General features: G+C 65.4%; 51 protein-coding genes, 1 pseudogene and 1 riboswitch (2 of these 53 running past the window's edge). Of the genes and pseudogenes, 28 read left to right on the top strand and 24 right to left on the bottom strand.

Features of this window, described 5'->3' with window-relative positions:
* The 5 genes in view from FJ967_RS05785 to FJ967_RS05805 are tightly spaced (each overlapping or abutting the next) and all read left to right on the top strand, a layout consistent with a single transcriptional unit that may run on beyond the window.
* On the top strand, positions 1–546 hold the 3' portion of the coding sequence (locus FJ967_RS05785) for a Gfo/Idh/MocA family oxidoreductase (protein WP_140730732.1). 531 nt of this gene lie to the left of the window's left edge; 546 of the gene's 1,077 nt are visible here — the last part of the coding sequence; the start codon falls outside the window, past its left edge; the stop codon is at positions 544–546.
* Positions 546–1,364, top strand: coding sequence for a sugar phosphate isomerase/epimerase (locus FJ967_RS05790; RefSeq protein WP_140730733.1), 819 nt, complete (start codon positions 546–548; stop codon positions 1,362–1,364). Before FJ967_RS05785 ends, FJ967_RS05790 begins: the two co-directional genes overlap by 1 nt.
* The gene (locus FJ967_RS05795; RefSeq protein WP_140730835.1) at positions 1,364–2,197 is read left to right on the top strand and encodes an alpha/beta hydrolase; all 834 of its coding nucleotides are present in this window, start codon (positions 1,364–1,366) and stop codon (positions 2,195–2,197) included. The genes FJ967_RS05790 and FJ967_RS05795 overlap by 1 nt, the downstream gene beginning before the upstream one ends.
* Complete coding sequence (locus tag FJ967_RS05800) at positions 2,194–2,916, top strand: ribulose-phosphate 3-epimerase (RefSeq protein WP_140730734.1); 723 nt, start codon at positions 2,194–2,196, stop codon at positions 2,914–2,916. Before FJ967_RS05795 ends, FJ967_RS05800 begins: the two co-directional genes overlap by 4 nt.
* The gene (locus FJ967_RS05805; RefSeq protein ID WP_140730735.1) at positions 2,913–3,935 is read left to right on the top strand and encodes an ROK family protein; all 1,023 of its coding nucleotides are present in this window, start codon (positions 2,913–2,915) and stop codon (positions 3,933–3,935) included. The genes FJ967_RS05800 and FJ967_RS05805 overlap by 4 nt, the downstream gene beginning before the upstream one ends.
* Positions 3,936–4,108: 173 nt before the next feature.
* On the opposite strand, the gene FJ967_RS05810 is transcribed toward FJ967_RS05805, so the two are convergent.
* Complete coding sequence (locus FJ967_RS05810; protein WP_140730736.1) at positions 4,109–5,437, bottom strand: dicarboxylate/amino acid:cation symporter; 1,329 nt, start codon at positions 5,435–5,437, stop codon at positions 4,109–4,111.
* A 232-nt stretch (positions 5,438–5,669) separates the two neighbouring features.
* On the opposite strand from FJ967_RS05810, the gene FJ967_RS05815 reads away from it, so the two are divergent.
* From FJ967_RS05815 to FJ967_RS05825, 3 genes are read left to right on the top strand one after another with little or no spacing between them, the layout of a single operon-like run.
* Positions 5,670–7,562, top strand: a complete 1,893-nt coding sequence (locus FJ967_RS05815; protein WP_246675183.1) for a sensor histidine kinase — start codon at positions 5,670–5,672, stop codon at positions 7,560–7,562.
* Complete coding sequence (locus tag FJ967_RS05820) at positions 7,559–8,950, top strand: sigma-54 dependent transcriptional regulator (RefSeq protein WP_140730737.1); 1,392 nt, start codon at positions 7,559–7,561, stop codon at positions 8,948–8,950. The genes FJ967_RS05815 and FJ967_RS05820 overlap by 4 nt, the downstream gene beginning before the upstream one ends.
* Before the next feature lie 56 nt (positions 8,951–9,006).
* A complete protein-coding gene (locus FJ967_RS05825; RefSeq protein WP_140730738.1) occupies positions 9,007–9,435 on the top strand; it encodes a GNAT family N-acetyltransferase in 429 nt (142 codons plus the stop codon).
* Here the strand turns inward: FJ967_RS05825 and FJ967_RS05830 are convergent, their stop codons facing one another.
* The 9 genes from FJ967_RS05830 to murA form a co-directional block, all read right to left on the bottom strand.
* Positions 9,436–10,551, bottom strand: coding sequence for an anhydro-N-acetylmuramic acid kinase (locus tag FJ967_RS05830; protein WP_140730739.1), 1,116 nt, complete (start codon positions 10,549–10,551; stop codon positions 9,436–9,438).
* A gap of 10 nt (positions 10,552–10,561) precedes the next feature.
* A complete protein-coding gene (locus tag FJ967_RS05835) occupies positions 10,562–11,566 on the bottom strand; it encodes a serine hydrolase (protein ID WP_140730740.1) in 1,005 nt (334 codons plus the stop codon).
* Positions 11,567–11,657: 91 nt separating this feature from the next.
* Positions 11,658–13,400: an ABC transporter ATP-binding protein gene (locus FJ967_RS05840; RefSeq protein ID WP_140730741.1), complete on the bottom strand. Its 1,743-nt coding sequence runs from the start codon at positions 13,398–13,400 to the stop codon at positions 11,658–11,660.
* Complete coding sequence (locus FJ967_RS05845; protein ID WP_140730742.1) at positions 13,397–14,236, bottom strand: ABC transporter permease; 840 nt, start codon at positions 14,234–14,236, stop codon at positions 13,397–13,399. Before FJ967_RS05845 ends, FJ967_RS05840 begins: the two co-directional genes overlap by 4 nt.
* Positions 14,236–15,195: an ABC transporter permease gene (locus FJ967_RS05850; RefSeq protein ID WP_140730743.1), complete on the bottom strand. Its 960-nt coding sequence runs from the start codon at positions 15,193–15,195 to the stop codon at positions 14,236–14,238. The genes FJ967_RS05845 and FJ967_RS05850 overlap by 1 nt, the downstream gene beginning before the upstream one ends.
* Before the next feature lie 120 nt (positions 15,196–15,315).
* On the bottom strand, positions 15,316–16,827 hold the full coding sequence (locus FJ967_RS05855) for an ABC transporter substrate-binding protein (RefSeq protein ID WP_140730744.1): 1,512 nt from the start codon (positions 16,825–16,827) through the stop codon (positions 15,316–15,318).
* A gap of 120 nt (positions 16,828–16,947) precedes the next feature.
* Positions 16,948–17,871: an N-acetylmuramic acid 6-phosphate etherase gene (gene murQ, locus FJ967_RS05860; RefSeq protein ID WP_140730745.1), complete on the bottom strand. Its 924-nt coding sequence runs from the start codon at positions 17,869–17,871 to the stop codon at positions 16,948–16,950.
* 89 nt (positions 17,872–17,960) lie between these two features.
* Complete coding sequence (locus FJ967_RS05865) at positions 17,961–18,854, bottom strand: N-acetylglucosamine kinase (protein WP_140730746.1); 894 nt, start codon at positions 18,852–18,854, stop codon at positions 17,961–17,963.
* Positions 18,851–20,107, bottom strand: a complete 1,257-nt coding sequence (gene murA, locus FJ967_RS05870; protein WP_140730747.1) for a UDP-N-acetylglucosamine 1-carboxyvinyltransferase — start codon at positions 20,105–20,107, stop codon at positions 18,851–18,853. The genes FJ967_RS05865 and murA overlap by 4 nt, the downstream gene beginning before the upstream one ends.
* A gap of 134 nt (positions 20,108–20,241) precedes the next feature.
* Here murA and FJ967_RS05875 point away from each other — a divergent pair, with 134 nt between their 5' ends.
* Entirely contained in the window at positions 20,242–21,102 is an 861-nt protein-coding gene (locus tag FJ967_RS05875; protein WP_140730748.1) for a MurR/RpiR family transcriptional regulator, read from the top strand.
* A 5-nt stretch (positions 21,103–21,107) separates the two neighbouring features.
* Here FJ967_RS05875 and FJ967_RS05880 read toward each other — a convergent pair whose 3' ends face one another.
* Positions 21,108–22,463, bottom strand: coding sequence for a glutamine synthetase family protein (locus FJ967_RS05880; protein WP_140730749.1), 1,356 nt, complete (start codon positions 22,461–22,463; stop codon positions 21,108–21,110).
* Between the two features lie 249 nt (positions 22,464–22,712).
* A complete protein-coding gene (locus FJ967_RS05885; RefSeq protein WP_140730750.1) occupies positions 22,713–23,411 on the bottom strand; it encodes a GntR family transcriptional regulator in 699 nt (232 codons plus the stop codon).
* A 250-nt stretch (positions 23,412–23,661) separates the two neighbouring features.
* Between FJ967_RS05885 and FJ967_RS05890 the strand changes: the two genes are divergently transcribed.
* Both FJ967_RS05890 and FJ967_RS05895 read left to right on the top strand, forming a co-directional pair.
* Positions 23,662–24,507 carry an alpha/beta hydrolase gene (locus tag FJ967_RS05890; protein WP_140730751.1) on the top strand — a complete coding sequence of 282 codons (846 nt, stop codon included), beginning with the start codon at positions 23,662–23,664 and terminating at the stop codon, positions 24,505–24,507.
* A gap of 71 nt (positions 24,508–24,578) precedes the next feature.
* Complete coding sequence (locus FJ967_RS05895) at positions 24,579–26,126, top strand: ABC transporter substrate-binding protein (RefSeq protein ID WP_246675184.1); 1,548 nt, start codon at positions 24,579–24,581, stop codon at positions 26,124–26,126.
* A 111-nt stretch (positions 26,127–26,237) separates the two neighbouring features.
* On the opposite strand, the gene FJ967_RS05900 is transcribed toward FJ967_RS05895, so the two are convergent.
* Genes FJ967_RS05900 through FJ967_RS05920 form a run of 5 tightly spaced genes read right to left on the bottom strand, consistent with a single transcriptional unit; the run spans position 26,238 to position 31,711 of the window.
* The gene (locus FJ967_RS05900) at positions 26,238–27,101 is read right to left on the bottom strand and encodes an alpha/beta hydrolase (RefSeq protein ID WP_140730753.1); all 864 of its coding nucleotides are present in this window, start codon (positions 27,099–27,101) and stop codon (positions 26,238–26,240) included.
* Positions 27,098–28,729, bottom strand: coding sequence for an ABC transporter ATP-binding protein (locus tag FJ967_RS05905; RefSeq protein WP_246675185.1), 1,632 nt, complete (start codon positions 28,727–28,729; stop codon positions 27,098–27,100). Before FJ967_RS05905 ends, FJ967_RS05900 begins: the two co-directional genes overlap by 4 nt.
* 41 nt (positions 28,730–28,770) lie before the next feature.
* The gene (locus FJ967_RS05910; protein WP_140730755.1) at positions 28,771–29,598 is read right to left on the bottom strand and encodes an ABC transporter permease; all 828 of its coding nucleotides are present in this window, start codon (positions 29,596–29,598) and stop codon (positions 28,771–28,773) included.
* Complete coding sequence (locus FJ967_RS05915) at positions 29,595–30,536, bottom strand: ABC transporter permease (protein WP_140730756.1); 942 nt, start codon at positions 30,534–30,536, stop codon at positions 29,595–29,597. Before FJ967_RS05915 ends, FJ967_RS05910 begins: the two co-directional genes overlap by 4 nt.
* Positions 30,518–31,711 carry a C45 family peptidase gene (locus tag FJ967_RS05920; protein ID WP_140730757.1) on the bottom strand — a complete coding sequence of 398 codons (1,194 nt, stop codon included), beginning with the start codon at positions 31,709–31,711 and terminating at the stop codon, positions 30,518–30,520. The genes FJ967_RS05915 and FJ967_RS05920 overlap by 19 nt, the downstream gene beginning before the upstream one ends.
* 136 nt (positions 31,712–31,847) lie before the next feature.
* Here FJ967_RS05920 and FJ967_RS05925 point away from each other — a divergent pair, with 136 nt between their 5' ends.
* The 12 genes and pseudogenes from FJ967_RS05925 to FJ967_RS05980 all read left to right on the top strand — a co-directional run bounded on the left by FJ967_RS05925 (position 31,848) and on the right by FJ967_RS05980 (position 46,203).
* Complete coding sequence (locus FJ967_RS05925) at positions 31,848–32,780, top strand: GntR family transcriptional regulator (protein ID WP_140730758.1); 933 nt, start codon at positions 31,848–31,850, stop codon at positions 32,778–32,780.
* A 203-nt stretch (positions 32,781–32,983) separates the two neighbouring features.
* A pseudogene (ftsZ, locus tag FJ967_RS05930) lies at positions 32,984–33,940 on the top strand (cell division protein FtsZ); the annotation flags it as partial.
* A gap of 427 nt (positions 33,941–34,367) precedes the next feature.
* On the top strand, positions 34,368–35,342 hold the full coding sequence (locus FJ967_RS05935; protein ID WP_140730760.1) for a sugar-binding transcriptional regulator: 975 nt from the start codon (positions 34,368–34,370) through the stop codon (positions 35,340–35,342).
* A 45-nt stretch (positions 35,343–35,387) separates the two neighbouring features.
* A complete protein-coding gene (locus FJ967_RS05940; RefSeq protein ID WP_140730761.1) occupies positions 35,388–36,833 on the top strand; it encodes an extracellular solute-binding protein in 1,446 nt (481 codons plus the stop codon).
* Between the two features lie 158 nt (positions 36,834–36,991).
* Entirely contained in the window at positions 36,992–37,915 is a 924-nt protein-coding gene (locus FJ967_RS05945; RefSeq protein WP_027046585.1) for a sugar ABC transporter permease, read from the top strand.
* Positions 37,916–37,924: 9 nt separating this feature from the next.
* Positions 37,925–38,782, top strand: coding sequence for a carbohydrate ABC transporter permease (locus FJ967_RS05950; RefSeq protein ID WP_140730762.1), 858 nt, complete (start codon positions 37,925–37,927; stop codon positions 38,780–38,782).
* A 2-nt stretch (positions 38,783–38,784) separates the two neighbouring features.
* A complete protein-coding gene (locus FJ967_RS05955) occupies positions 38,785–39,903 on the top strand; it encodes an ABC transporter ATP-binding protein (RefSeq protein WP_140730763.1) in 1,119 nt (372 codons plus the stop codon).
* Positions 39,900–41,024: an ABC transporter ATP-binding protein gene (locus FJ967_RS05960; protein ID WP_140730764.1), complete on the top strand. Its 1,125-nt coding sequence runs from the start codon at positions 39,900–39,902 to the stop codon at positions 41,022–41,024. The genes FJ967_RS05955 and FJ967_RS05960 overlap by 4 nt, the downstream gene beginning before the upstream one ends.
* Positions 41,024–42,577 carry an FGGY-family carbohydrate kinase gene (locus FJ967_RS05965; RefSeq protein WP_140730765.1) on the top strand — a complete coding sequence of 518 codons (1,554 nt, stop codon included), beginning with the start codon at positions 41,024–41,026 and terminating at the stop codon, positions 42,575–42,577. Before FJ967_RS05960 ends, FJ967_RS05965 begins: the two co-directional genes overlap by 1 nt.
* A 10-nt stretch (positions 42,578–42,587) precedes the next feature.
* Positions 42,588–43,628, top strand: a complete 1,041-nt coding sequence (locus tag FJ967_RS05970) for a 2-hydroxyacid dehydrogenase (protein WP_140730766.1) — start codon at positions 42,588–42,590, stop codon at positions 43,626–43,628.
* A 46-nt stretch (positions 43,629–43,674) separates the two neighbouring features.
* Entirely contained in the window at positions 43,675–45,192 is a 1,518-nt protein-coding gene (locus tag FJ967_RS05975) for a glycerol-3-phosphate dehydrogenase (protein ID WP_140730767.1), read from the top strand.
* A gap of 72 nt (positions 45,193–45,264) precedes the next feature.
* Entirely contained in the window at positions 45,265–46,203 is a 939-nt protein-coding gene (locus tag FJ967_RS05980; RefSeq protein ID WP_140730768.1) for a TIM barrel protein, read from the top strand.
* 64 nt (positions 46,204–46,267) lie between these two features.
* Here the strand turns inward: FJ967_RS05980 and fba are convergent, their stop codons facing one another.
* Positions 46,268–47,332, bottom strand: a complete 1,065-nt coding sequence (gene fba, locus FJ967_RS05985; protein ID WP_140730769.1) for a class II fructose-bisphosphate aldolase — start codon at positions 47,330–47,332, stop codon at positions 46,268–46,270.
* Positions 47,333–47,586: 254 nt separating this feature from the next.
* Between fba and FJ967_RS05990 the strand changes: the two genes are divergently transcribed.
* Genes FJ967_RS05990 through FJ967_RS06000 form a run of 3 tightly spaced genes read left to right on the top strand, consistent with a single transcriptional unit; the run spans position 47,587 to position 49,603 of the window.
* On the top strand, positions 47,587–48,357 hold the full coding sequence (locus FJ967_RS05990; RefSeq protein WP_140730770.1) for a DeoR/GlpR family DNA-binding transcription regulator: 771 nt from the start codon (positions 47,587–47,589) through the stop codon (positions 48,355–48,357).
* A gap of 19 nt (positions 48,358–48,376) precedes the next feature.
* A complete protein-coding gene (locus FJ967_RS05995) occupies positions 48,377–49,135 on the top strand; it encodes a triose-phosphate isomerase (protein WP_140730771.1) in 759 nt (252 codons plus the stop codon).
* Between the two features lie 27 nt (positions 49,136–49,162).
* Positions 49,163–49,603 carry an RpiB/LacA/LacB family sugar-phosphate isomerase gene (locus tag FJ967_RS06000; protein WP_140730772.1) on the top strand — a complete coding sequence of 147 codons (441 nt, stop codon included), beginning with the start codon at positions 49,163–49,165 and terminating at the stop codon, positions 49,601–49,603.
* On the opposite strand, the gene dhaL is transcribed toward FJ967_RS06000, so the two are convergent.
* The 4 genes from dhaL to FJ967_RS06020 all read right to left on the bottom strand — a co-directional run bounded on the left by dhaL (position 49,600) and on the right by FJ967_RS06020 (position 53,364).
* Entirely contained in the window at positions 49,600–50,235 is a 636-nt protein-coding gene (gene dhaL / locus FJ967_RS06005) for a dihydroxyacetone kinase subunit DhaL (protein ID WP_140730773.1), read from the bottom strand. The genes FJ967_RS06000 and dhaL overlap by 4 nt on opposite strands.
* A 12-nt stretch (positions 50,236–50,247) precedes the next feature.
* Positions 50,248–51,261: a dihydroxyacetone kinase subunit DhaK gene (locus FJ967_RS06010; protein ID WP_181175678.1), complete on the bottom strand. Its 1,014-nt coding sequence runs from the start codon at positions 51,259–51,261 to the stop codon at positions 50,248–50,250.
* Positions 51,262–51,331: 70 nt separating this feature from the next.
* On the bottom strand, positions 51,332–51,805 hold the full coding sequence (locus tag FJ967_RS06015) for a 6,7-dimethyl-8-ribityllumazine synthase (protein WP_140730775.1): 474 nt from the start codon (positions 51,803–51,805) through the stop codon (positions 51,332–51,334).
* 77 nt (positions 51,806–51,882) lie between these two features.
* A riboswitch (FMN riboswitch) is annotated at positions 51,883–52,087 on the bottom strand.
* Between the two features lie 101 nt (positions 52,088–52,188).
* On the bottom strand, positions 52,189–53,364 hold the full coding sequence (locus FJ967_RS06020) for an MFS transporter (RefSeq protein ID WP_140730776.1): 1,176 nt from the start codon (positions 53,362–53,364) through the stop codon (positions 52,189–52,191).
* A gap of 48 nt (positions 53,365–53,412) precedes the next feature.
* On the opposite strand from FJ967_RS06020, the gene FJ967_RS06025 reads away from it, so the two are divergent.
* Positions 53,413–53,952, top strand: a complete 540-nt coding sequence (locus tag FJ967_RS06025) for an Lrp/AsnC family transcriptional regulator (protein ID WP_140730777.1) — start codon at positions 53,413–53,415, stop codon at positions 53,950–53,952.
* 17 nt (positions 53,953–53,969) lie between these two features.
* Here the strand turns inward: FJ967_RS06025 and FJ967_RS06030 are convergent, their stop codons facing one another.
* Together FJ967_RS06030 and oiaX are read right to left on the bottom strand one after the other, a co-directional pair.
* Positions 53,970–55,298, bottom strand: coding sequence for a four-carbon acid sugar kinase family protein (locus tag FJ967_RS06030; RefSeq protein ID WP_140730836.1), 1,329 nt, complete (start codon positions 55,296–55,298; stop codon positions 53,970–53,972).
* Between the two features lie 2 nt (positions 55,299–55,300).
* The gene (oiaX, locus tag FJ967_RS06035; protein WP_140730778.1) at positions 55,301–56,551 is read right to left on the bottom strand and encodes a 3-oxo-isoapionate-4-phosphate decarboxylase OiaX; all 1,251 of its coding nucleotides are present in this window, start codon (positions 56,549–56,551) and stop codon (positions 55,301–55,303) included.
* A gap of 258 nt (positions 56,552–56,809) precedes the next feature.
* Here oiaX and FJ967_RS06040 point away from each other — a divergent pair, with 258 nt between their 5' ends.
* A protein-coding gene (locus FJ967_RS06040) for a transcriptional regulator NanR (RefSeq protein ID WP_140730779.1) crosses the window boundary here: on the top strand, positions 56,810–56,984 show its 5' portion. 539 nt of this gene lie beyond the right edge of the window; the window shows 175 of its 714 coding nt (coding positions 1–175); it begins with the start codon at positions 56,810–56,812; its stop codon lies beyond the right edge, outside the window.

Raw genomic sequence — 56,984 nt, forward strand, 5'->3', positions numbered from 1 at the left:
AGCAAGCTGGCGAGGAAGCCCGGTGGCAATCCCAAGGCCGATCTCAGGCAATATTTCATGCTGGCGCATGGCTCGCATCTGGTCGACACCGCGCGTTTCCTCTGCGGCGACATCGTCGCCGTGCGCGCCCGCCTCAACGAACGCTTCGGCGCCTATTGCTGGTTCGTCGAGACCGAATTCGCCAGCGGCGCGCTCGGCCATCTCGACCTCACCGTCGCCGTGCGCATGGATTGGCACGAGGGTTTCCAGCTCTATGGCGAGAACGGTTCGGTCATCGCCAAGACCTTCAACCCCTGGTATTTCCGCGCCAGCGAGGTCGACATCTTCCATGAGAAGGACGCGACATCGCGAAAGCCGCTCGGCGCTGACGGCCATTTCTTCCGCCGCCAGTTGGAAGGCCTTGCCGACACCGTCCTCACCGGCGCGCCGATGCGCGGCGCCAATGTCGAGGACGGCATCGCCTCGATCCGCGCCATGGTGGCCATCGCGCGTTCCGTGGAGACCGGCGAGCGGGTCGAACTCGCCTCGGTCTCGGGTGCCGTCTGATGCGCCTCGGCATCTTCGCCAAGACCTTTCCCAGCGCCGATCCGGCCGGCGTGCTGGCTGCCGTCAGGCAGGCCGGCTACGAGACGACGCAGTTCAATCTGGCTTGCGCCGGCCTGCCATCGATGCCGGATGCCGTGCCGGCCGATGCCGTCGAGGCCATCCGTGCCGCCGCGCGATCATCAGGCGTTTCGCTGGCGGCGCTCTCGGGCACCTACAATATGGCGCATCCCGACAAGGCGGTCCGCGACGATGGCCTGAAGCGCCTGGCGGCGGTTGTCGACGCGGCGGCGGCGCTGGGCATTCCGCTGGTCACGCTGTGCACGGGCTCGCGCAACGCGTCAGACCAATGGGCCCACCATCACGACAATGCCACGCCGGCGGCATGGTCCGACATGGCGGCCGAGATGGAAAAGGCACTTGCTCTGGCCGAGAAGGCGTGCGTCGATCTCGGCATCGAGCCCGAACAGGCCAACATCGTCACCTCGGCCGGAGACGCGAAGCGCCTCATTGCGCAGATGGGTTCGAAGAACCTCAAGATCGTGCTCGATCCGGCAAACCTGTTCGAGCACGCCACACCTGACGAGGCGCGCGCCATCGTCGCCGCGGCGATCGACGAGGCCGCAGGCCATATCGCCATGGCGCATGCCAAGGACCGGCATGGCGACGGGCGATTTGCCACCGCTGGACAAGGCGTCGTCGACTTCCCCGATTTCGTCGCGCGGCTGAAGGCCGTCGGCTTCGACGGTGCGCTCGTCACCCATGGTCTTTCCGCAGACGAGGCGCCCAGCGTCGCCGCCTTCCTGCGAGGGCTCGCGTGATGGCTCTGGCCCCGACAATCATGCTGCGGGACGACGCCGCGCTCCATGTCTTCGACACGGGGCAGCGTGGCACTCCTGTCGTCTTCCAGCATGGTCTCGGCGGCGATGCCGCCCAGGTGGCGCAGAATTTTCCCGACGGCCCATCGCGCCGCCGGCTCACCGTCGAATGCCGCGCGCAAGGCGGCTCCAGCGCCGGCGGCAGGCGTCCGTTCTCGATCGCCATGTTCGCCGAGGACATACTGGCCGCCGCCGACGCGGCAGGCTTCTACCGTTTCGTTGCCGGCGGCATCTCGATGGGCGCCGCCATTGCATTGCACCTGGCGGCCCGCTATCCGGATCGCGTCTCTGGCCTCGTGCTGGTGCGCCCCGCCTGGACCTTCGATGCAGCACCGCGGAACATGCAGCCTTACGTCGAAGTGGCGGACCTCATCAGCCGGCTGCCGCTGGATGAAGCGCGCGACGCCTTCGCCGCCTCGGCGACGGCAAACCGCTTTCGCCGCGAGGCGCCGGACAATCTGGCCTCGCTGCTCGGCTTCTTCGCGCGCGGGAATGCGGCCGTCTTTGCCGAGGTGATGCGGGCGATCGCCAATGACGGACCGGGCGTCACGTGGGCCGAAGCCGCGGCCTTCGCGATGCCAGCGCTGGTCATCGGCAGCGGCATCGATCTCGTCCATCCCCTGGCGACCGCCCGCGAATTGGTTGAGGCCATCCCGGGCGCGGCCTTCGCGGAGGTGACACCGAAGGCCACCGACAAGAGCAGCCACTTCGCCGAAATCCGCGCCGTCATCGGCGGCTTTCTCGACAGCAATTTCAACAACCAGGACCAGTCATGACTTCGAAGCCCCTCAAAGGCCCGGCCGCCGTCGCTGCCTTGCCGCGCGATCGTCTGATCGCTGAATTTTCCTCGTGGTCGGCCAATCTCGCCAATTTCGAGAGCGACCTGCAACGCATAGAGCCTTACGTCGATCTGCATCACATCGATGTCGCCGACGGCCATTTCGCGCCGTCCTTCCTGTTTTTTCCCGACCTTGTCGCCCGCATCGCCAAGCTGACGGCCAAGCCCATCCACGTCCATCTGATGGTCGACGCTTCTATCGTCGAGGCCCAGACGCGTCAGTTCATCGAGGCCGGCGCCGACATGATCAGCGTCCATGCCGAGAATGGCGAGGCGGGCCTGCGCGCCGTGCGGCTGGCGCGCGAACTTGGCGCGGAGGCCGGCGTGGTGCTCAGGCTGGAGACGCCGGTCGAGGCGGTGACCCCTTTCGTCTCAGAGGTCGCCTTCGTCACGCTTCTTGGCACCGCGATCGGCGTCAAGGGCCAGGGCCTGTCCGAGAAGGCCTGCGACAGGCTGGTCGAGGCGCGCGCCCTCCTGCGGAAGGCCGGTCGCGAGGCGGCCGTGGTGCTGGCGGCCGATGGCGGTATCCGCCACGAAACCGTACCATTGCTGCGCGCCGCCGGCGCCGAGACCGTGGTGCTTGGCTCGCTCGCCTTCGGCGACAAGGATCTCGCCGGCCGCATCGGCTGGCTGCATGGATTGAAGGTCGCGGCATGAGCATTGAAGCGGCCCTCGCGATCGATCTTGGCGGCACGGAACTTCGTGCCGCCCTGGTCGACCGCGACGGCAAGATCCTGGCCTTCGCGGCGGTGCCGACACAGGCACAGGCAGGCCCCGAAGTGGTGATCGGCCAGATCGAGGCGCTGGCCGCGACTGTCCACGCCGAAGCGCCCTCGCTGACCATTGTCGGCGTCGGTGTCGGCGCGCCGGGCCCGCTCGATCCACTGGCCGGCATCGCCGTCGGGCCGCCGACGCTTGCCGGCTGGCAGGACGTGCCGCTGGCCGACATCCTCGAGCGGCGGCTCGGCCTGCCGGTGCGGCTGGAGAACGACGCCAATGCGGCAGCGCTCGGCGAATGGCGTTTCGGTGCCGGGCACGGCGCCCGCTCGCTTGTGTTCGTCACCGTCTCGACCGGCATCGGCGGCGGCGTCGTCGCCGATGGCCGCATCCTGCATGGCCGCCGCGGGCTCGCCGCCGAGATCGGCCATATGACAATCACCAATGAAGGCGAGCGCTGCATGTGCGGCGTTGTCGGCTGCTTCGAGGCGGTCGCCTCCGGCACCGCGCTCGGCCGCCGCGCCAATGCCGCGACATCGCCTTTGGACGGGTCGGCGCTGCGGCGCCTGTCGGCGAATGCCGAGGTCACCGGCCGCCACGTCGTCGAGGCCGCACGGCTGCAGGACGACCTGGCCATGGCTCTGCTCGAGGAGGAGGCACGCTGGCTGGGCGTCGGCTTCACCAATCTCCTGCATCTCTATTCGCCCGACGTGCTGGTTGTCGGCGGCGGCATTGCCAATGGCCTCGACCTGATGGCGCCCGTTATCGAGGCGACCATCCGCCAGCGCGCCATGCGTGCCTATCGCGACGTGCCCGTCGTCCAGGCGCAGCTTGGACGCCACGCCGGGCTGGTCGGCGCGGCCAGCCTCGTCCTGTTCGACGATGGCGGCACGTTGGCGGCGCCCATGCCTATCGGCCCAAGCACATATCCGGACAAGAGCAGGGATTTCAGCGGCTGAGTTCAAGCTGCGCGGCCGTGCAGGTCGATCCGCGCCGCCCTCATCTCTTCGGCGCGCCGTTTGCAGGAACCCGCGCTGCCTGATCCCTTCCATGCATGAGAAAATGGCCGGAGGCAGCGATGCCTCCGGCCATTCCCATTCCTGCGCGCCCGTTCCTGCGCGACGACGCGGGCTTACTCGGCGGGGACGACATCCGCCGGCAGGCTGTCGTCCGCCGTGCCAGCCAGGGCCCGCGCCAGCTTGGCCTCGTCGAGTTCGCCTTCCCAGCGGGCCACGACCAGCGTCGCCACCGCGTTGCCGACGAAGTTGGTCAGCGCCCGGCATTCCGACATGAAACGGTCGACGCCGAGGATCAGCGCCATGCCGGCGACCGGCACCGAAGGAACCACCGACAGCGTCGCGGCGAGCGTGATGAAGCCTGCGCCGGTGATGCCGGCGGCCCCTTTGGAGGACAGCATCGCCACCAGCAGCAGCAGGATCTGGTCGCCGATCGACAGGTGGATGTTCGTCGCCTGGGCAATGAACAGCGCGGCAAGGGTCATGTAGATGTTGGTGCCGTCGAGGTTGAAGGAATAGCCGGTCGGGATGACAAGGCCGACCACCGAGCGCTTGGCGCCGGCCTTTTCCATCTTTTCCATCAGCGAGGGGAGCGCCGCTTCCGACGACGAGGTGCCCAGCACCAGCAGCAGCTCTTCCTTGATGTAGCGGATCAGCGACAGGATCGAGAAGCCATTGTAGCGGCAGACGGCGCCCAGCACGATGAAGACGAACAGGAACGAGGTGGCATAGAAGGTTCCGACCAGCATGGCGAGGTTGATCACCGAGCCGATGCCGTATTTGCCGATGGTGAAGGCCATGGCGCCGAACGCACCGATAGGGGCCGCCTTCATCAGCACGCCGACCAGCTTGAACATCGGCGCCATCAGCGCCTGCAGGAAGTTGAGCACCGGCGTGCCCTTGTCGCCGACCAGCGCCAGCGCGATGCCGAACAGCACCGAGAAGAACAGTACCTGCAATATGTCGCCGTCGGCGAAGGCACCGACGATCGTGCCGGGGATGATGTTCATCAGGAAGCCGGTCACCGACTGGTCATGCGCCTTGGCGGCGTAGGTGTTGACGGTCGAGGCGTCGAGCGTCGCCGGATCGATGTTGAAGCCGGCGCCGGGCTGGACGACATTGGCCACGACAAGGCCGACGATCAGCGCCAGCGTCGAGAAGGTGAGGAAGTAGAGCATCGCCTTGCCGGCGACGCGGCCGACCTTCTGCAGGTCGCTCATGCCGGCGATGCCTGTTGCCACCGTCAGGAAGATGACCGGGGCGATGATCATCTTGACCAGCTTGATGAAGGCGTCGCCCAGCGGCTTCATGCTCTCGCCGATCGACGGGTAGTAGTGGCCGAGCAGGATGCCGACGGTGATCGCCACGAGCACCTGCACGTAGAGCTGGGCATAAAGGGGCTTGCGTTGCGCGGCGGGCGCGCTTGAATGATCTGCTATCTGCATCGAACTCTCCCTTGCCGGATGGGGCGGCTAGCGCATCGCCCTGCTTCTCCCATCGCGGCGTTCCGGTCGCCCGCCGCTGCAAGAATGTTTGCAAGCGCTGTGCCAGATGCTGGAAAGGCCGAAATCCCCAGGTTTCAGCCGTTCCGGTCCTGCTCTGGGTAGCGACTTGTGCGGATTTCCGCACAGGCCTTGTTTGCCCTGGCGGAATTTCGCATTAGACTGGAGCCAGACCGTGCAGCGGAGGAGAGGGCCGACGACGCAACAGCGCACCGATAGCCAGTCCCCGGGCTTTGCCGGCCGCGACCAGCTGCGCGACGCGGTCGCGCGGCTGCGCGAAGGCCGTTGGCTGCTTCTGGCGATCGCATTCGCGGTGCTGGCCGGCGCGGTTGCCATTGCCGGGCGTATCGCCGCGGGCCAGGCAGCCGGCGACCTGCGCGACGGGGCATTGGCCGCCTTGCCGCTGGCGGCGGGAACCTTGACCGGCGAAATCGAAAAGCAGCGCCTCGTGCCGCTGGTGCTGGCGCGCGACGATGCGGTGCGCGACGCGCTGCGGCGTGCCGGAAAGGTCGAAGAGACGGCGCTCAATGCAAAACTCAAGGCCATAGCCGGCGATGCGTCGGCCTCGGCTATCTATGTTATCGATACGGCCGGCATCGCGATATCGGCCAGCAATGCCGGGCAGCCGGACAGCTTTGTCGGCATCGACTATAATTTTCGCCACTACTTCACCGATGCGATGGCGAAGGGCGCCGCCAGCCAGTATGGCCTCGGCACGATCAGCGGCAAGCCTGGCCTCTATCTCGCCAGCCGTGTCGATGACGGCACCACGCCACTCGGCGTCGCCGTGCTGAAGGTCGAACTCGGCGGTGTCGAAGCCAATTGGCGCTCGAGCGGCTTCCTGGTCTTTGTCACCGACGAACGCGGTGTGGTGCTGGCCACCAGCCGGCCCGAATGGCGCTTTCACGCGCTTGCGCCGCTCTCCGCGCAAGACACAGCCATGGCCCATGAACAACTCCAGTTGAGCGATGCCGCCTTCGAGCCGCTGCCGTTGCGGCGCGGCAATGGCGATGGCCTGGCGACGATCGACCAGGCTGGAAAATCGCGTCGTTTCGTCGAGGTGGTGCAGGACCTGCCCGGTGCCGTCCCCGGCTGGCGCCTGTGGCTGCTGACGCCCGCCGATGCCGCCCTGAGTTCCGCCGCCAACACGGCGCGGTTGACGACTTTGCTGGGGCTGCTGCTGACGGGATTGCTTGCCTATGTGCTTGTCAGGCGCCGGCGCACGCGTCGGGTGCGTCAGGAGGCGCTGGCGCGCATGAACACCGAGCTCGAGAGCCGGGTCAGCTCCAGGACGGCCGAATTGACGCGCTCGAACAGCGCTCTTGCCGGTGAAATCGCCGAGCGCGAAAACGCCGAGGCCAAGGTCCGTCGGCTGCGCGACGATCTTGCCCAGGCCAACCGGCTCTCCATCCTTGGCCAGATCGCCGCCGGCGTCGCGCATGAGATTAATCAGCCGGTTGCCGCCATCCGCACCTATGCCGAGAATGCCGGCCGCTTCCTCGAAGGCGGCAGGATCGAGCCGGCGAGCGGCAACCTGACCTCGATCGTCTCGATGACCGAACGCATCGGCGCCATCACCGGCACGCTGCGCAGCTTCGCTCGCCGGCCCGGCACTGCCGCCTCGCCCTTGCCGGTGCGCGAGGCGATCGATGGCGCGCTGTCGCTCCTGTCCGGCCGTATCCGCGATTCCGGCGTCACCATCGTCAAGCCGCGCGGCACCGCATCGCCACTGGTCATGGCGAGCCGCATCCGGCTGGAGCAGATCCTCGTCAACCTGTTGCAGAACGCGCTGGACGCCATGAAGGACCGGCCCGATCCCCGCATCGAGATCGACCTTGCCGAGCGCGGCGATCGGGTGCTGATCTCGGTGCGCGACAATGGTCCAGGTCTCGGGCCGGAAGCGGCCGGCAATCTGTTCATGCCGTTCCAGACCACCAAGGAGAAAGGGCTTGGCCTAGGGCTGGTGATCTCGCAGGAGATCGCCCAGGAATTGGGCGGCACGTTGCGGCTCGACCCCGGCATGGCCAAAGGCGCGTCCTTCACCATCGATTTGAGGCGAATTGAATGAACGAGGGATCAGGGTTGGTCGCGCTCGTCGATGACGATGCCGACCTTCTGCACGCCACCGCGCAATTGCTCGAACTTGCCGGCTTCACCGTGGTGGCGCGCGATGCCGCCGACGCCGCTCTTGCCGTCGTCGACAGGGACTTTGACGGCGTGGTGGTCAGCGACATCCGCATGCCCGGCATGAACGGCCTGCAGCTGTTCGACCGCATCAAGGCGATCGACCCCGATATACCCGTGATCCTGGTCACCGGCCATGGCGATGTCGATCTTGCCGTCGCTGCGCTCAAGGACGGCGTCTACGATTTCATCCCAAAGCCCTATGCCGGCGACCGCTTGGTCGAGACGCTGAAACGGGCAGCTGAGAAGCGGCGGCTGGTGATGGAGAACCGGCGCCTGAGAGAAGCCGCCGCACTTGCCGCCGACGGCATGCCGCTGATTGGCGAAGCGCCGGCCATAAGACGGCTCCGCGAGACCTTGCGCCAGATCGCCGACATGGATGTCGACGTACTGGTCGAAGGCGAGACCGGAACCGGCAAGGAAGTGGTGGCAGACCTCCTGCACAGATGGGGACGGCGCCGCGCAAAACCGTTCGTGGCGTTGAACTGCGGCGCGCTGCCGGAAACCGTCATCGAGAGCGAGTTGTTCGGCCATGAAGCCGGCGCCTTCACCGGCGCGCAGCGGCGGCGTATCGGCAGTGTCGAGCATTCCAGCGGCGGCACGCTGTTCCTCGACGAGATCGAATCCATGCCGCCGGCCCTGCAGGTCAAGCTGCTGCGGGTGCTGGAGACGCGCAGCCTGACGCCGCTCGGCTCAAACGAGACGAGGCGCCTCGACCTCAGGGTTGTCGCGGCGACCAAGGTCGATCTCGGTCGGCCCGACCAGCGCGGCGATTTCCGCGAGGACCTCTATTTCCGCCTCAATGTGGTGACGCTGCGCATCCCGCCGCTGCGCGAGCGGCGCGGCGACATCGCCATGCTGTTCGGGCATTTCCTGGGCAAGGCGGCGGAACGCTTTGGCCGGCCCATCGCCAGGGTCAACGCCGCTGTCAGCGACCATCTCCAGTCGCATGAATGGCCGGGCAATGTACGCGAGCTCGCGCACTTCGCAGATCGTGTCGCGCTTGGCCTCGGCCCCGAGGATGACGCCGGCGTGGTGCAGGCGCGGTCCCCGGAACCGGCCGCAGCGCTGCCCGAACGGGTCGGGCAATACGAGGCACAGCTTATCCGCGACGCGCTGCGCGACCATCGCGGCGACGTGCGTGGCGCCATCGACGCGCTCGGTGTGCCGCGCAAGACGTTCTACGACAAGCTCAAGCGCTACGGCATTGCCGCATCGGATTTTCGCAATGGCGGCGATCCGGACATGTTGCCGGGTCGCGGACAGATATAGAGGTTGCGCCGGGCAGGGCGCTTCGTAACGCTTTGCCCGCACATTTCGGAAAAGCCATGAACACGACATTCGAAACGACCGCCGATCCCATGCCGGAAGACCTCGCTTTTCTCAGCCGGCAACTGACGGCGTTCAACGACGCCGATGTCGGCGCATCCGAAAGGAAGGCGCTGGCGGTGTTCGTGCGCGACGAGGCCGGCGCGATGGTCGCCGGCATCTCTGGCTACACCGCCTGGGGTTGGCTTTACGTGCAATGGCTGTGGGTCGACGAGCGGCTGCGCGGCCGGCAAATGGCAGGACGCATGCTGGACGCTGCCGAGCAGGAAGCGGTGGCGCGCGGCTGCGGCAATGCCTGGATCGACACCTTCAGTCCGCTTGCCGCCAAAGTCTATCAGCGGCAGGGCTATCGGCCTTTTGGTAGCCTGGCCGATTTCCCCGTCGGCCGCAGCCGCATCTTCCTGCAGAAGAAACTGTCGTCCGCGTGATCAGCCGGCGAGCCTTCCGCCGCGCATGGGCTGCGGTGCGCCGGTCGTGCTCGGAAAGCTGATCGGCAGGCTGCGCAGCACGCGCACCGCGAGGAAGGCGAAGCACTCCGCCTCCACAGCGTCGCCGCTCCAGCCCAGGCTTTCGGCCAGCACCACCTCGACACCGGCGCGGCTGGCAAGCATTGCCATCATCGTCGGATTGTGGCGGCCGCCGCCGCTGACCACCAGTTTCTTCGGCCGGCTCGGCAGGAGATCGAGCGCTTTGCCGACGGCGCCGGCGGTGAAGGCGGTGAGCAGGGCAGCGCCATCCTCGGCGCCCAGCCCGTCGGCCATGGCGGCGCCGAAGTCGAAACGGTCGAGCGATTTCGGATAGGGCTTGGTCAGATAAGGATGTTGCAACAGCCTGGCGAGGCGCGCTTCGTCCACCTTGCCGGCGCGCCCAAGCGCGCCGTCGCGATCCATTTCGCCAAGCCCCTTCGATTTGATGAAGTCGTTGAGCGGCGCGTTGGCGGGGCCGGTGTCGAAGGCAACGACATTGTCGGCGCCGTCCCACCAGGTGACGTTGGCGACGCCGCCGAGATTGAGCACGGCCACCTCGCCGCTGGCGCCGGCGCTGCGCATCAGTGCGGTGTGATAGGCCGCGGCCAGCGGCGCGCCTTGCCCGCCCGCGCGCATGTCGGCCGAGCGGAAATCATAGGCGACCTTGGTGCCGAGAATCTCATGCATCAGCTCGCCGTCGCCGAGCTGCCGGGTCTGGCCGAGCCGCCCGACCTGCGGCGCGCGATGCAGCACCGTCTGGCCGTGGAAGCCGACGACGCCGATATCGGCCATCGTCATGCCGTAGCCTTCGACCAATTCCCTGACTGCCGCCGACTGCGCGCGCGTCAGCGCTTCCTCGGCCTTGCGGAAGATCGCCGGTTCGGGGCCGACGAAATTCCAGGCTCGCGCGGCCGTCAGCGTCTCTTCGAGCAGCGAGCGGATCGATGCGGGATAAGGCATCAGCCGATAGGTGCCGAAATCCTCTATCCGCTCGCCGTCGGTCTTGATCAGCGCGACATCGATGTTGCCGTCGAGCACGGTGCCGGTCATCAGGCCGACGGCCCAGATTGGTTCCATCATTGAGCTCCTAAAGTCCGTTGACGAGATCGCCGACCGCTTGCCGAAGCGGAACGATTCCGCTGTCGAAATGACGTGTCGGATGGATCCGGTTGGTGAGCAAGGTCCAAGCCTTGCCCTTGTCGAAGTCGATCCACAGGCCGGTGCCGGTAAAGCCGGTGTGGCCGATGGTTCCCGGGCTGCACAAGCTCCCGCCGGACCAGCCGTCATAGGGGCGTTCCCAGCCATGGGTGCGGGTGGCGGACAGGGGCGCACGCATCAGCGCGATCGAGCTTTCGGATGCGCCACTGCCGTCCAGCAGCCCTTGCGCGAAATCGAGCACCGATCCGGCCGTGCCGAACAGGCCGGCATGGCCGGCGCCTTGCAGCGCCGAGCAATTGTCGTCATGCACTTCGCCGCACAGAACGCGATGACGCCAGGTGCAATCCTCGGTCGCCGCGGCGACATCCGCCTCCGTCGCCCACGCGAAGCCGGGACCCGGATCCATATCGCGGATCGTCTTGCCCGACAGCCGTTCGAGCGCGAAGCCGAGCAGGATGAAGTTGATGTCGGAATAGACGGGGTCGCGTGCACGCCATTCGCGCTGCAGGATGAAGGCGCGCAGCAGGTCGGGGTCGCGTCCGTAAGTGTAAATCGGCTCGACGGCCGGGAAGGCTGTCTGGTGGCCAAGGCACTGGCGGAACGTCACCTTCCGCTCCCAGGCATTGGCGTCGTATTGGCGCAGGTCCGGCAGCAGCGAGATCAGCGGCCCGTCGAGATCGATGGTGCCGTCCTGCGCCAGCGCCAGGATACGCGGCGTGGTGAAGATCACCTTGGTCAGCGACGCCAGGTCGAACCAGGTGTTTTCCCGCATGGGTCTGACCTTGGGAACGAGTTGCGCGGAGCCGATGGCCCTGGTGATGCGGTGGCCGTTCCTGTCGACAATGCCGAGCACGCCGCCGGGAGTGCGCTTGGCGGCCACCGCCGTTGCCAGTGGCTGGAAGGCACGGTCGAAAACCTCGGCGAGGTCGATCAATGCCGGCCTCCTTCGGTGAGGCAGCGCCCTACGACGCTGCGGCAGGGCAGAGAGGGGCGCTGGCCCGTCGACCTCTCATATCCCGGCACCATCATGCCTCCACCCTCGCCATATGATCTCCGCCAAACCGCTCCCATCGCGCCGGCGTCGGCTCGAACCCTCGCGGCCTGACCAGTGAAGGCACCTGGCGCGTGTCGATTTCGAAATGCTCGTGCCGCCGGTCGATGGCCGGAACCGCTGATATCAGCTTCCTGGTGTAGGAATGCCTCGGCCGCGACAGCACCGAGGCCGCGTCGCCGATCTCGACGATCTGGCCGGCGTAGATGACGGCTATGCGATGCGCGATCCGCTCGACCACGGCCATGTCGTGCGAGATGAACAGATAGGCCAGCCCATATTCGCGCTGTAGGTTGACCAGCAACTCCAGCACTTTCGCCTGCACCGAGACGTCGAGCGCCGAGACCGCTTCGTCGAGAACGACGACGGACGGATTGAGCATCAGCGCGCGGGCAATGCACAGCCTCTGTCGTTGGCCGCCGGAGAATTCGTACGGATAGCGCTGGAGGCTGTTCATGGGCAGGCCGACGCGATCCAGCAGGCTCGCCATCCTGGCCCGTGTTGCGGTGTCCACGCGGCCGCCTGCTGCGATCACCGGTTCGGCCAGGATGCTTTCGATGGTCAGTCTCGGATTGAGCGAGGCATAAGGGTTCTGGAACACCATCTGCACGGGCCTGACATTGCGTTCGGCCGGGGCATTGCCGACCGAGAAACTGCCGCGCGTCGACCGCACCAGCCCGAGCACCGCCTTCGCGGTGGTGGATTTGCCCGATCCGCTCTCGCCGACGATGGCCAAAGTCTCGCCAGGCATGAGGTCGAAGTCGACGCCGTCGACAGCGTGCACTGCGCCGGTGGCGCGGCTGAAGAAATTGCTCTTGAGGGGAAACCGCACGACGAGGCCGTCGACCTTCAAGGCGGGTTGCCTGTTCTCGCTTTTCTCGCGCCGTCCGTCCGCGCGCGTCGCGCGGCCGCTGGCGAAATGCGGCACGTCCCGCAGCAGGTGCTGCGTGTAGGGATGCCGGGGGCTGTCGAGGATCTGGTTCAGTTCACCCTGTTCGACGGCTTGCCCGTTCTGCATCACCATCACCTTGTCGGCGATGCCGGCGACCAGGCCGATATCGTGGGTGATGAAGATGACGGACATGCCGGTCTCGCGCTTCAATTCGGCAAGCAGCGCCATGATCTGCGCCTGCACGGTAACGTCGAGCGCCGTCGTCGGCTCGTCGGCGATCAGCAGGCGCGGATTGCAGGCGAGCGCAATCGCGATCATCACCCGCTGCAGCATGCCGCCCGACAGCTGGTTGGGCGTGTATTTCAGCCGCCTTGCCGCATCGGGAATGCGCACCCGGTCGAGCGCGTCCCTGGCTGCCACCGTGGCCTGCCGGCCGGTCAGGCCGCGATGCAGCCGGAACGATTCCTCGATTTGCGTGCCGATGGTCAGCACCGGGTTGAGCGATGTCATCGGCTCCTGAAAGATCATGCCGATCTCGGCGCCGCGAATGCCGGTCAGTTGCGCCTCGCCGGCGCCGGCCAGGTCGAGGACGGTACCATTGGCGCGTTTCAGCCCGATGGCCCCGCCGGTGATGCGGCCGCCACCGAAATCGATGAGCCGGTTGATCGACAGCGCGGTGACGGATTTGCCGGAGCCGCTTTCGCCGACAATGGCCAGCGTCTCGCCGTCGGCGACATCGAAGCTGACGCCGCGCACCACTTCGTTGGCCCGGGGATCGCGGCCGAAGCCGACGCGCAGGTCCGAAACCGACAGGAGCGGGGTCATGCGAATGCCCTCCGCATCCTCGGGTCGAGAATGTCGCGCAGGGCGTCGCCCAGAAGGTTGAAGCCCAGAATGCTGATCATGATCGCCAGGCCCGGGAAGATCATCAGCCAGGGCGCTGTCTCCATCAGATTGCGGCTGTCGCTCAGCATCAGGCCGAGCGAGGCGGCGGGTGGCTGGGTGCCGAGCCCGAGGAAGCTCAGGCCGGCCTCGGTCAGCAGCGCCCAGGCCAGCGCCAGCGTCACCTGAACGGTCAATGGCGCCACCAGGTTGAGCAGCAGATGACGGGTGACGATGTAGGAGGAACTGCTGCCGAAGGTGCGCGCCGCGTCGACGAATTCGCGCGCCTTCAGCGACAAAGCGGGGCCGCGCACGACGCGGGTGAAGATAGGCGTGTAGACGATGCCGATGGCGACCACGCTGGTCCAGGTGCCGGGTCCGGCAACGGTGACGATGAGCAGCGCCAGCAGGATCGCCGGGAAGGCGAGCAACACATCCATGACGCGCATGACCACGCCGTCCCAGCGGCGTCCGAGCCAGGCGGCGGCAAGCCCCAGAACCGTGCCGGCAAGCGTGGCGAAGGCCACCGAGAAGAAGGCGACCGTGAAGGACTGGCCGATGCCGGCCATCAGCCGGCTGGCGACGTCGCGCCCGAACAGGTCGGTGCCCATCCAGTAGGTGGCGCTCGGCGCATGCAGCCGGTCGATGCGGTATTGCGTGATCGGATTGTGCGGCGTCAGCCCGAGCAGGCCGAGGACGGCGATGAGCAGATAGACGCACACGATGGCGCCGCCTATGCGGCCGCTGCCATGCCCGAAGATGGCGCGCAGGATACGCATCACTGCTCCCCCAGCCGGATGCGCGGATCAAGCGCGACATAGGCGAGGTCGACCAGGAGATTGACGATCATGAAGTTGAAGGCGATGAACAGCACGGCGCCCTGCACCAGCGCATAGTCGCGCTGCAGTATGGCGTCGAGCACCATGCGTCCGAGGCCGGGAAGCGCATAGATCTGCTCGACGATGACGGCGCCGCCCAGGAGGTAGCCGAATTCTATGCCGCTCAGCGTCACGACAGGGATCAGCGCATTGGGAAGCGCATGCCGCCAGATGACGCTGCGCGCCGAGGCGCCCTTGCTGCGCGCCGTGCGCACATAGTCGTCGCTGAGCACGTCGAGCATCGCCGAACGGGCTATGCGGGTGACGGAGGCGGCGAAAGCGAAGCCGAGCGTGATGGCCGGCAGGATCAACTGGCTGAGATTGCGCAGCGGATCCTGCCACAGTGGCGCGAATTCGCCCATCGCCGGCAGCACGCCGAAGCCCGCTGACAGCGTGTAGATGATCAGCAGGCCAAGCACGAAACTCGGTGTCGACTGGCCGATCATGGCAACGATGCGCACGCCGAGGTCCGAAGGCTTCTCATTGTGGGTGGCGGCATGGATGCCGGCCGGCATGCCGACGGCGAGGGCGATGATCATGGAAAGGAGTGCCAGTTCCAGCGTCAGCGGAAAGCGCTCGAGGATGACGTCGAGAACCGGCCTGCCATAGGTGACCGAGATGCCGAAATTGCCGTGCGCGATGCCGCCGATCCAGCGCCAGTACTGGATGAACCATGGCTGGTCGATGCCGAAATAGGCGGCGAGCGCATCCCGCTGCGCGGGCGTCAGCAGGCCGGCCTCGGTGCCAAGCATCGCCGTGATCGAATCGCCGGGCACCATCCGGATCGCCACGAAGACCAGGATGGAAACGCCAAGCAGGACGAGAGGAAATGTCGCCAGCCGTCGCAACAGATAGTTCACGCGCAGAAGACCTCTCGTCCTGTCGCCGAAGCTCGAACTCTTTGTTTTTAGGCAATTCCCTAGGGGAAACGCTGCGCGTTTCTCCCGGGAAAACCGTTTCACACTTTTCCTGCAATTGCTCTACTGGATCGTCACCTTGCTCAGGCTGAACAGCGTGCCGGTCGGCGTCGGCACGAAGCCGGCGATGTTCTTCTGCTGCGCCGTATAGCTGTAGGAGGTGTAGAGCCAGATCCAGGGCGAGACCTCGGCGAGGTGCTTCTCGAAATCGGCGAAGATCGCCTTGCGCTTTTCTGGATCGGTCTCGGCGCGACCCTGCTGCATCTGGCTGTCCAGCGTGTCGTCGATATAGTTGGCCACCTTCTGCAGATTGCCCGCCTTGGTCCAGTAGCGGTTGTACATGGTGTAGGGGTCGGCCCGGCCGCCATTGAGCGCGATCGCCATGTCGAAATCGCCCTTCAGCCAGGCATCGACATAGACGTTGAGCTCCATCATCTTGATGTCGAGCTTGACGCCGATTTCAGCCAGCTGCGACTGGATGACCTGGGCTTCCGCCGCCGCTGTCGGCGGTTCGCCGGTGGCGCCGATCACGGTCGCTGAAAAGCCGTCCGCGAAGCCGGCCTCGGCCATCAGTTTCTTGGCTTTTTCAACGTCGCGCTTGTAGCAGAAGAGCTGGCTTGGATCGGTCGCCAGCGCCGGAATGGTCAGCGGTCCGGTGACCTTGCCTTCGCCGAGCGAAGCCGTGTCCAGCACCTCCTGCCGGTCGATCGCGCAGGAGATCGCCTGGCGCACCTTGAGTTCGGTCATCGGCTTGCGCGACGGGTTGAGCTGCAGCACGTGATAGGCCAGGACGGGCACGCGGTTGAGCTGCAGGCTGGCCTCCTTCGGCACCAGCGTGGCGACGAGTGGATCGTTGAGCAGGGCGAAATCGATCTGCTTGGTGCGCATGGCGGCCAGGATCGCCGCCTCGTCCGGCAGCACGCTGATCTCGATGCCGTCGACACCGGTGGCGCCGCCGGCCCAGTCTTTGTTGGCGCTCAGGACTTCCTTGGCGTTGGGGTCCCATTTGTCGAGCTTGAACGGACCCGAACCCATCGCCTTGGTGCCGATCGAACCGGCCGTGATCTCTGCCGCAGGAACGATGGCGGCGTTGACGTCGCTCATCGCTGTCAGGATCGGCACGTCGGGCTGCGAGAGGTGGAACACGACGGTCGCCGCATCCGGCGTGTCGATGCCGGCGATGGACAGGAAATTGGCGCGGGCGGCAGCACCCGTCTTCTCGTCGAGAATGCGCTCGAACGACGCCTTGACGTCGGCGGACGTGACCGCCGTCCCGTCCTGGAATTTTGCTTTCGGATCGAGTTTGAAGCTCAGCTCCTTGCCGTCTTTCGAGAACGCCCAGGAGGTGGCGATGGCGGGAACGATCTGCAGGCTGGCGTCGACGCGAACCAGCGGCTCGTAGATCAACTCCAGAAGCCGCAGCGACGAGAACGCCGTCTGCTTGTGCGGGTCAAGGCCGGTGGCGTCCTGCGACCAGGCCATGTGCAATGTCGCCGCCTGCGTCGAAACGGTCGCGATGCCGAGGATCGCGGCAAGGGTAATGCCCGAAAGCAGCCTTCTTGTAAGATGAACCATTCTCGTCTCCCATTATTGAACTCGATGCCTTGCAGTTTCCGCGGGCCGCTTCCAAGGCACACATGCTTTGGAGTATCGGCCCAGTCTATGCGGCTTGACGCCGTCTTGTCTAAAGCGGCTTCAGGCCGCTTCGTCGCTGATTGCCTTTCGCAGGAATCCTCCGGCTTTGACCAGGGCGGCCCGCGCCACTTCGACATCGAGGCCGGTGATCGTCACCAGGATAGCCAGCTTGACGTCATTGCCGGTCCGCTCGAGCGACTGTCGTGCCTGTTGCGCGGTGCAGCCTGATATCTGCATGACGATCCTGGTAGCCCGGGCGACCAGCTTCCTGTTCGACGGATTGAGGTCGACCATCAGGTTCTGAAAACTCTTGCCGATGCGGATCATCGAGGCGGTGCTCAACATGTTGAGCACCAGCTTCTGCGCGGTTCCCGATTTCAGCCGGGTCGAGCCGGTGAGCACTTCGGGGCCGACGACCGGCGAGATGGCGATGTCGGCGATGCCGGCAATGGCCGATGCCGGGTTGCAGGACAGCGCCACCGTGGTGGCGCCGACCTGTTTTGCGTAATGCAAGCCACCGATGACGTAAGGCGTGCGTCCGCTGACCGCGATGCCGACCACCACGTCGTCAGGCCCAAGCCCGATCTCCTGCAAGGCCCTGGCACCCATTTTCGGGTCATCCTCGGCGCCTTCCGTCGAGCGCACCAGCGCATCGGACCCTCCGGCGATCAGGCCGACCACCATGCCCTCCGGCACGCCGAATGTCGGCGGACATTCCGAAGCGTCGAGCACGCCAAGCCGGCCGCTGGTGCCGGCGCCGATATAGACAAGCCGCGCGCCTTTCTGGAAGGCAAGCACGATGCGGTCGACCGCGGCGGCGATCTCCGGCAGCACCTTTTCGACAGCGGCCGGAACCAGCCTGTCCTCGTCATTGATCCTGCGCAGCACGTCGATCGTGGGTAACAGGTCGATGTCCATGGTCCTCGGATTCCGGCCCTCGGAAACCAGCCGATCCAACTCGGACATCAACCCTTGCTCGGTCATTCCCGTGCTTTCAACCCGCGACCATTCTTTGTTAACTTTTTAGAATTGGATATTCGAATGGTCAACAGAAAATTGGAATAAAATATTCCTCACCTATCCAGCCTTTTCTGAGCCGGAGACCTCTTGGCAAGAATGATCGCGCCGGACACCGCGTCGCCGTCAGCCGGCTTCAGGCGGCGGCGCACATCGGGCGAAAGCCAGGGCTCGAGCGGACTGGCGAGGCCGCCGAGCAAGGTCACGCGCGGTGCGCCTTTTTCGAACAGCACCCGCACCAGCGTGTCGATCTGTTCGGCGGCACTTTGCACGATGCGCCGCCCGACGGGGTCGCCCTGGTCGGCATGGCGCATCACCATGGGTGCCAGCGCCGCATAGTCCGTGGCGCTGGCGCGGTCCATCCAGGCGACCGCCTCCATCGGGTCGTCCTGGAAGCGCTGCATCACCTCACGCAACAGCGCTGTGCGCTCATGGCGGCCATCATGGGCGCGCAGCGCCAGTTGCACGGCCTTCAGGCCGAGATCGGCGCCGCTGCCCTCGTCGGAGATCGGAAAGCCATAGCCGCCGGCGCGCAGGTCGCGCCCCTCGACAAAGCCGAGGCCGATCGAGCCGGTGCCGGCAATGACGATGGCGCCGTCCTGGCCGGAATGCGCGCCGAGGCAGGCGCCCACGCCATCGCTGACGAAGGCGATGCCGGCGAAGGGATGCGCGATCGCCCGCAATGCCTCCTCGGCGCCCTTGCGCCCGATCCCGGCAAGGCCGATGCCGGCATGGGTGCGGACGGTTTCGGCCGGCCCGAACCCTGCTTCCTCGATCGCCGCGCCGAAAGCCTTCGCGATGGAGGCCCACGCCGCCTCGATGCCGAGCCGCGTCGTCGCCGGGCCGGACAGGCCCTGTCCCAGCACCATGCCTTGCGCGTCCTCGAGGCGCGCGCGGCAACCGGTGCCGCCGCCATCGACGCCGAGGAAGTAATGCGCCTCGGTATTCATGCGCTCAGCCGCTCGATGTCGGCGCCGCACAGGCGCAGCTTGCGGTCGAGTTGCTCATAGCCTCTGTCGAGATGGTAGACCCTGTTGATTGTCGTCTCGCCTTCGCTGACCAGCGCCGCCAGCACCAGCGACACCGAAGCGCGCAGGTCGGTGGCCATCACTTGCGCGCCGTGCAGCGTCTCGCCGCCGCGCACCAGCGCCATCGTGCCTTGCAGCTTGATGTTGGCGCCGAGCCGCATCAGTTCGGGCACATGCATGAAGCGGTTCTCGAAGATGGTTTCGCGCAGCAGCGAGGCGCCTTGCGCGCAGCACATCAGCGCCATGAACTGCGCCTGAAGGTCGGTCGGAAAGCCGGGATAGGGTTCCGTGGTGAGGTCGGCCGCCTTGAGCGGCCGGTCACGCGACACGATCAGCCCGCGATCGCCAGGCCAGACGCCGACACCGGTGGCTTCGAGCAGTTGCACCACCGAAGCCATGTGCTCGAGCCGGGCATGGGTGAGTTCAAGCAGGCCGCCGGTGATCGCGGCGGCGATGGCATAGGTGCCGGTCTCGATCCGGTCCGGGATGATCTCGTGGCTGGCCGGACGCCAGCTTGTGTCGCCGGCGATCAGGATGCGGTGCGTGCCGGCGCCCTCGATGCGCGCGCCCATCGCGTTGAGGCAAGCGGCGAGGTCGGCGACCTCCGGCTCGCGCGCGGCGTTGAGGATCTCGGTTTCGCCCTTCGCGGTGGTCGCCGCCATCATAGCGGTCTCCGTCGCCCCGACCGATGGTGAGGAGAGCACGATGCGGGTGCCGGTCAATCCACCCGGCGCCGAAGCGACGATCAGGCCGTTTTCGATGGCGATCCTGGCGCCGAGTGCGGCGAGTGCCGAGACATGCATGTCGACCGGCCGTGCGCCGATGGCGCAACCGCCCGGCAGCGAAACCCTGGCATGGCCGAAGCGGGCAAGCAGCGGTGCCAGCACCAGCACCGTTGCCCGCATCTTGCGCACCGTGTCGTAGGACGTCTCCTTGGAGACGGCGGCCCTGGTGTCGACGGTCGCGGCATGCGCCGAACGCACCACCTCGGCGCCGTGAAGCCGCACCACGCCGAGCATGTTCTCGACGTCGGTCACGTCAGGCAGGTTGGTCAGTTCGAGCGGGTAGGGGCTGAGCAAGGCGGCGGCAATCTGGGGCAATGCGGCATTCTTGGCGCCCGAGATCGTCACCGCGCCTTCCAGCCTGCGTCCGCCGACGATGCGCAATCTGTCCATTCTGATGGCTCCGTCCCGACACCCGCCCAAGGGTCGGCTCACGGTCGAGAATTAATTCTGCGTTCTTGGCTGTCAATCAAATTTGGAATATTTTATTCCTCAACCGTGGAATGCCGAACCGCTCGAGAGGGTCCATGTCCGTTCTGAAGAAGATCGCCGCGAAGCTCGACGGCATGGCGGCCGGCGATCGCGAGATCGGCCGCTACATCGTCGACCATCCCGATGAGATGCTGCGCCTGTCGACGGCGGCGCTGGCGGCCGAGATCGGGCGCAGCCAGTCGAGCGTGGTCAAGTTCAGCCAGAAGCTCGGCTATGCCAGCTACCAGGAGCTCAAGCTCGCCGTCAGCGAGGCGAGGTCGCGCGACTGGCAGATGCTGGCCGGCGTCATTCACGGCTCGATCGAGGTCGGCGACGGCTTTCCCGTCATCCTGAAAAAGCTGATCGGCTCCAAGCTCCTGTCGATGCAGCAGACCGTCGCCGCCAACAGCGACCGCATCCTCTCGCGGACGCTGGAGTTGCTCGACGGCGCGCGCCGTATCCATCTTGTCGGCGTCGGCGCCTCCTCGCTGGTGGCGCGCGATTTCTCCTACAAGCTGATGAAGCTCGGCCGCAACGTGCTGCATGACAGCGACAGCCACATCCAGATGGCCAATGCCTCGACGCTTGGGCCTGACGACGTGCTGTTTGCCCTGTCCTATTCCGGCACCAGCATCGAAACCTTGCGCATTGCCGAGCTTGCGGCCAAGCGCGGCACGATGGTGATCGCCGTCACCGGCCTGCACGACAATCCGCTGAGCCGGGTCGCCGACATCCGCCTTTACACCATCGCCGACGAGGAGCGTGCGCGCTCCTCCTCCATCACCGCGCGCGACGCGCAGCTGACGCTGACCGACCTGTTGTTCATCCTCCTGGTGCAGAGGCAGCCGGATGCCAACGACTACGTCCACAACAGCGAGGCCGCCGTCTCGGTGCTGAAGGCCGAGCGGCCGTCTTAGGAGCCTCAGACGCTTTCGAGATAGGTTTCGATCTCGAAGTCGCTGACGTTGAGGGCAAACGTGTTCAGTTCCTGGCGTTTGCAGGCAACGAAGGAGTCGCGCAGGATCGCCGGGAAAATCTCCGCGACATGAGATCCGCCTTCGAAGGCCGCGATCGCCGATGCCCAGTCCGGCGGCAGCTTGGCCGGGGTAGCGCCTTGCCCGTCATTGCCGGCCGGATCGCCCGGCGACATCTGCTTCTCGATGCCGATCAGGGCGGCGCCCAGTATGGCGGCAAGCACGAGGTAAGGGTTGGCGTCGGCTCCCGAAACACGGTGTTCGATGCGCCGCGCCGCGGTCGGCCCGCCGGGAATGCGGATCGCGACCATGCGGTTCTCATAACCCCAGGCGACCGCGGTCGGGGCGTAGGATCGCGGACGCAGCCTGCGGTAGGAATTGAAGTGCGGGGCGAACACCAGCGTGCTTTCGGCCATCGCCGCCAAGAGTCCGCCGACGGCGTGGCGCATGGTATCGGAGCCCTGGTCGGTGCCATCGTCGAACACGTTGCGGCCATCGGCGTCGACCAGGCTGAAATGGACGTGAAAACCATTGCCGGCGCGATCGCCATAGGGCTTGGCCATGAAGCAGGCGGCAAAGCCGTGCTTGCGCGCGATGCCCTTCACCGTGCGCTTGAACAGCACGGCATCGTCGGCGGCGCGCAAGGCATCGGCGACATGGTTCAGGTTGATCTCGAACTGGCCGACGCCGTTCTCGGCTATCGCCGTATCGACGGGGATGCCTTGCGCGCGGCAGGCTTCGTAGACGTCATGGATGAAGGATTCGAAATCGTCGATCTCGTCGATCGACAGCGCCGCGTCGGAATCCAGGCGCCGCCCGGTGACCGGCGACACCGGCCCGACCGGTCGCTGCGATTGCGGATCGACCAGATAGAATTCGAGTTCGGTGGCCGCGACCGGCGTCAGGCCGAGCATCCTGTAGCGATCGAGAATGCGGGCCAGCGCCCGCCGGGGATCGCCGAGATAGGGCGCGCCGTTTTCGTCGGCGAGCCAGAGCGGCACGAGCGCGGTCGGATGCGCCGTCCATTCCACCGGCAGAATGCCGCGTCCCGTCCATTGGCACAGGCCATCGGCATCGCCGGTCGAGAAGACCAGGCTGTTGCCCTCGATGTCCTCGCCCCAGACGTCGAGGCCGATCAGCGAATAGGGCATGCGCAGCTTGCCCTCCAGCGCCTTGCGCGCCTGCTCGACCGGGATGCGCTTTCCCCGCATGATGCCGTTGAGATCGCACACCGCCGCCCGCAGGCTCTGGATGTCGCTTCTGGTTTCGAGCCAGCTCAGAACGTCCGCGATTGCATCGCTCAATTTCTCTTACCTCTGGTTCCCTGCGGTGCCGCGCCTGAGGCGGCCACCCTGATCATGACAACAACGGCTGATGAGTTCATGAAAGTACCTCCGGCGCGTGCCAGGAGAGTTTCCTTCATTTTTTCAGATCACTAGCCGGGATGTCGGGAGGCATTTCAGGAACCAGTTGCGCGATTTGCGATCGCAACATAGCGACAAGCCACGGGAAAGCCAAGTGGCATCTGGCGACGGCCACAGGAGGCTCCTGCCTTAGTTCCTTGCTTCCGGAAACTTGACCTGCCGCAGGATGTGGGCGGCACCCTCGTCGATGTCGCGAACGATGGCCGCGCGTGCCCGCGCGCCGTCTTGTGCCTCGATCGCCGCGACGACTTCCTCGTGATAGTCGATGGCCAGGATGGAAGAGAGGTCGTCCTCGAATCCCATGGCGAGGTTTCTCAGGAAAGGGCCGACCTGCATCCAGACGGTCTCTATCAGGAAGATCATCTGCTCGTTGCCGCAACGGCGGTAGATCGAGAATTTGAAATCGTGGTTCTTCCTGAGATAGTCGCCGATGTCGCCCTTGCGGGCCGCCAGCGTCAAGTCGGCGCAATGGCGCCGTATCGTCCGCAGATTGTTGCCGTTGATCAATCCCGTCGCAAACTCGGTCGCCGAACCTTCCAGGATCGTGCGCACGGCGGTCAATTGTGAAAACCGCTCGGCGGAGATAACCGGCACCTCGACGCTGCCGTTCGGCATCGGGCTCAGCGCCCGCAATGCCTGCAGCCGCATGAAGGCGCTGCGCACCGGCATGTCGCTGGTACCGAGTTCGCCGGCGAGCTTGCGCGAGGTCAGCTTCTGGCCGGGCAGGAACTGGCCCGACATCAGGGCCCGCACGAGTTCCAGATAAACCTTCTCATGCAGGGGCACGGTGTCGACGGCGGTCAACCCGAAATGTGTTCTGTCGGCCATTGGCGGGCGCTACTTCATTCGTTCTGAAATTGGGGCCGGGCACGGCGGGAACGCCGAAGTCGCCGATTGATCGGCCATGATAGACGCTTCGATCGTAGCCCGGCAAGCCGACGCGCGAGTCCTCGAGCCAACTGATCAGGAAAAGCGTTGGCATCTATAAAATGCGGCGTGAATGCACTGGCTATGAGGAATAATGCTTTTCAGTTGCACAAAATGATGAAATGGTGTGTCGGTGAACGGGAGCGGATGAATGCGCAATGTCAGCGGCCACGGCAAGCGGCTGTCCTACTATGATTTCGGGCACACGACGGTTTATGCCTCTCGCTCCGACCAGCGCTTCCCCTATTGCGCCTATGTTCCCGACGATTATTCCGAGGATGGCGACAAGACCTACCCGCTGGCGGTGATCGTCCACGGCACCGAGCGCGGCATGCTCGCCTATCGCGACGCCTTTGCCGACTTTGCCGAACAGAACGGCGTCATCGTGCTGGCGCCGCTGTTTCCGGCCAACATCTGTTTTCCCGGTGATCTCTCTTCCTACAAGATGCTGCGCGAGGGTGATCTCCACTACGACGCCGTCATGCTCGACGTGATCGAGGAGATGCGCGAGCGCTACCGCATCCGGGGCGAGCGCGTGATGATGTACGGCTTCTCCGGCGGCGGCCATTTCACCCACCGCTTCCTGTTCCTGCATCCAGAGCGTCTGCTGGCAGCCTCGATCGGCGCGCCGGGTGTCGTCACTCTGCTCGACTTCGATCACGATTTCTGGGTCGGTGTGCGCGACTTCGAGAAAGTGTTCGGCAAGAAGGTCGATCTCGACGCCATGCGCAAGGTCGCCGTGCAGATGGTGATCGGCGGCGACGACACCGAGACCTGGGAAATCACCATCACCCCGAACGATCCCTGGTGGATGCCGGGCGCGGATCTGGCCGGCGCAAACCGCAACGACAGGATGCGTGCGCTCAAGGGCAGCCTGGAAAAGCACGGTGTCGCGGTGCAGCTCGATGTCGTGCCTGGCATCAAGCATGACGACCGCGAGCTCATCGGCAAGGTCAAGGACTTCTTCGCGCGGACATTGAGCGCCGCGCCCGCTTGAAAAAACTGCAGTCAACAATGCTGGAGATAAAAATGGGAACAGGTTCGGCAATGGGAAGACGACTTTTGGGAATGCTGGCCGCTGTCGCGATGATGGCCTGCGCGCTGCCGGCAATGGCGCAGGAGCAGCCGAAGACCGGCGGCACGCTCAAGGTCCGCATCAACTCGGACATTCGCGCCACCGACGGCCTCAATCGCGATGCCAACACCGACACGGTGCTGCACCAGATATTCGAGACCCTGGTCGGCTATCGCGCCGATCTCACCGTCGGCCCGGCGCTGGCCGAAGCCTGGAAGATTTCGGACGACGGCAAGACCTATACCTTCACGCTGCGCGACGGCGCCGTCTTCCACAATGGCGACGCCGTGACGTCGGCCGATGTCAAATGGAACTGGACCCGCCGCATGGATCCGGCCAACCAGTGGTTCTGCATTCCGCGCTTCGACGGCAGCGAGGGCCTCAAGGTCGAGGCGGTCGACACGCCCGATCCGCGCACCGTGGTCTTCAAGCTCAACGCGCCGAACGCGCTGTTCCTGGCGCAGCTTGCCAGCGTGCAGTGCAATGGCTGGGTGGCGAGCCCGAAGAATGTCGGCGCCGACGGCAAGTGGATCGCTGATTCCGCGATCGGGAGCGGTCCCTTCAAGCTCAAGGAATGGGTCAAGGGCCAGTATATCGATCTCCAGCGCTTCGATGCCTACAAGCCGCTGAAGGAAGCATCGAGCGCCATGGCCGGCAGCCGCCAGGCCTATGTCGACGACGTCCGCTTCATGATCATCCCCGATACGGCGGCGGCCGAGACCGCGCTGTTCGCCGGTGAGATCGACGTGCTGCCAGGGCTCGAATCGGCGCGCGTCGAGGAGGCGAAGTCGCGCGGCATGACCGTGCTGTCGATGCCTGGCCTGTCGTGGACGGCGATCCTGCTGCAGACCAAGGATCCGCTGCTGTCCAACGTCAAGATCCGCGAGGCGATGGCGCATGCGATCGACATCAACCAGATCGCCGCCGCCCGCACCAACGGCGTCGCCGCCGGCGATCCCTCGGCGGTTGCCCAGGCCAGCTCCTTCTTCGACAACGACTTCCTCAAATGGCCTGACTACGACCCCGCCAAGGCAAAGGCGCTGCTCGACGAGGCCGGCTACAAGGGCGAGCCGATCAAGATCCAGACCAACACCCGTTACCAGGGCATGTACGAGAATGCCGTGCTGATGCAGGCCATGCTGACGGCCGCGGGCTTCAATGCGCAGCTCGATGTGCTGGACTGGGCGGCACAGCTCGACAATTATCTGGCCGGCAAGTTCCAGGTCCAGTCCTTCGGCTATTCGGCCCGCCTCGACCCGTCGTTGATGTATGGCACCATCCTCGGCGACAAGGCCACCGACCCGACCGCGCAGTGGGACAGCAAGGATGCCATCGCGCTCTACACCAAGTCGATGGCCACCACCGATCCGGAGCAACGCAAGGCGCTGTTCAAGCAACTGCACGAGATGATGATCAAGGACGTGCCGATCCTCGGCCTCTACTACGAGCCGTCCATCGATGCGGTCTCCCCGAAGGTGAAGGGCTATTCCGTGTGGCCCGCCGAAAACACCCGGACATGGGGCGTCTGGAAAACCGAGTAGCAGGACGGCCCAACCCCTTATTGAAAATGGCCGGAGGCGTTTGCCTCCGGCCATTTTCATTTTTGAACCGCTCGCTCGCCGCCACCCGGACCGGTCACGAATCCGGGTCTTCTACTCGGCGCGGACCCTGCCAAGCTGCGTCGCCATCCATGCCTGCACCGGCTCCAGCATCGCACGCCCGTCATGGCCGGCCCCGGCGACGATGTCCTGGACGCAGGCCACGCCATGCGCCTCGAGGCTGGCGCGCAATGCCGCCATGCGCTCCAGGCGGTTGGCTTCGGCGAGGCGCTCGGCGCCGGGCATCCACCAGGAGTCCTGCGGTGTCAGGCGGATTTCCCAGGTCTCCTTGTCCTCGGCGCCGATCACCAGATGCACCGGAACCCGGCGGATCGCGGCGAGGTCGAGCGGCTTGCCGAAGATCTGCTCGAAGTTGCGCAGCCCGACCCAGAAATCATGCTCGACGTCGAGCAGGGTGACGATGCCCGGCGCGCCGATCGAAACACCCAGCAGGCGCTCCGGGTGCAGGTAGAGGAAACGGTGCGAGAAATGACCGCCGCCGGAAAAGCCGTGCATCAGGAAGCGGTCGCCACGCAGGCGGTAGCGCCCGGTCACTTCCGCGACCATGTCCAAAAGCACCCGATCATAGGCGATGCCGCCATCGCGCATCAGCTTGTAGCTGGAAAGCTCGCCCGGCGCCGTGACACCGGCGGGAAAGAGCGGCGCCAGCACGATTGCGCGCTGCCGGCGGCAGAAATCGGCGAAGGCTGAGCGATAGTGTTCGGCCCAGCGTGCCGTGCCGTGCACCAGCACGACCAGGTCGTACCGGTCTTGCCCGTCGATCTCATAGTCCTCCGGCACGAACAGGCAGTAGGAGAAGCGCTGGTCGGCACGGCTGGCGAAATAGGGCGTGGCGCCGCGGTCGTAATAGCCGAGCTTGCGGGGACTGCCCGAGACAGTTTTTGCCGTGGCGGTCATTGCGCCGCGGCCCGCCTCGCATCGGCACTCCCGGCGAAGCGGCGGTCGATCAGCATCGCCGCGTCGAGCAGGGAGCGTGTATAGGCATGCCGTGGATTGTCGAAGACCGCGTCGCGGTCGCCGATCTCCACGATCCGTCCGTCCTGCATGACGGCGACGCGGTCGGCAACCTGCTCCACTGCGCCGAGGTCGTGCGAGACGAACAGGCAGGCAAAGCCGTAACGCGCCTGCAGCGAGCGGATCAGCAGCAGGATCTGTTTCTGCACCGTCATGTCGAGCGCCGACACCGGTTCGTCGGCCACCACGAAGGCCGGCCGCCGGGCGATGGCGCGGGCGATGGCGACGCGTTGGCGCTGTCCCCCGGAGAGCTGGTGCGGAAAGCGCTGGAGGAGCTCGCGCGTCAGGCCGACCTCCTCGAAGATGTCCTCGACGCGTGCGGTCCGCTGCCTTCTGTCCATGCCGGCATCGAGCTTCAAGGGTTCGGCCACGATGTCGGCGATCCGCTGGCGCGGATCGAGCGAGGAATAGGGATCCTGGAAGACGATCTGCATGTCGCGGCGCAGCGCACGGGCATCCGCCCCGCCGTTGTTGGCGATCGTCTTGCCGAGAAACGAGATCGTCCCCGACGATGGTTTGATGAGGCCGACAATGGCGCGCCCGAGCGTCGTCTTGCCGGAGCCCGACGCTCCGACCAGGGCCAGCGTCTCGCCGCGCCGGATCGTCAGATCGACACCGTCGACGGCGCGCTTCGGCTCGGTGCGCGCGAACAGACGGCGGCGACCGGGATAATCGATGACGACATCACTGATTTCGACCAGCGGCTCGCCAGAGACGGTGCCCCTCGATCCACCGGCGCTGCGCTTTGGCAGCGCATCGACCAGCCGCCTGGTGTATTCGTGCCGAGGCGCGTGCAGCACTTCGGTGCTGTTGCCTTGCTCGACCGCCTTGCCTTCGCGCATCACCACGACATCTCGGACATAGTGCGAGACCATGCCAAGATCGTGGCTTATCAGCAGCACCGCCGTGCCGTTCTCGCGCGTCAGTTCCACCATCAGGTCGAGCACGTCGCGCTGCACCAGCGTGTCGAGCGCGGTTGTCGGCTCGTCGGCAATCAGCAGGCGCGGCTTCAAAAGCATGACGGAGGCGAGCATGATACGCTGCCGCATGCCGCCGGAGAATTCATGCGGGTAGGCGGCGAGGCATTTGCCGGGATCCTTGATGCGGATTCGTTCCAGCATCGCCAGCGACCGGTCTCTGATCTCGGCGCGCGCCATCCGGCGGTGCAAGCGCAGCCCTTCGGCCATCTGCTCGCCGATGGTGATGGCCGGATTGAGCGAGACCATCGGCTCCTGGAAAACCATGCCGATCTCGGCGCCGCGGATGGCCCGCAAGCCCTGCGGCGCAAGACGAGCGAGGTTCTGGCCATCGAAGAGGATGGCGCTGTCGGGCGTCGTCACCAGCGGCGGCGGCAGCAGCGCGAGGACGGAGCGGGCGGCCATCGTCTTGCCCGATCCGGACTCGCCGACCAGCGCAAGCATGTCGCCCGAGGCAAGGTCGAAGCTCAAGTCGTCGACGACGCGCTTGCCGGCAGGCCCGACCGAGATCGACAGGTTTCGCACCGAAAGCATCGTGTTCCTGTTTCCTGTCGCCACGGTCATGGTCCCGCGCTTCACATTTTCGGGTCGAGCCAGTCGCGCAGCGCGTCGCCCAGCATGTTGATGCCGAGCAAGGTGATGGAGATGCACAGGCCCGGCAAGATGATGAGATGCGGCGCCTGGCTGATATAGGGCCGGGCGGTCGACAGCATGTTGCCCCAGCTTGGCGCCGGCGGCGGCACGCCGAGCCCAAGGAAGCTCAGCGCGCTTTCCGACAGGATGATCCAGCCGAACATGGTGGTGGCGAGCACGATGATCGGCGCCACGCAATTGGGCAGCACATGCCGCGCCATGGTGATGAATTCGCTGTTGCCCATGACGCGCGAGGCCTCGACATATTCGCGCTCGCGGATGGACATCACGGCGGCCCGCACCACGCGCACCACGATCGGCATATAGGCGAGGCCGAGCGCCACGATGATGCCGTCGCGGCTGGCGCCGATGACGGCCATCAGGCCGAGCGCCAGTAGCAGGCCTGGAAAGGCGAGGAAGGCGTCGTTGACCATCATGATGAGGCGGTCGGTCCAGCCGCGCAGGAAGCCGGCGAGCACGCCGAACACGGTGCCGGCGACCAGCGCGAAGATGACGGTCGCAAACGCGATCCAGGCGCTGGTGCGCGCGCCGCTGGCGAGGCGGCTGAGGACATCGCGACCGAATTCGTCGGCGCCGAGCAGATGTGCGGCCGACGGTCCCGAGAGCCGCGCCGGCAGGTCGAGCTTCAGCGGATCGTAAGGCGCCATCCACGGGCCGGCCACCGCCAGCAGGATCAGCAACGCGGTAACGGTGACGCCGAAGACGGCATTGAACTTCAGCCCCGGGCGGGCAAGGGCGCGGGCGCTCATGCCGTCACCCGGGGATCGAGCAGGGGATAGACCATGTCGACGATGAGGTTGACCACGACATAGATGAAGGCGACGAACAGCATCGTGCCCTGGACGACGGGATAGTCGCGGGCATAGATCGCGTCGACCAGAAGGCGGCCGAGGCCCGGTATGGTGAACACCGTCTCGATGACGGCGATGCCGGCAAGCAGGCTGCCGAGCACGAAGCCGATCAGGGTCAGCGTCGGGGCGAAGGCGTTCTTGAAGGCGTGGCGCCAGATGACGGCGCTTTCCGACAGGCCCTTGGCGCGGGCGTGGGTTATGTACTCGAGCCGCGACACCTCGATCGCGCTGGCGCGCGCCATGCGCGCGATCGGTCCGGATTCGACCAGAACCAGCGTCACCACCGGCAGGATCACATAGAGCGCCGCATGGCCGAAATCCTTGCTGAAAGGCACGTAGCCGACGATCGGCAGCCAGCCGAGGTAAAGCCCGAAGATCATCATCAGCATCAGCCCGAGCCAGAAGCTCGGGATGGAAAGCAGGATGGTCGAGGTGGCGACGACGCCGATGTCGCCCAGGCTGTCCTGCTTCCAGGCGGCCAGCATGCCGGCCGGCACCGCGATCGCCGAGGCGACGAGCACGGCCAGAAGCACGATGACCGAGGAGACCGCGAAGCGGTCGAGGATCAGCGGCAGCACCTTCTGGCCATTGGCGATCGAGTGTCCGAAATCACCGGTCAGCACATTGCCGATCCAGATCAGGTACTGCACCGCCAGGGGCTGATCGAGACCCATCTGCCTGCGCATCGCCTCGACCTGTCCGGGCTTTGCCAGATCACCCAGCATCAATGCCGCCGGGTCGCCGGGGATGAAGCGCATCATGACGAACACCGCCACCGACACCAGGATGAGGGTCGGGACGGCGCTGGCCAGGCGCGTCAGGATGAAGCGGACCATCTTGTCTCCCGCACCATGGTTGAGGCCTGGCCGGTCGGCCTGGCCAGTTTTTCCAGAACCGCCTCGTCCATCGCCAGTTCATAGCGGGTGAACTCGCGGTTTTCGGCCGGCAGCGGCGTGATCTCCATAATGCCGCTTGCCGGTTCGAAGAGGATCATCGCCACTGTCGCCGACAGGTTGCCGCCCTCCTTGCGGATCGCCGGCCGGCAGACGCTGAGCGGCGCGGCGAAATCGTCGAACAGCGAAGCCTTCAGGTCGTCGACTGTGATCTCGCCATGACGCGCTTCCAGATGCCGGCGCACGCGATAGTCGCGGTAGAGGCTGTCGGGCACGTCGTTGAGCCCGGTTTCGCGCAGCTTGGAGAGCGCGACCACGCTTTGCCAGTGGTTGGCGTGGACGATGAGGCCGTTGTCGCCGGGATAGATCGGGAAGACTTCGTCGGGCGCGCATTCGAGGTCGACAGCGAAGCCTTCCGCCGTGCTCAGCATCATGTTGTTGGAGCCGGATTTGGGGGTCGTCGCCACCACCTTGACGGCATGGGCGAAATGCCGTGCCTCCAGCGCGCGGCGGCGGATGAAGGGGAGCGGGATGCCGATCTCGCGATAGTCGCGGTCCGATTCTAGATAATTCGCCGTGATGCCTATGCCGGCCGAATTGAAGCCGCTGCGGGCAAGCCCGCCGGCCTCGGTGAAGGTGATCAGGTCCGGACCGTCCTGGCGCCGTACGCGCAGCACGATCGAGGTCTCGGCGCATTCGGCGCGCCAGTCCCAGTTCTGGCCGTGGATCAGCCGGCCGGCCCTGGTCGCCTCCGGCAGGATCACGGCGCCCGTGCAGCCGTCGGGCTCGTCGTCCGAGAGGCCCTTCTCGCGCTTGGCCAGCTGCAGGATTTCGGTGCGGGCATTGACCAGCAGGATCGCGGAAAGGCCGACACAGGCGCCGGCGGCGATGCCTTCCATCTCCTCGACGAGATCGGGCGCCCATTGCCGCAGCCGTGGCAGGAACAGGCTGCCGAAGCGCTCGACATCGCGCTGGCCGAACCCGAAGCGGTCGAGTTGCCCGGCATAGAGCGCCACCGATTTGTGGATGCGGTCGCGCGCCTGTTCGCCGTAGGCCTTGCCGCGCTCGGCGGGAGTTCCGCCGACATCGACGAGCGGAAAGGGCGCGACTGCGGTCATGGAAAGGAGCCTCGAATTGCTGATGGATCAAACCATAGTGCATTTTGTGCAAATGAAAAGCACAATGTTTGTCGAAATAACCGTTTCGATCCGCCGCCCGGCCCATCTATAATGCGAAGCACCACGGAGAATTCGCATGAGCAGGGATACCACCGGCCAGCTGGCCTCGGCGGCAGCAGCCAGCCCGCTGCAGATCGATCTGGCGCGCCGGATCCTCGAACGCATCCGTGATTCCGGCTGGGCGGTCGGCACGCGCGTATCGGTGCCGGACCTTGCCCGCACATTCGGGGTCTCGCGCTCCCCCGTCAGTGCCGCCCTCGAACTTCTGGTGGCGCAAGGCATTCTGGCCGGCTTCGAGACGAGGGGGCTGCAACTGGCGCGCGATGTCGCCGAGATCGATCCGGAAGACATCCTGCCGAGTTCGCCGCTCGAGGATCTCTATCGCCGGATGATGCGGGACCGTTCGCTGGGCGAACTGCCCCAGGATGTCTCGGAGGCGGAACTGATGCCGCGCTACGAAGTCTCGCGCGGCGTGATCAGGAAATTGTTGCTGCGCTTTGCCGCCGAGGGCCTTGTCCAGCGCTTGCCGGGACATGGCTGGCGGTTTGCCGAATCCCTGGTCGGCGAGGACGCCTACCGGGAAAGCTACGAATTCCGCATCGTCGTCGAATGCGCGGCATTGCGCTCGCCGATGTTCCGCGCCGACCCGCAGCTCCTGGCACCGGTGCGGCGCGCCCATGAGCGGATCCTGTCGACCATCCTCGAAGGCAAGAGCCTGGCCAGCGGCGATGAGTGGTTTCGCGTCAATGCCTCATTCCACGAAGGACTCGCGGCCTGCTCCGGCAACCGCTTCCTCGCCGACGCCGTGCGCCAGCAGAACAATCTGCGCCGCCTGCAGGAATCCGCGGGCTTCGAGCAATTGCCCGGCGAGCGGCTCGAACAATCCTGCCGCGAGCACCTCGCCATTCTCGGCGCCGTCGAGGCCGGCGAGACCGAATGGGCGGAGGCGTTGCTGCGCCAGCACCTGCGCCAGGCTTCAGAATTCGCCTCGCCGGCACGCGCGCCGTGAGGCTTGGCAAGGCCTTCGCCGCCCGTGCAATGGCGTCATACAAATCTTGACCTCTCGCGCACTTGCACGCGCCGCCGCTCTCTGGCTTTTTGGGGCACCCACCCGAACGGACTGATTCGCGTCATGCCGCTCGATTGCAATGTCCCGCAGGCGGTCTGCCCGTGGGTCCTGAAGCGCACGCAATTGGCGAAGGAGAGACAGGCATGGCCGAGTTCAAGAAGCCGGAAATCTCCGAGATGAGACCCAAGATCACCGTTATCGGCGTCGGTGGCGGTGGCGGCAATGCGATCAACAACATGATCGTGGAGCAGTTGCAGGGAACAGAGTTCATTGCCGCCAACACCGATGCCCAGGCGCTCACCATGTCGAAGGCGACGCGGCTGATCCAGCTTGGCGCGCACGTCACGGAAGGCCTTGGCGCCGGCTCGCTGCCCGAGATCGGCCGTGCCGCGGCCGAGGAATCGCTCGACGAGATCATGGATCATCTGGCCGGCACGCATATGTGTTTCGTCACCGCCGGCATGGGCGGCGGCACCGGCACGGGTGCTGCCCCGATCATCGCCCAGGCGGCGCGCAAGGCCGGCATCCTGACGGTCGGCGTCGTCACCAAGCCGTTCACCTTCGAGGGCAGGCGCCGCATGCAGATGGCCGAAGAGGGCATCGAGCGGCTGCGCGAGGCCGCCGACACGGTGATCGTGATCCCCAACCAGAACCTGTTCCGGATCGCCGACGCCAAGACCACCTTCGCCGACGCCTTCGTCATCGCCGACCGGGTGCTTTTTTCCGGTGTCAGCTGCATCACCGACCTCATCGTCAAGGAAGGCCTGATCAACCTCGACTTCGCCGACGTGAAATCGGTGATGCGCGGCATGGGCCGTGCCATGATGGGAACCGGCGAGGCGTCCGGCGACGGCCGGGCGATGAAGGCGGCGGAAGCCGCCATCGCCAACCCTCTGCTCGACGAAATGTCCATGAAGGGCGCCAAGGGCGTCCTGGTGTCGATATCGGGCGGTAGGGACATGACCCTGTTCGAGGTCGACGAGGCGGCCACGCGCATTCGCGAGGAAGTCTACGAGGACGCCGACATCATCGTCGGCGCGATCTTCGACAAGAGCATGGAAGGCCGCTTCAGGGTTTCGGTGGTGGCGACAGGGCTCGACCGTGCAATCGGCGAGGGCGATGTCGACGCGGGCATCGCGCACGGCCATCCGACGCCGCACACGCAGCGCACGCTCCAGTAGGAATCAGCCAGAGCCGCCCGACTATCCTCTCTCGGCCAGTTCCCAGCATCCGGACCGGCGTCCGCCGGGGTGTCGGCTATCAGGCGTTCGCGCGTCGAACTCAGTGCTGGCCCGGCTCGAGGCGCTGGCCGTGACATGTCGCGCTCTGCCTCATAATTTCAAGGAAAAACAAACGGTTATACAGGATCGAGTGCAAGGCTCCAGCTGACCTTGACGCTCGATCCCGGCCTTGCATGCGAGGGCCTTTCTGCGCGCCGGCATCAATTTGCGGGCCGCGGCCGCTTGACTCCATCGCGCCTCTGTGAAAAATTTTGCATCAACTGATAAAAATATCAAAAGGGTGAAAATGGTAGGGTTCGGCAACGGCCTCTTGCGTGACGATGATGCCAGCATGGCGGCGCGTGCCGCCTGGCTTCATTACGCCGGCGGGCTGACCCAGTCCGAGGTCGCCAAGCGGCTGGGCCTGACCAGCCTCAAGGCCCATCGCCTCATCACCAAGGCCAACCAGGAAGGCCTGGTGAAGGTCTATATCGACGGCGAAGTGTCCGAATGCGTCGAGCTCGAGGACGAGCTGTCGCGCCGCTATGGCCTCGACTATTGCGAGGTGGTTCCGGATTTCGATTCCGAGGACCTGCCGCTCAAGGCGCTCGGCATTGCCGGCGCGCAGTTCCTCAAGCGCGAGATCGAGCGCGGCGAAGAAGCGCTGATCGGCGTCGGCCATGGCCGCACGCTGGCTGCCTGCGTGGAGTATCTGCCGCGCACCACCACCGACCGCATCCGCTTCGTCTCGCTGCTCGGCGGCCTGACGCGGAAATTTTCGGCCAACCCGCATGACGTCATTCACCGCCTCGCCGAGCGCACCGGCGCGGAAGCTTACGTCATGCCGGTGCCGATGTTCGCCAACACCGTCGAGGACCGCGCCGTGCTGCTCGGGCAGAAGGGGGTCAGCGAGATCCTGGACCTCGCCCGTTCGGCCGATCTCCTGTTTGCCGGCATTGGCACGGCCGAACGCGAGGCGTCGCTGGTCGCCACCGGCATGATCGAAAAAGGCGAGATGGAGGAGATCCGCCGCAATGGCGGCGTCGGCGAACTGCTCGGCCATTTCTTCGACGAAGCCGGCAGGGCGGTGGCGACGACCGTTTCCAACCGGGCCCTGGCATTGACGCGCGAGGACATTGCCAGCCGCCGGATCGTCGCCGTTGCCGGCGGCAGGATCAAGGTTCGCGCCATCAAGTCGGTGCTGGAGGGGCGCTACCTCAAGGGCCTGATATCGGACGAGCGGACCGCGCGATCGCTCGTGGAAGAGACGCCGGTCGGGTAGCCGGCAACAGTCCAGTTGAAACTACCCTGTGGAGGAGAAGACGAAATGCATGAGAAAGAGAAAGACCTCATAGACGCCTTCCTGCGCGGACAGGTCGACCGTCGCGGACTGATCAAGGGCCTGGGTGCCATGGGCCTTGCCGCCGGCACCGCCGGCACGCTGCTCAATCTGGGCCAGACGCGCGCACTCGCCGCCGATTTCGACTGGCAGGCGCATAAGGGCAAGACCATCAAGCTCCTGCTCAACAAGCATCCCTATGCCGATGCGATGATCGCCGACCTCGAGAACTTCAAGAAACTGACCGGCATGAACGTCGTCTATGACGTCTTCCCCGAAGACGTCTATTTCGACAAGGTGACGGCGGCACTGTCGGCCAGCTCGCCCGAATACGACGCCTTCATGACCGGCGCCTACATGACCTGGACCTACGGCCCCGCCGGCTGGATCACCGATCTCAACGAATGGATCAAGGACCCGGCCAAGACCAATCCGAACTATGCCTGGGACGATTTTCTGCCGGGCGTCAAATCGTCCTGCGCCTGGAACGGCAAGCCCGGCGGCGCGCTCGGTTCCGAAGATGCCAAGCAGTGGTGCATTCCGTGGGCCTTCGAGCAGAACAACATCACCTACAACAAGGGCATGTTCGACAAGGCCGGCGTCGGCGTTCCCGGCAATATGGACGAGATGATCACCACCGCGGCCAAGCTGCAGAAGGACATTGGCGGCGGTGTCTACGGCATCGGCGTGCGCGGCTCGCGCTCCTGGGCGACGATCCATCCGGGCTTCCTCTCGGCCTATGCCAACTTCAACGAGAAGGATCTGACCGTTTCCGCCGATGGCAAGCTCGCGGCGGCGATGAACACGGCCGGCTCCAAGGCCTTCCATGCCAAATGGGTGCAGATGATCCAGGAGAGCGGCCCCAAGGACTGGTCGACCTACACCTGGTACCAGGTCGGCACCGATCTCGGCGCCGGCGCCTCGGCGATGATCTTCGACGCCGACTGCCTCGGCTACTTCATGAATGGCGGCGATAACAAGATGGCCGGCAAGCTCGCCTATGCCGCCTTCACCGCCAATCCGGAAGCCAAGGCCTCGACCCCCAACATCTGGATCTGGTCGCTGGCGATGTCCAACTTTTCCAAGGACAAGGACGCGACCTGGTACTTCCTGCAATGGGCTTCCGGCCCCGAGCACGGCCTGTTCGGCGCCACCAAGATGGACTTCGTCGATCCGGTCCGCCAGTCGGTGTGGAAGGACGAGATGTTCCGCGAGAAGCTGAACAAGAGCTACCCCGGCTATGTCGAGATGTTCGACGCGTCGGCGGCCGGCGCCTCGATCAAGTTCACCGCGCAGCCGTTGTTCTTCGACCTCACCACCGAATGGGCGGCGACGCTGCAGAAGATGGTGGCCAAGGAAGTGCCGGTCGACGAGGGTCTCGACAAGCTGGCCGAGAGCATCAACGGCCAGCTCAAGGAAGCCGGTCTCGGTTAAGTCGCAACGCGGGCCGGTCTGCCTGGTGGGCCGGCCCTCGTCACACCTTTCAAGCTTGCGATGCGGTGCCGCTAGGTGACCGCCATTTCGCCCGACCGGTCGCCTTGCTCCCTTAGGCGGCCGGCAGGGCGAAGCGACAGCAACAACGGAGCAGCTCGATGACTGCGGTGGTATCGCAAAGGCCCAAGCCGTCGGGCTTCAGGATCAGCAAGAAGGTGCTGCCCTATGTGCTCAGCCTGCCGGCCCTGCTGGTCTGCATCGGCATCCTGATCCCGTTCCTGACCTCGGTGGTCTATTCATTCCAGCGCTACCGGCTGAGCCAGCCCTGGGCCCGGCAGTTCAATTGGGGCGACAATTACATCTCCTTCTTCACCGATCCGAAGTTCTGGAACACGCTCAAGGTCTCGCTGCTTTACGCAGGCACCACCGTCGTGCTGGAACTGCTGCTCGGCCTCGCCATCGCCCTGCTTTTGCAGAAGCGCTCGACGCTCAACAATTTCATCTCGATCATGCTTTTGATGCCGCTGATGACGGCGCCAGCACTCGCCGCGCTGATGTGGAAGCTGATGACCAATCCCGGCTTCGGTGTGCTGAGCTATCTCGCCAGCCTGATCGGGCTGCAGGATTTCCGCTGGGCCTCGTCGCCGTCGACGGCGTTGTTTACCGTGGTGCTGGTCGACATCTGGGTCTACACGCCCTTCATCATGATCCTGCTGCTCGCAGGCCTGCGCAGCCTGCCGACGCAGCCCTTCGAGGCGGCAGCACTCGATGGCGTGCCGAGGAGCTTCGTCTTCTTCCGCATCACGCTGCCGATGCTGACGCCCTACATCCTGACGGCGACCTTGTTCCGGCTGCTCGATTCCATCCAGCAGTTCGACATCATTTATGCAATGACCCAGGGTGGGCCGGGCGACACGCTGACCGTCTTCCAGGTCGAGGCGTATCTGAACTTCTTCCAATCGACCAATGTCGGCCGCTCGGCGGCGCTGATGATCATCCTGTGGGCGATCACCTACTTCCTCTCCAACATCTTCATCAAGAATTGGCTGCGGCTGCGCGAACGCGCCCGTGGCCAGGCATAGGAGGCGGCAATGGAACACACCTCCTTGCTCGAACGCATCCTGCGCGGCGTGGCGCTGACGCTGGTGGTCATTTTCTTCATGTTCCCGATCCTCTGGATCTTCATGATGTCGTTCCAGACCAACGAGACCATCCTGCGCATTCCGCCGCAGCTTATCTTCGAACCGACGCTCGCCAACTACACGGCGCTGATCACCGGCAAGCTGATGACGGCCGCCGGCACGCTCGACATCGCTTTCATGCGCAATCTCTGGAACTCGGTGTTCCTGTCGGTGACTTCGGTCGCGGTGTCGCTGCTGCTCGGCGTTCCCGCCGCCTATGCCTTCGCGCGCCACAAATTCCGCGGCTCGGAGGACATCGCCTTCACGCTTTTGTCGTTCAAGTTCGCGCCCGCGCTTCTGGTTCTGTTGCCGCTGACCCTCTATTTCCAGAAGCTTGGCCTCGCCAACACCTATTTCGGGCTGATCTGGGTCTATCAGCTGATCTGCCTGCCGCTGATCCTGTGGATCGTGCGCGGCTATTTCGAGGATATCCCGGCCGACATCGAATATGCCTACCGCATCGGCGGCCATTCCTGGTTCGCCACCTTCCGCAAGATCGCGCTGCCGCTCGCCGGCCCCGGCATCGCGGCCGCCGGCCTGCTCGCCTTCATCTTCGCCTGGAACAATTTCGTCTTCGCGCTGGTGCTGGCCTCGGCCGACAAGCAGCCGGTGACGGTCGGCGCGCTTGCCTTCATCACCTCCTCGGGCATTCAATACGGCCAGATCTCGGCGGCCATCGTGCTGTCGATTACGCCGACGCTGGCGCTCGCCCTCTATGCGCAGCGCTATCTCGTCGAAGGCCTCTCGCTTGGCGCGGTGAAAGGATAGATATGGCCAGCCTCGAACTCAAAAACGTCGTCAAGCGCTACAAGAGCCAGACCGTCCTCGACAATCTGTCGTTGACGGTTGCCGATGGCGAAACCCTCGTGCTGTTCGGCCCGTCGGGCGCCGGCAAGACGGTGCTGCTGCGGCTGGTGGCCGGCGTCATCGATCCGGATGAAGGCAGGATCTTCATCGGCGGCGAGGACATGACCGATGTCGATGCGGAGTTTCGCGGCGTCGGCATGGCCTTCCAGAACTTCGCGCTGTTTCCGCATATGAGCGCCTTCGACAACATCGCCACGCCGCTCGAGGCCAAGCGTTCCTCGCCGAGCGCGATCAAGGCCGGCGTTGAAAGCGTCGCCAAACTGCTCAAGATCGCCCATGTGCTCTCCCACAAGCCGCGCGCGCTCTCCAACGGCCAGAAACAGCGCACCGCGCTCGCCCGCGCGCTGGTGGGCTCGCCGCCGCTGCTGCTGCTCGACGATCCCTTGCGCAATGTCGACGCCAAGCTGCGCTTCGAGATGCGGCTGGAGCTGCCGAGGCTGCTTGCCGATCGTGGCGCGACCGTCGTCTACGTCACCCAGGACTACAAGGAAGCCATGGCGCTCGGCGACCGCATCGCCGTCATGTCGCAAGGTGTCATCCGGCAACTCGGCACGCCCGAGCAGATCTATCGCGAGCCGGCCAGTATCGAGATCGCGCGGCTGTTCGGCGATCCGACCATCAACCTGCTCGACGTCAAGCCGGCGCGCGATGCCAGGGGGGTCTATGTCGGCCTGTCCAATGTCCAGGTCCATCTCGACGAGGCTCCCGAGACCGCCATCGGCCGCGACTGCGTCATCGGGCTGAGGCCGGAGGCGCTGCATTTCGCCGAGGACAACGAACCAGGCGCCATTCCGGTGACGGTCGAGGCAGAGACGCCGCTCAACGAAAAGATCGTCACCCTGGTGCGCACCGTGCGCGGCCGTGAAATCCTGGTCTCGCGCCCGGCCGGAGCGCCGGGCCGCAGCGAAGGCAAGGCTCATATCGCCGTCGACGGCAAGAGCGCCTTGCTGTTCGATCAGGCGAGCGGCGAGCGCATCGGCGCCAAGAATGTCGTCAAACTGCGCAATGGAGAAGCGGCATGAGCCCAACCGCACTCACAATATCGGGCGTCGACAAGTTCTATGGTCCGATCGACAGGGGCGTTCACGCCGTCAAGAACCTGACGATGGAAATCGGCAAGGGCGAGATCGTGGCGCTGCTCGGCTCGTCCGGCTGCGGCAAGACCTCGACCTTGCGCATGGTCGCCGGCTTCGAGGAGGTCTCGCGCGGTGCGATCGCGGTCGCCGGCCGCCAGGTCCATACCTTGCCGCCGGTCAGGCGCAACGTGGCAATGGCCTTCGAGGGTTATTCGCTCTATCCGCCGCTCACCGTGCGAGAGAACATGGCCTTCGCGCTCAAGGCCGCCCGGCTGCCCAGGAGCGAGGTCGATGCAAGGGTCGCCAGCATCGCCAAGCTGCTCGAGATCGAGGATATACTTGAGCGTTACCCCAGCTCCATCTCCGGCGGCCAGCAGCAGCGCGCCAGCCTTGGCCGGGCGCTGATCCGCGAGGCCGACCTGCATCTGCTCGACGAGCCGATGGGACAGCTCGAACCGCAGCTTCGCGCCGTGCTGCGCGGCCGCATCAAGCACTTCATCAAGGAGCGCGGCCTGACCGCGATCCTGGTCACGCACGATCAGACCGAGGCCAATGCGCTCGCCGACCGCATCGCGGTGATGGAAGGCGGCGTGCTGCAGCAATTCGACACGCCGGACCGGATCAAGGAGCGCCCGGCCAACCTGTTCACCGGGACCTTCGTCGGCGAGCCGCCGATGAACGTCTTCGAAGCCTTTGTAGGCACGGCGCACGACAGGATCAATCTCAGGCTCCCCGACGGCCTGTCGCTCGACTACGACAGGAATGCCTTCAGCGGCCCGGTCCGCGACCAGTTGCTCAGCCGCGAGCGGGTCGTCATCGGCATCAGGCCCTACGCGGTTCGGCGCTCGAAAGACGGTGTTCCCGCCACGGTGTTGGCCAATCAATGGCTCGGCGATCAGACCCATATCGCCGCCGATTTCGCCGGCGGCTCGCTGGTTCTGGTCGAGCATGACCGCACGCGGCTCGACCTCGGAGCGCCGATCAAGGTCAGCATCGATCCGAAAAACCTGCATGTTTTCGACCAGGCGAGCGGCAAGGCCATCTCGCACGGCATGGAGCTCGCGTGATGCGTGACCTTCTGATCGGCATCGACGCCGGCACCTCGGTCATCAAGTCCATCGCCTTCGACACGAAGGGCCGGCAGATTGCCGCCGCGGCTACGCCGAACCATTATGAGACGCTGCCGGGCGGCGGCGCCGAGCAGGATCTGGCCCGCACATGGGCCGATGCCGCCACGACGCTCCGCCAGCTTGCCGACAAGGTGCCCGATCTCGCCAGCCGGACCGTCGCCATCGCGGTGACCGGGCAGGGCGACGGCACCTGGCTGATCGACGCCAAGGGCGAGCCGGTGGCCAAGGGCTGGCTCTGGCTCGACGCGCGCGCGGCCGGTGTCGTCGAGGAAATCCGCGCACGGCCGGAAGACCGGCTGCGCTTCGAGAAGACCGGTAGCGGGCTAGCCGCCTGCCAGCAGGGCTCGCAGTTCGTCTTCATGAAGCGCACCATGCCAGAAATGCTCGGCAAGGCCGCGACCGCCTTCCACTGCAAGGACTGGCTCTACTTCAAGCTGACAGGCGAACGTGCGACGGATCCGTCCGAAGGCACCTTCACCTTCGGCGATTTCCGCACCCGCGACTATAATGAGGATGTGCTGGACGTGCTCGGCGTTGGCCACCTCAGGCACCTGCTGCCGCCGATCGTCGACGGCACCAGGCATAGCGCCGGGCTGTCGGCTGCCGCCGCTGGCGTCACCGGAATGCTTGCCGGGACGCCCGTCGTGCTCGGCTATGTCGATGTCGTCTGCACCGCGCTCGGCGCCGGCCTCCTCGACCGCGAGCGCAGGCCCGGCTGCTCTATCATCGGTTCGACCGGTATGCATATGCGGCTGGCCGAGACCCCCGACGATGTGCAGCTCAACGAGGCCAAGACCGGCTACACCATGGCGATGCCGGCGCCCGGCGTGTTCGCGCAGATGCAGTCCAACATGGCGGCAACGCTCAACATCGACTGGGTGCTGGGGCTTGCCTCCGGCATTCTCGCCTCGCAGGGCATCACCCGCAGCAATGGCGAGATGATCGCGCTGGTCGACGCCTGGATATCGGCCTCGCGACCGGCGTCGCTGCTCTACCAGCCCTATGTCTCGGAAGCCGGCGAGCGCGGCCCGTTCGTCGATGCCAATGCCAGGGCAGGCTTCGTCGGTATTTCCTCGCGCCACGGCTACGCCGACCTGGTGCGCGCTGTCTTCGAAGGCCTGGCCTTCGCCGCGCGCGACTGCTACGCCGCCATGGGGCCGCTGCCGCGCGAAATCCGGCTGACCGGCGGCGCCGCCAGAAGCCCGGCGCTGCGCAAGATCCTGGGTGCGGCCATCGGCGCCGACACGCGCACCAGCGCGCGCGAGGAGGCGGGTGCGGCCGGCGCGGCGATGATCGCCGCGGTCTGCGTCGGCCAATACGCTTCCATGGACGACTGCGTCGGCGAATGGGTGACGCCGCTGCTTGGCGAGGCCGAACCGAGCGACCCGGACTTGGCCGCGATCTACGACAGGATGACCCCATCCTACATGCTGGCGCACCAGGCCCTGCGGCCGGTCTGGCGCGCCATGGCGACATCGCAGGAAAATTGAGAAGTCGAGTATGCCCAGGAAAATAGCGATCATTGGCGACAACTTCATGCTGCCGGAGGTGTTTCGCGCGAAAATCGAGGCGGCCGCCAGCGGCGGCCTCGACATCAGGACGTTGCAGACGGCCTGGCCGGACGAGCCGATGGAGTTCGGCAATGCCGCGCTCGGCCTCGACAAGGTCAAGGAGTATTTCGGCCACCCCGACGCGGTCGTCGACTTCATCGGTGACGCCGAAATCCTCGTCACCCAGCTCGCGCCCCTGTCGGAAGGCATGATGCGGCGCCTGCCGGATCTGAAGCTGGTTGCGGTGTCTCGTGGCGGGCCGATCAACATCGACATGGAAGCGGCGAAGGCGCACGGCATCACAGTGGTCAATGTGCCCGGCCGCAACGCCACCGCTGTGGCGGAATTCACCATCGGCGCCATCCTGGCCGAGACGCGGCTGATCCGCGTCGGCCACGAGGCCTTGCGCAAGGGCGAATGGCGCGGCGATCTCTATCGCGCCGACCGTACCGGCCGCGAGCTCGGCGAAATGACGGTCGGCGTCGTCGGCTACGGCAATATCGGCACCAAGGTGGTGCGCCTGCTGCGCGCCTTCGGCTGCCATGTCCTGGTCAGCGACCCCTACGTCCAGTTGAGTGCCGAGGACCGCAACGCCGGTGTCGAACTGGTTGCGCTGGACGATCTGCTGTCGCGCTCCGACGTGGTGACGCTGCATTCTCGGGTGACGCAGGAGACGCGCGGTCTGATCGGCAAGGACACCATCGCGCGCATGAAGCCGGGTGTCATCTTCGTCAACACCGCGCGCGGGCCGCTGGTCGATTATGACGCGCTCTACGAGGCGCTGGTGTCCGGGCAGATTGCCAGCGCCATGCTGGAAACCTTCGCGGTCGAGCCGGTGCCCTCGGACTGGCCGCTGCTGCAGCTGCCCAACGTGACGCTGACGCCGCATATCGCCGGCGCCTCGGTGCGCACGGTGACCTACGCCGCCGAGCAGGCCGCCGAAGAGGTGCGCCGCTATTTGGCTGGCCTGCCGCCGGTCAATCCGTGCTGAGAATGATGGCCATGCAACGCAAATCGCTCAGCGAGGCCACGGGGAAATGAAGGACGGCGCCGATATCGTCGACCTCTTCGTCATCGGCGGCGGCGTCAATGGCGCCGGCATCGCGCGCGATGCGGCCGGCCGTGGCTTGTCGGTGATTCTGTGCGAGAAGGACGATCTCGCCGAAGGCACCAGTTCCCGCTCCGGCAAGCTCGTCCATGGCGGCCTGCGCTATCTCGAATATTACGAGTTCCGCCTGGTGCGCGAGGCGCTGATCGAGCGCGAGGTGCTGCTGGAATCGGCACCGCACATCATCTGGCCGATGCGCTTCGTGCTGCCGCACAGCCCCGACGACCGGCCGGCTTGGCTGGTGCGGCTCGGCCTGTTCCTCTACGACCATCTCGGCGGCCGCAAGCGGCTGCCGGCCACCCGCACGCTTGACCTGCGCACCGCGCCCGAGGGCGCGCCGATCAAGGACGCGTTCAAGCGCGGTTTCGAATATTCCGATTGCTGGGTCGACGATGCCCGCCTCGTCGTCATCAATGCGCTCGACGCCGCCGAACGGGGAGCAAAGGTCCTCACCCGTACCACCTGCATCGCCGCCCGCCGCGAGAACGGCCTCTGGCTTGTCGAGATGCGTGACGGCGGGACTGCCAAGAAGACCAGTGTGCGGGCCCGTGCACTGATCAATGCCGCCGGTCCCTGGGTCAACGACATCGTCAACCGCGTTGCCGGCCAGAACTCCAGGCGCAATGTGCGCCTGGTCAAGGGCAGTCATATCGTCGTGCCCAAATTCTGGGAGGGCCGGCAGGCCTATCTCATCCAGAACAGCGACAAGCGCGTCATCTTCATCAATCCCTATCAGGGCAACCTCGCTTTGATCGGCACCACCGACATCCCCTATGAGGGCCGGCCGGAGGATGTGACGGCGGACGAGAGCGAGATCGACTACCTGATCAGGGTGGTCAACCGCTACTTCAAGCGGGGTCTCGCGCGTGCCGATGTGGTCCATTCCTTCTCCGGTGTCAGGCCGCTCTATGACGACAATGCCGACAATCCGAGCGCGGTGACCCGCGACTATATTTTCGAACTCGACGCGCCGGATGGGCAGGCGCCGCTGCTCTCCGTCTTCGGCGGCAAGATCACCACCTTCCGCAAACTGGCCGAGCATGCGCTGGACAAGATTGCTCCGTTCTTCCCGCAAATGGGCAAGGCCTGGACCGCGAAAGCGCATCTGCCCGGCGGCGATCTCGCCAATGCCGACTTCGAACAGTTCCTCGGCGATCTCGCCAATGAGTACCCGTGGATGCCCGCGTCGCTGCTAAAGCATTACGGCCGGCTCTATGGCACCAGGACGCGATCCGTGATCGGCGGCGCCCGGTCGCTCGCCGCTCTGGGGCGGTGCTTCGGCAAGGATTTCTTCGAGCGCGAGGCGAACTACCTCTTCGAACAGGAATGGGCGCAACACGCGGTCGACATTCTCGAACGGCGCACCAAGCATGGCCTGCATCTGTCCGCCGAGGAGAGATTGGCCTTCGAACACTGGTGCGCGAACCGGCCGGCGAGGGCAGGCTGATGGCGCTCATTGCCCACATCCGGGCCCATATCCCGGCCTATGTCCGGCGACCGCGTTGAAGGGATCGCGACCTTGGCCTTCACGCTCTCCCTCAACACCAATCCGCTGGTCAACCGCTTCGCCGAGCCGGACGATCTGATCGACACCATCGCCCATGGCATCGGCATCAGGGACATTCAGCTCACCCACGAATTCGTCAATCCGGGCTGGCCGCCGGCGACGATCGTCAAATTCGTCCGCCTGTTCCGCAACGCCTTGAACCGCACTGGTGTGCGCGTGACGTCGGGGATGACCGGCCCCTATGGCCGGCTCAACCATTTCGGCCATCCCGATGCGGACGTGCGCCGCTACTATGTCGACTGGTTCAAGACTTTCGCCGACATCTCGGCCGAACTCGGCGCCGGCGGCATGGGCACGCAGTTCGCCATCTTCACGCATCGCGACTATGACGATCCCGCCCGCCGCGCGCGGCTGTTCGACATCGCGCTGGAGTGCTGGGGCGAGGTCGCCGAGCACGCCAGGGCGGCCGGGCTGACCTATCTGTTCTGGGAGCCGATGTCGGTCGGCCGCGAGTTCGGCCACACGATCGAGAATTGCCGGCTGCTGCAAGAGGCGATCGACGCGGCCGGCATGGCCATTCCGCTGGAGATGATGGTCGACATCGATCATGGCGACGTGACCTCGAGCAATCCGGCCGACATCGATCCCTACGCCTGGGCCGGGGCCTTTCCGAAGAAATCACCGATCATCCACGTCAAGCAGTCGTCGATGAACAAGGGCGGCCACTGGCCGTTCACGGCGGCTCACAACAAGGACGGCCGCATCACGCCTGAGAAGCTGCTGGAAACGGTGCGGCGCGGCGGCGGCACCGACAACGAGATCTGCCTTGAACTGTCATTCCGCGAGCGAGAGCCGGTCGATCACCAGGTCGTCACCATGATCCGCGAATCGGTCGATCATTGGGCTCCCTTCATCGATACGGGCAGGACGGGTCTGCTGCCGCGCGCGTAGCAACGCGCAATAAAAAGGGCGGACCGATGCGGCCCGCCCTTTTGCTTTTTTCGGGCAGCTGAACTCAGCCGAATTTCGGATCGAGGCTGCCCGATTTGTAGCGCTTTGCCATTTCCGAGACCGGCAGCGGCTTGATCTTCAGCGCGTTGCCGGCGGTGCCGAACTGCTCGAAGCGCTCCTTGCAGAGCTTGCGCATCGCCGCCATCGCCGGTGTCAGGTATTTGCGCGGGTCGAACTCGCTCGGATTCTCGGTCAGCACCTTGCGGATCGCGCCGGTCAGCGCCATGCGGTTGTCGGTATCGATGTTGATCTTGCGCACGCCGTGCTTGATGCCGCGCTGGATCTCTTCCACCGGCACGCCCCAGGTCGGCTTCATCCGGCCGCCATACTTGTTGATGATCTCCTGCAGGTCCTCCGGTACGGAGGACGAACCATGCATGACCAGGTGCATGTTCGGCAGCCGGCGGTGGATCTCCTCGATGACGTTCATCGCCAGCACCGCGCCGTCAGGCTTGCGCGAGAATTTATAGGCGCCGTGGCTGGTGCCCATGGCCACGGCGAGCGCGTCGACATGGGTGTCCTTGACGAACTGCACCGCCTGCTCGGGATCGGTCAAAAGCTGGTCGTGGCTGATCGCGCCTTCGACGCCGTGGCCGTCTTCCTGCTCGCCGCCACCGCTCTCCAGCGACCCCAGCACGCCGATTTCGCCCTCGACCGAGACGCCGCCCCAATGGGCCATGTCGACGACGCGCTTGGTGATGCCGGAATTATAGGCGTAGTCGGCCGGCGACTTGCCGTCCTCCTTGAGCGAGCCGTCCATCATCACCGAGGTGAAACCGTACTGGATGGCGGTCACGCAGGTGGCTTCGTTGTTGCCGTGGTCGAGATGCATGCAAACCGGGATGTCGGGATGAATCTCGACCAGCGCGTCGATCAGCTTGGCCAGCACCACGTCATTGGCATAGGCGCGTGCGCCCCGGCTCGCCTGCAGGATGACCGGCGACTTGGTCTCCTCCGCCGCCTCCATGATGGCGAGGCCCTGTTCCATGTTGTTCATGTTGAAGGCCGGCACGCCATAGCCATGTTCGGCGGCGTGATCGAGCAATTGTCTCAAGGTGATGCGAGCCAACGATCAGTCTCCCGTATCTGGTTTCAAAACCCGTGGTTGCGGGCTGCCCGCGCATCGTTCAGCCCACCGATGCTTCTGGCCGGAATTGCGCGCAACCGCAACCGTGACAGACCGTCCCGGCTGCAATTCTTGTTACAGCCTTGCGATAAAAGCCGGTGAAATATCCCAAGGAGATATCTCATTATCACAAAAATTTTGATACTTGCGCGACGAAATCTGTTACATCTGGTTTCGATCAAAGGCGATCGGCGGCAATGAAGAGCGACACTAGGCGACAGGGCATCATGGACTTCCTGATGGACGCCGGCGCGGCAAGCGTCGACGACCTTGCCTCGCGCTTCGGCGTCTCGAAGATGACCGTGCATCGCGACCTTGACGAACTCGAGGAGAGTGGCGTCCTGCGCAAGGTGCGCGGCGGCGCCTCGATCCAGCCGAGCAGCCTGTTCGAAAGCGATTTCCGCTACCGGCAGAAGCAGGCGACCGGCGAAAAGCAGCGCCTGGCGGCGGCGGCCGTGGCCATGATCGAACCCGGTCAGACCGTCATCATCGACGACGGCTCGACGGCTGGCGGCGTCGCGCGCCATCTGGCCGATCTCAGACCGCTGACGGTGATCACCAACAACCTCGCCGTCATTCAGGACCTCGCCGGTGCCGGAGGCATCAACCTGATCGCGCTCGGCGGCCAGTATTCGAAGAAATTCCACGGCTTCTTCGGCCTGCTGGCCGAGGCGTCGCTGCGCTCGCTGCGCGCCGACGTCGCCTTCCTGTCCTCATCCGCCATCCATGGCGCCGCCGCCTTTCACCAGGATCAGGAGGTGGTGCAGAGCAAGCGGCTGATGATGGCCGCGGCGACACGCAAGTACCTGATGGCGGATCACGGCAAGTTCGGTCGCAGCGCGCTGCATTTCCTGACCGATCTCAACACGTTCGATGCCGTCTTCACCGGGCGCGAGCCGGAGGCCGGGATGCGCGCGACGCTGGATACGGCCGGGGTTTCGCTGACGGTGGTCGCCGACAAGGATTGAAGGATCAAGGAGAGTACGCTTGGTTTACTGGGTCGGTACAAGCTGGAAGATGAACAAGACGCTCGCCGAGGCGCTTGATTCTGCCGCCGCACTGGCCGGCTTCGTGCCGGGTTTCGACGAGCGCATCCAGCCTTTCGTCATCCCGCCCTTCACGGCGGTGCGCGAGGTCAAGCGGGCGCTGTCGGCGACGCGCGTCAAGGTCGGCGCGCAGAACATGCATTGGGCCGATTCCGGCGCCTGGACCGGCGAGGTCTCGCCGCCGATGCTGGCCGATTGCGGCCTCGACCTGGTCGAACTCGGCCACAGCGAACGGCGCGAGCATTTCGGCGAGACCGACCGCACGGTCGGGCTGAAGACGGCGGCCGCGGTGAAGCACGGGCTGACACCGCTGATCTGTGTCGGCGAGACGCTGGCCGAGCGCGAGAGCGGCAGGGCCGATGCCGTGCTGAGCGCCCAGGTCGAGGGCGCGCTGCAATTCCTCGAAGGCGAGGAGAAGGCGGCAAGAATCCTGTTCGCCTACGAGCCGGTCTGGGCGATCGGCGACAAGGGCATCCCGGCCAGTTCCGACTATGCCGACAGGCAGCAGGCGCTGATCAAGAAGGTTGCCGGCGGCTTGCTGCCATCGGTGCCGCCGGTGCTCTATGGCGGCAGCGTCAATCCGGGCAATGCCGCCGAGCTGATCGGCCAGCCCAACATCGACGGCTTGTTCATCGGCCGCTCCGCCTGGCAGGCCGGAGGCTACATCGACATCCTGCGCCGCGCCTCGGCGGCGATCTGAAACAAACGAAACCGGAAAGGACAAAAAATGAAAATAGCCATTGGAGCCGACAGCGCCGGCAAGCCGCTGCTCGATGTCATAGCAGCGCATCTGGCGACCAAACCCGGCCTCGTCGTCAGCGATCTCAGCCAGGCCGGCTTCTACGCCGACCTGTCGCAAAAGCTCGCCCAGACCATCGTCGACGGCGAGAACGAGCGCGGCATCCTGTTCTGCGGCACCGGCATCGGCGTCTCGATCTCGGCCAACAAGGTCCCGGGTATTCGTGCCGCACTCACCCACGACACCTATTCGGCTGAGCGCGCGGCGAAATCCAACAACGCCCAGATCATCACCATGGGCGCGCGCGTCATCGGTCCTGAACTGGCCAAAGCGATCGTCGACACCTGGCTGGCCTCCGAATTCGACGAGAAAGGTCCGTCGGCCGGCAATGTTCAGGCGATCGACAGGCTCGACTCAGCGAAGAGCTAGGCGAAGCTGTCGCGCATCGCGCTAATGACGGTGACGGCGGAGGCAGCACCCGGGTCGATATGGCCGAGCGAGCGCTCGCCGAGCCGCGAGGAGCGGCCCTTGACGGCGATCATGTCCTTGGTCGCTTCCGCGCCATGCTCGGCGGCGGCAAGGGCCGCGCGCAGGCTCTCGGCGAGCGTCTTGCCGGCCGCATTGCTGGCGCCGGCGGCATCGGCCGCGGGCTGCCAGGCATCGATCATCGTCTTCTCGCCGATCTCGGCCTTGCCGCGGTCGCGGATGCCTTGCGCCATCGCCTGGAACAGGGCGACGACATCGCCATCGGCAAGCGTCGTCTTGCCCTTGACGGCGGCGGCGGCGCGCATGAAGGCGGTGGCATAGAGCGGACCGGACGACGCGCCGACGGCGTTGAGGAACGATTTCGCGGCCGTGTTGAGCAACGCCGTCGGTTCGGTCGCAGCCAAGTCGAGCGGCGCCAGCGCGTCGCGCACGGCGTTGAAGCCGAGCGCCATGGCGATGCCGTGGTCGGCGTCGCCGATGACGCCGTCGAGCTGGCAGAGCCGGTCCTTGTCGGCCTCGATCGCCACGGCGATGGCGTCGAACATTCTCTTCAGGCCGGCACTGTCGATGCTCATGGAAAACGCTCCTCAGCCGGCGCGGAACATGGCGCAGTCGCAGGGGTGGTCGAGCATCGCCTGCAACTCCTCGTCGAGATGGAAGAGCGTCACCGAGGCTCCGGCCATTTCCAGCGACGTGCAATAATTGCCGACCCAGGTGGCGTGAATGGAAACGCCGATCGCGTCGAGCCTCTGCTTGACCCGCCGGTTCATGATGTAGAGTTCCATCAGCGGCGTCGATCCCAGCGAATTGACCAGCACCGCGACCTTGTCGCCGCGTTTCGGCGCCATCTCGGCGAGAATCTTGTCCAGCATCTCGTCGGTGATTTCGTCGGCGGTCATGAGCGTGCCGCGCGCAATGCCCGGCTCGCCATGGATGCCCATGCCGATCTCCATTTCGTCGCCGCCGATCTCGAAATTCGGCCGCCGTGTCTGCGGCAGCGAGCACGGCGACAAGGCGACGCCCATGGTGAAGGTGCGGTCATTGGCCTTGCGGGCGATGCGCTCGACCTCGTCGAGAGAAAGCATTTGGTCGCAGGCGGCGCCGGCCGCCTTGAAGATGAAGAAATTGCCGGCAACACCGCGACGCTTCTGCCGCTGGTCGCGCGGCGCCGAGGCAACGTCGTCGGTGGTCAGCACCGTGCGTACCTCGATGTCGTCCATGGCGGCCATTTCTGCCGCCATGTCGAAGTTCATCACGTCGCCTGCATAGTTGCCGTACATGAACAGGACGCCGGCGCCGCCGCTGACCGCCTTGGCGCATTCGACGATGGGATCGGGGGGTGGCGAGGCAAAGACATTGCCGATGGCCGCCGCATCCGCCAGCCCCTTGCCGACGAAGCCGAGAAAGGTCGGCTCGTGGCCCGAGCCGCCGCCGATCACCAGCCCGACCTTGCCAGGCCGTGGACCGTCGCGGGCGATGATCGAGCGCGGGCTGCCGTCCGCGCTCCTGAGGTGGCGAGGATGCGCGGCGAGGACCCCTTCGAGCATCTCGTCGACGGCGCGGTTGCCGTCATTGATGATCTTCTTGGTCTGCACCTGCATCCTCCCGAACCCGGCATTTTGCCGAGATACTATAGTCTGTTACCGGGATTTCCACCCGGCGGCGGAGATTTCAGGCCGCGATCTTCTCGCGCGCCGCCAGGATCTGCACGCAGGCATTGGCCGCTTCCTTGCCCTTGACCAGGAAGTGCTCGAAGAAGAAGCGGTGATGCTCGGCGCTGTCGTGGAAATTGTGCGGCGTCAGCACCGCCGACAGCACCGGCACGCCGGTCGACAGCTGCACGTTCATCATGCCGTCGATGACGGCGCCGGCGACGAATTCGTGCCGGTAGATGCCGCCATTGACGACGAAGGCGGTGCCTAGGATCGCCGCATAGCGGCCGGTTTCGGCGAGCGTCTTGGCGTGCAACGGAATTTCGTAGGCGCCGGGCACGTCGAAGACATCGACGGCGAAGCGGTCGCCGCCGAGATTGGCCATCTCCGCCTGGAAAGCCTGCACGCACTGGTCGACGATATCGGCGTGCCAGCGCGCGCGAATAACGGCAATGCGGGTCGTTTCATAGTCTTTGTGGGAATGCTGATTCATGGGTCCATCCTTCCGTTTCGAACCAGAATCAGGACGCACGATACGGATTCCGGCCCGCCGAGGCGGTCCGTTTTCCGTTTCGTTCTCTTTCATCCGGACTCTAACCGTCGGCTCCGGAATCACACCGGATCTGCTGACCTTTCCAATTGTCTTGGAAAGCGCTCGCGGGCTTGGGCCCTGCGCATGACCCCGAAAACCGGAACCGGTTTTCGGAAAGGAATCATGCGCAACTAAGGAGTCCTCACCGCCGGTGGGGACTTTCACCCCGCCCTGAGAACATTAACGGGTCTTCTATGCGAGGATGGTGTGGCCGCTGTCAACGCGGCAGGGGCCGGTGGCCAATCACGTTTTGCCGACTGGAGCAATGCAGCGAGCGTGTCGTTCTAGCGTGTGCGCCACGCCGCCGCACCGGCGGCAACCAGCATCAGCACCGCCGCGACTGACGCGCATATGGCAAAGCCGAAGCCGGAATAGAGCGGTCCGAAGCCGGTTGTGCCGACGAACACCGCCAGATAGGTCACCGCGCTGTTCAGCCCCATGATCGTGCCGCGCCGCGACGGATCGAGCGCCGACAGGCGCATCACCAGCACGTTCAGCCCGAAATGATTGGCAAGTCCCCAGGCCGCGACCATGGCGAGCGTCAGGCCGTAGCTGCCGCTGGTCGCGGCGATCGCCGCGTAGACGAGGGCGACGAGAAGGTAGGCGAAGGGCATGACGCGCCGGGCGCCCAGCCGGTCGATGATGCCGTCGAAGAGCGCGGCGGTGCCAAATCCCGCGCCATAGGCGAGGGCGGCCAGGCCGTTGGCGCTGACCGGCTGCCCCAACCCGCTGTGGAGGTGGTCGCCAAGATAGCCATAGACACCGTAGAAGGCGGTCATGAAGGCGCCGCACGCGATGAGAAGCGGCACGATGCCGGGAATGTTCAGCGCCGCGAGCGGGGCGGGTGCAGGGCCGGCCTTCCTGACATCCGGGAGTGAAGATGCCGTGAGACCGCCGAGCGCCACGGTGGCCAGCAGCGCCACGGCGGCGAAGACGGCACGCCAGTGCACGAGATCGGCAAGCACCGCCGACAGGGAAACGCCGGCCACCATGCTGAGCGTCCACCCGGTCAGCACCACGCCGATCGTGCCGCTTTCGCGGCCGGGCGGCGCGATGGCGGCGGCACTGGCATAGATGGCCGGCATGGCGATACCGGCGGCAATGCCGGCGAGAAGCTGAGCCGCGATCAGGGCGACCACCGTCGGCGCCACGGCACTGCCGACCAGCGCCGCCGCCAGCGTCAGCAACGCCGCCTGCAGCATGCGCCGCGCGCCGACCCGGTCGATATGGCGCGCCAGAAACAGGGCGCTCGCCGAGGTGCCGAGGCCGAAGGCCGCCGCCGCCATCATGACCGTGGGCACGCTGGTCGAAAACGATAGGGCCACCGCCGGCGCGATCGGGCCCAGCACCAGCGAGTTCGAACCGATCACGGCGATGCATCCAGTCAGCAGATAGGCCAGCGCCGGGATGGGCGCCCTGGTGTCCGTGCCCAAGGTTGCAGCTTGATCGTTGTTCGACATATCCTCATAATGGCCGTATTAAATTCCGTGACAATCGGGAATATCGGCATGGATGAAGAAACAGATGGCATTCAGCGGAACAGGCCGACGGTTCGGGATGTCGACGCGATCGACCGAAGGATATTAGGCGTTCTGGTCGATGACGCGACGGTCAGCTATGCCGAGCTCGGCGAGCGCGTCGGCCTGTCGCCGCCGGCCGCGCATGAGCGCGTCAAGCGGCTTCGGCGCAGCGGTGCCATCCGCGGCACATCAGTCATCATCGATCCCAATGCGGTGAGGAAACCGCTGCTCGCCTTCGTCCATATCGACACCAGCGGTTGGGGCAAGACCCCGGAGCTGATGGCGATCTCGCAATATCCCGAGGTCGAGGAGATCCATACCGTCGCCGGCGATACATGCGTGCTGCTCAAGGTGCGGACCGAGGACACCAAGGCGCTCGAAGGACTGCTGTTGCGTCTCTACGAGACACCCGGCGTCACCTCGACGCGCAGCTACGTGGTTCTGGCGACCTATCTCGAACGGCCGGTGCAGCCCGGCATCACCACGCAGTGGCCGTCGCCGATGCACATGCGCAAGCCGCTCTACTGAACGGTTCGGGTTGCCGCCTAGCCTCCCAGCCGGATCGTCTCGAAATAGGCGTCGGTGCCGACCTGGCCGCCCTTCAGCGCGATCTCCAGCCCGTCGATCGCGCCGCCGCCATGGGCGACGCAGAGCGGTGATCCCGGTGATTGCGGCAGCGGCATGCGCACGGTCAGCGCGTCGATGGCCAATTGTCCGAGCGCGTGGCTGGACGTGTCGCCACCGGCGATCACCGCGCGCTTGAGTTTCTGCTCGGCGATCAGCCGGCGCAGGATGGTCCCCAACGCCCGCCCGAGCGCGTTCCTGGCGCCCTCGATGCGGTCGATCTCGGCACCGCGATCGGCCTGTGGACCGAGCGCGGTGTAGAGGATGACGCTGCGCCCCCTGGCCAGGCTCGCCAGCCCGGCCGCGACCGCCTGCTCGATCGCTTCGCCTGATCCCTCCGAGACCAGTCGCATCGCATCCATTTCGACGCCGTCGAAGCCGTGGGCAAGCGCGTGCCGGATCTGCTTTTCCGTGGTGGGCGAGACGCTGCCCGACACGACGGCGAGCCGATCGACCGGGCCGGGCGGTGCGAATGCCGCATGTCCCGATACGATGCCCTTGGCGGCCCATTCGGCAAGCAAGGCATATTCGGCGCCGGACGATCCGACGACGAAGCCGTGGCCCTTGCCGTGGATGCGCCAAAGCTGTTCGCCGACCCGTTTCTGCGTCTCGCGGCCGTCGACGTCGAACAGCACGATGTCCTTGTCCTGCAGGAGCCGGTCGACCGCTTGCGCGAGATCGTCCGCCTGCAATGTCGCGAGGTCGATCAAGCCGGAACTGAGGTTGCTCTGGCGCGAAAGATGGACGAGCAGGTCGGCCTCGTCCATCGGCGTCACCGGATGCCTGCTCATCACCGGGTGCCGGTCGATGCGGAAATAGGCGCCCCGGAACGCCGCGAAGAGATTGCCGAAGGCGGTGTAGCGCTTGAGCTGCGGCGCCCCCACCACCATCGGCACGCTTGCCCCGCCGAAAATGCGCCTGCCGATCTCGGTGGCGCGGCCGATATTGCCGACCGCCGGGCTGGAATCGAAGGTCGAGCAGATCTTGTAGTGGCAGATCGCCGCGTCGAGGCTTCGCAGCCATTCGAAGGCCGGCGTCAGGTTTTCCTCCATCCATTGCGGCGTCTCGCTGCGGCTGGTGCCCGCCAGGCCAACGGCACGGCAATGGGAAAACCGCGCGAGCATCGACTGGTCGGGCCGGCGCATGAACAGCACGGTCGGCACGCCGCCGAGTTCGAGCGCCTCCATGACGTCGGTCGAGCCGGTAAGGTCGTCGCCATAGTAGCTGAGGAGCAGGTTGCGCGCGGCCATGTTCATGCCGCCTTGCCGTCGCCGAATTTCTCGATCGATCGGGCGAGTTCGACGTGGTGGCGTGCATAGTCCGCCAGCGCGATGCCCTCGACCGCGGCCTGCCAGGCCTGCAGCACGGCCCTCACGCCGGCGCCCGGCCCGTCCGGATGGCTGACGATGCCTCCCCCGCAGAGATAGAGAAGGTCGAGCGTGCGGCCGGTGCGCTCGTATGTTTCGGGCGCCTGGCCGCCCCATTGGCCGGAACAGGCCACCGGCAGCGCGCAATCCTGGGGCGAAAACAGCGGCGTCGTCACCGCCTCGAAGGAGCGGATGAAGGAATCGTCCGGCTCCCAGTATTTCGAGCCGATGCCGTTGATCTGGAACTGGTCGACGCCGAGCAGGCGCCAGAATTGCTGCCAGACCTTGAAATCCATGCCGAGGCCGGGATGGCGCGTGAGGATGTCCCAGCCATTGCGGTGGGCATGCAGCACCAGCCCGGAGCGCTTTCTCAGATAGGCCATGCCGCCGAAGCCGATGGAGTTGATGTTGACGACGGCGCAATTGCCGCCGGCTTCGAGCACCAGATCGTGGTTGCGCATCATCTCGTCGGGATCGGCATGCGAGATGCCGAAGGCATACATCACCTTCTTGCCGGTCTTCTGCTCGTGGTCGAGGATCTCAGGCATGATCGCCTTCACCCGCTCGCCAAGCGGTGAATAGGCCGGGCTCATCAGCTTCTCGTCATCCTTGATGAAATCGACGCCGGCCTCGATCAGCTCGCCCACCATTTCGGCCGTCTCGTATGGCCTGAGCCCCAGCGCCGGCTTGACGATGGTGCCGATGATCGGCCGATCCTCGACCCCAGTCAGCTTGCGGCTGCCGGCAACGCCGAACTGGGGGCCGGGATGGGCGCCCCGATATTGCTCCGGCAGCTTCATGTCGATGACGCGGATGCCGGACAGACCCCGGATCGAATAGGTGCCGCCGATGGCGATGGTCATCAGCGCCGAAAGGTCGGTGCCGATTGAATCGAACGGGAAGCCGATGTCGACGTCGGCGCGCCGGAAAGGTCCGCTGCCGGATCCGGGCAGCGATGGCTGCGCGGCATCGGGCAGGGGCCGGATCGCCAGCACGCGCGCCGCCACGCGCGCCTTCAATTCCTCGGTCTCCCCCGGCAGAGCGACGAAGGTGCCGGTCGACTGGTCGCTGGCGATCTTGGCCGCCAGGGCCTCGATGCTGCCAGGGGTTTCGATGCGATAGGTAAGCGTGATCATGATCGGCCGGCCGCTCGAAAAGGGTTCGAAAAAAGTTTCGTCACGTTGGAAATCTGGTATAATGAGTACATAAGTATTGCAAGAAATATCCGAACCGCGACGAGCGGGGCGACGACGGCAATTCCGGGGAAAACCGTGCCACGGTTTTCTGTGCGGAACCGCGCGGAAGAACTGGAGCGACCCGCTCCAGGCGTAGGCATTCCGGTAATCCTGCCGGGAATGCTAAACAGGAACCGGGCCAGGGAGTGATTCGTCACGATGAACCGTTCGGAGCCGATCGTCCGGCGCAAACTTTCCGATGAAGTCTTTGCAAGGTTGAAGCGGCTGATCACCAGCGGCGAGCTGCAGCCCGGCGACGACATGCCGTCCGAGCGCGAGTTGATGGAGCGCTTCGAGGTCGGCCGGCCGGCGATCCGCGAGGCCATGCAGGCGC

This window comes from Mesorhizobium sp. B2-3-4 (assembly GCF_006442315.1).
Taxonomy (GTDB): domain Bacteria; phylum Pseudomonadota; class Alphaproteobacteria; order Rhizobiales; family Rhizobiaceae; genus Mesorhizobium.

Bases quoted from the DNA above. Each gene is read 5' to 3' on its own strand.
- FJ967_RS06030 (WP_140730836.1), bottom strand. From the start codon at position 55,298: ATGGCCGCGCGCAACCTGCTCCTCAGCTACTATGGCGACGACCTTACC.
- FJ967_RS05950 (WP_140730762.1), top strand. From the start codon at position 37,925: ATGGAACACACCTCCTTGCTCGAACGCATCCTGCGCGGCGTGGCGCTG.
- FJ967_RS05965 (WP_140730765.1), top strand. From the start codon at position 41,024: ATGCGTGACCTTCTGATCGGCATCGACGCCGGCACCTCGGTCATCAAG.
- FJ967_RS06025 (WP_140730777.1), top strand. From the start codon at position 53,413: ATGGATGAAGAAACAGATGGCATTCAGCGGAACAGGCCGACGGTTCGG.
- FJ967_RS05945 (WP_027046585.1), top strand. From the start codon at position 36,992: ATGACTGCGGTGGTATCGCAAAGGCCCAAGCCGTCGGGCTTCAGGATC.
- FJ967_RS05795 (WP_140730835.1), top strand. From the start codon at position 1,364: ATGGCTCTGGCCCCGACAATCATGCTGCGGGACGACGCCGCGCTCCAT.
- FJ967_RS05890 (WP_140730751.1), top strand. From the start codon at position 23,662: ATGCGCAATGTCAGCGGCCACGGCAAGCGGCTGTCCTACTATGATTTC.
- FJ967_RS05940 (WP_140730761.1), top strand. From the start codon at position 35,388: ATGCATGAGAAAGAGAAAGACCTCATAGACGCCTTCCTGCGCGGACAG.
- FJ967_RS06010 (WP_181175678.1), bottom strand. From the start codon at position 51,261: ATGCAGGTGCAGACCAAGAAGATCATCAATGACGGCAACCGCGCCGTC.
- FJ967_RS06015 (WP_140730775.1), bottom strand. From the start codon at position 51,805: ATGAATCAGCATTCCCACAAAGACTATGAAACGACCCGCATTGCCGTT.
- FJ967_RS05805 (WP_140730735.1), top strand. From the start codon at position 2,913: ATGAGCATTGAAGCGGCCCTCGCGATCGATCTTGGCGGCACGGAACTT.
- FJ967_RS05955 (WP_140730763.1), top strand. From the start codon at position 38,785: ATGGCCAGCCTCGAACTCAAAAACGTCGTCAAGCGCTACAAGAGCCAG.
- FJ967_RS05840 (WP_140730741.1), bottom strand. From the start codon at position 13,400: ATGACCCCGCTCCTGTCGGTTTCGGACCTGCGCGTCGGCTTCGGCCGC.
- FJ967_RS05855 (WP_140730744.1), bottom strand. From the start codon at position 16,827: ATGGTTCATCTTACAAGAAGGCTGCTTTCGGGCATTACCCTTGCCGCG.
- FJ967_RS05825 (WP_140730738.1), top strand. From the start codon at position 9,007: ATGAACACGACATTCGAAACGACCGCCGATCCCATGCCGGAAGACCTC.
- FJ967_RS05800 (WP_140730734.1), top strand. From the start codon at position 2,194: ATGACTTCGAAGCCCCTCAAAGGCCCGGCCGCCGTCGCTGCCTTGCCG.
- FJ967_RS05970 (WP_140730766.1), top strand. From the start codon at position 42,588: ATGCCCAGGAAAATAGCGATCATTGGCGACAACTTCATGCTGCCGGAG.
- FJ967_RS05975 (WP_140730767.1), top strand. From the start codon at position 43,675: ATGAAGGACGGCGCCGATATCGTCGACCTCTTCGTCATCGGCGGCGGC.
- FJ967_RS05865 (WP_140730746.1), bottom strand. From the start codon at position 18,854: ATGAATACCGAGGCGCATTACTTCCTCGGCGTCGATGGCGGCGGCACC.
- murA (WP_140730747.1), bottom strand. From the start codon at position 20,107: ATGGACAGATTGCGCATCGTCGGCGGACGCAGGCTGGAAGGCGCGGTG.
- FJ967_RS05810 (WP_140730736.1), bottom strand. From the start codon at position 5,437: ATGCAGATAGCAGATCATTCAAGCGCGCCCGCCGCGCAACGCAAGCCC.
- FJ967_RS05920 (WP_140730757.1), bottom strand. From the start codon at position 31,711: ATGACCGCAGTCGCGCCCTTTCCGCTCGTCGATGTCGGCGGAACTCCC.
- FJ967_RS05900 (WP_140730753.1), bottom strand. From the start codon at position 27,101: ATGACCGCCACGGCAAAAACTGTCTCGGGCAGTCCCCGCAAGCTCGGC.
- FJ967_RS05915 (WP_140730756.1), bottom strand. From the start codon at position 30,536: ATGGTCCGCTTCATCCTGACGCGCCTGGCCAGCGCCGTCCCGACCCTC.
- FJ967_RS05910 (WP_140730755.1), bottom strand. From the start codon at position 29,598: ATGAGCGCCCGCGCCCTTGCCCGCCCGGGGCTGAAGTTCAATGCCGTC.
- FJ967_RS05905 (WP_246675185.1), bottom strand. From the start codon at position 28,729: ATGCTTTCGGTGCGAAACCTGTCGATCTCGGTCGGGCCTGCCGGCAAG.
- dhaL (WP_140730773.1), bottom strand. From the start codon at position 50,235: ATGAGCATCGACAGTGCCGGCCTGAAGAGAATGTTCGACGCCATCGCC.
- FJ967_RS05845 (WP_140730742.1), bottom strand. From the start codon at position 14,236: ATGCGTATCCTGCGCGCCATCTTCGGGCATGGCAGCGGCCGCATAGGC.
- oiaX (WP_140730778.1), bottom strand. From the start codon at position 56,551: ATGATCACGCTTACCTATCGCATCGAAACCCCTGGCAGCATCGAGGCC.
- FJ967_RS05960 (WP_140730764.1), top strand. From the start codon at position 39,900: ATGAGCCCAACCGCACTCACAATATCGGGCGTCGACAAGTTCTATGGT.
- FJ967_RS05790 (WP_140730733.1), top strand. From the start codon at position 546: ATGCGCCTCGGCATCTTCGCCAAGACCTTTCCCAGCGCCGATCCGGCC.
- FJ967_RS05830 (WP_140730739.1), bottom strand. From the start codon at position 10,551: ATGGAACCAATCTGGGCCGTCGGCCTGATGACCGGCACCGTGCTCGAC.
- FJ967_RS05895 (WP_246675184.1), top strand. From the start codon at position 24,579: ATGCTGGCCGCTGTCGCGATGATGGCCTGCGCGCTGCCGGCAATGGCG.
- FJ967_RS05935 (WP_140730760.1), top strand. From the start codon at position 34,368: ATGGTAGGGTTCGGCAACGGCCTCTTGCGTGACGATGATGCCAGCATG.
- FJ967_RS05820 (WP_140730737.1), top strand. From the start codon at position 7,559: ATGAACGAGGGATCAGGGTTGGTCGCGCTCGTCGATGACGATGCCGAC.
- FJ967_RS06020 (WP_140730776.1), bottom strand. From the start codon at position 53,364: ATGTCGAACAACGATCAAGCTGCAACCTTGGGCACGGACACCAGGGCG.
- FJ967_RS05885 (WP_140730750.1), bottom strand. From the start codon at position 23,411: ATGGCCGACAGAACACATTTCGGGTTGACCGCCGTCGACACCGTGCCC.
- FJ967_RS05875 (WP_140730748.1), top strand. From the start codon at position 20,242: ATGTCCGTTCTGAAGAAGATCGCCGCGAAGCTCGACGGCATGGCGGCC.
- FJ967_RS05990 (WP_140730770.1), top strand. From the start codon at position 47,587: ATGAAGAGCGACACTAGGCGACAGGGCATCATGGACTTCCTGATGGAC.
- FJ967_RS06000 (WP_140730772.1), top strand. From the start codon at position 49,163: ATGAAAATAGCCATTGGAGCCGACAGCGCCGGCAAGCCGCTGCTCGAT.
- FJ967_RS05925 (WP_140730758.1), top strand. From the start codon at position 31,848: ATGAGCAGGGATACCACCGGCCAGCTGGCCTCGGCGGCAGCAGCCAGC.
- murQ (WP_140730745.1), bottom strand. From the start codon at position 17,871: ATGACCGAGCAAGGGTTGATGTCCGAGTTGGATCGGCTGGTTTCCGAG.